The organism is Corynebacterium sp. HMSC064E10 (assembly GCF_001812505.1).
Classification (GTDB): domain Bacteria; phylum Actinomycetota; class Actinomycetes; order Mycobacteriales; family Mycobacteriaceae; genus Corynebacterium; species Corynebacterium amycolatum.
Map to the genome: position 1 here is coordinate 569,381 of NZ_KV809173.1, position 57,671 is coordinate 627,051.

The window sequence follows — 57,671 nt, forward strand, 5'->3', positions numbered from 1 at the left end:
CAGTGCTCTCACGTCGGAATTGCGATGACATCGCTTCTCTTGCACATACTTCGAAAAATTGCGCCCAAACCCAATTCAGCTTTTACTTCCGAGGAGGGGCGCCCATCATGCACTATGCACTCTCAAGCGTTTCACCAGCGAATTTATACCGCTGCCAGATTCTCTGCGACATTGTCGTCAGGATTTCACACCGACTGCCCAGACTACGCCACCGTCGGTCAAAAAACCATTTCCCGTTAGCAAGGCCACAACACTAGGTGGTCGATTTCTTGGATGAGGCCCGGCGCTGGGGCCGACGTCAAACGAGCACATTGCACCCACTTCGGGGTACCTATTTTGCAATTGCATGGGGTGAGGTAGTTAACATTTTCCCTACACGTTTGTACACATATCTGCTATTTTCCGCCGTGGAACACCCACCGTTCGGCGGATTTTTGCAATTTCGCAACGTATAAACCCAAGGTCACTAGAGAATGTCCAGCAATAACAACGCACCAGAAACGCCGCCGTCTTCGCCCCGGCAGTCCCCGCTAAAACCACATTCTCCCGAGGAGATTTCTGGGAATGGCAAGCAGGAAAATAAGGCACCGTCGAAGCTCTCGGCGATAATTGAGGTTCTCGGATTTCCGGGCTTTATTTTGGCGGGTTCGGCGCTGGCATTCTTCTTCCCCGCCCCGTTTACTCCGCTGACGGACTACATCACATATTTCCTGATGATCATCATGTTCGCGATGGGCCTCACCCTGACCATTCCGGACTTTAAGCAGGTCGCTAAGCGCCCGTTGGCGATTCTCTTCGGCGTCATTGCGCAGTTTGTCATCATGCCGCTGCTAGCAATTGCCGTGGCGAAAGTGCTCGGGCTTAACCCGGCGCTGGCCGTCGGTCTGCTGATGCTGGGCTCCGTCCCAGGCGGCACCTCATCGAACGTCATCGCTTACCTGGCACGCGGTGATGTCGCGCTGTCCGTCGCTATGACCAGCGTGTCGACGCTGGTCTCGCCGATTATGACGCCGTTTCTCATGCTCGTGCTTGCCGACGCGCACACGGAGGTCGACGGCCTCGGGATGGCGTGGAGCCTCTGCCAGACAGTCCTCCTGCCTGTGGTTGGTGGCCTGATCATTCGCTTTGTGGCCGACTCGTTTATTAATAAAATCCTGCCGATTCTGCCGTGGATTTCCATCCTCGGTATCGGCGGCGTGGTCTTCGGTGCCGTGGCCAAGAATGCGGAGAGCCTGGCGCACATTGGCCTCATTGTGTTTGTGGCTGTAATCATCCACAACGTGCTGGGCTACGTGCTCGGCTTCTTTGCAGGCCAGCTGGTCGGGATGCCGACTGCGGGCAAGCGCACGGTGGCCGTGGAGGTCGGCACGCAATCCGCGGGTCTGTCTTCCGGTATGGCGGCGAAGTTCTTTACCCCAGAGGCCGCGCTTCCGGGCGCGGTGGCCGCGGTGGTGCACAACATTACTGGCGCTATCTATGTGGCTATTTGCCGAAAGCTCGATGAAGGCAAGGAATCTAGCAAATCCGCTTCTGTTTAAGCTGTTTTCGCTTTGGCTTCTTTTGCTCCGCTGTTCGACGAGTGGGCTGGTAGAGTCTCGCGCCCGAATATCCAGCCCACCATCGCGACCAGCGAGATGACACCGCAAACAAGGAATCCGGCCTTGAACCCTGCGGCATCCACGATTGCGCCGACAATCAGCGGGCCGGAGATTGCTCCGAAGTCCTGAGCCATTTGGAAATTGGCGAGCACCTTTCCACCTTGGCGGTTGGCGCCGATGACGTCGGCAAGCACGGCCTGCTGCGATGGATTGATCATGCCAGCGCCGAAGCCGGCGAGGACTGAGAGAATCAGTAGCGGAATGGCGCCGCTGCTAAATCCGATTGCGCCAGTGAATACGCCGTTGATAAACAGGCCTGTGATGAGCAGTGGACGACGGCCGATGCGGTCGGACAAACGACCGGAAAACTGAAGTGCCGTAACATTGCCGAGCGCGAAGGCCGTCAGCGCGAAACCAGCTGTGGCAGTGGCAGCTACTGCCCCATCGCTGCCCGGTTCTGGGGCGCCGACATGGGAGAACGTTGCCGCAGCGAACAGCGGGACAATCGCGACGCGCACGCCGAAGTTCGACCAACCGTTGGCGAAGGCTCCGACTAGTGCGCTTCGATATGCCGAGTCCCGGATTGCCTCGGAGAACTTCAGCACTGGAGTCGTGCGCTTTGGCACTACGTGGCGAAGATGCTCCGCGCTCAGCGACATGCCGACCACAATCGTTGCCACAATCAGCGCGCCACCGTAGATGAAAAACGGCACCCGCATGCCCCATGCGCCCATTGCCGCACCAATAATTGGGCCAAAGACATTGCCCAACAGGAAGGCTGTGCCGTAGGCGGCCGAGCTCTTACCACGGATCTCCGGCGGTGAAATCCGCACAATCAGCCCCATTGCCGAGACCGTGAACATCGTCGAACCGATGCCTCCGAGCGCACGAAACGCCAGCAGTTGCCAATATGTCTGCGCAACACCGACAAGCAAAGTCGAGAACGCGACGATACTGATGCCGGTTAGGTACGTGCGTCGGTATCCGAGCTTCTCTACCAGCGAACCCGATGCCGGCGCGAAGATCAGCCGGAAAATGGAGAACGAACTGACCACGAAGCTGGCCGCGAACACACCCACATCGAAGCTGCGTGCGTACTGCGGAAGAATTGGAGCGATCAGCCCAAAGCCCAGCGCGATGATGAACGCGGCGCTGACCAGAATCCAAATCGCTCGCGGAATCGGCTGTTTTGTCCGGTCTAATTCACTCGACTGAGGACCCAGACCTTGTGATTCGCTTCCCACCTCCGATGCGATAGCCGGCTGAGATTCGCACTTTGCTTTACGACGAAGCAGGCCGCGCGAACGGGAAGCTGACAAGGTAACGGTCCTTTCTACTGTGCAAAAGAGAAAATAAAAAGCCCAGGAGTTCACCATAGCCCGATCTGCAAACAGTGACGATTACTAGAATGAGGCGCAATGACAGAACGCGGAGTTGAGATGAAAAAACGAATCGAAGTTGTAGGTGCGGTTCTTACCTACGAAGGAAAAATCTTCGCCGCCCAACGCGGCCCAGGTCGCTCGATGGAAAACTATTGGGAATTTCCCGGTGGAAAGATCGAAGAAGGTGAGTCCCCTCGTGAGGCTCTAGCCCGTGAACTAAGAGAAGAGCTAAAACTTGAAGCTGAGATTGGGAACCACATTCTCACTGTCGACCATGAGTATGACTTCGCCGTTATCTCACTGGCGACATACTTTTGTTCCGTTTCTTCTCCCGAAATCAAGCTAACGGAGCACACTGAATATCGTTGGTTAGAACCGGCCGAACTTTATTCCGTTGATTGGGCGCCAGCGGACATCCCTACAGTCGACATTCTTGTAAACGAACAATAATCAATACAAGCGACGCAGCGTGCATTTAGTATGCTAAAACAATGATGAATTCCCTGGTCGGAGACCTGCGATACGGCTTCATCGATAAAAACATCGTTGCCGACAAAAAATACAATCCCCGACTCATTCGCAACGATGAGTCGGCCACTATGTACAATGCGCTCCGCGAGGAGCTACGCACCGCTACGAGTTTCATATTTTCAGTAGCATTTATTTCTCCGGCCGCTCTTGCCATGCTGAAGGAGGATCTCCTTCAGTTTTCTGGCCCAATGACGATCATCACGTCGAACTACCTTGATTTCAATTCACCATCGATGTTCAGAGAACTACTCGAAATTGAGGGACTGAACGTCTACATCTACCCCGAGGATCATCACCGGGGTTTTCATCCAAAGGGATACCTCTTTTACAAAGAGGTTGAGCTTTCAGCCATCGTCGGCAGCGCAAATTTGACGCAAAAGGCGCTCCAGGAAAACGAAGAGTGGAATCTGCACTTTTCCAGCCACCAGAATGGTGATATCACGTTCCAAATTGAGACGGCCATTGATATGCAACGTAACCGTTGCATCCCACTAACTCATCAATGGGTCGATCAGTACGAACAGAACCGCGTACCTCCAGTTTCGAAAAACACGCACACAAAGTTGCTGCCCGAGGGCCCAGTTATCGCCAATCAAATGCAGCAGGTAGCGCTGTCGAATATCGCTGACTTGAGGCAGTCAGGCGAGCGGAAAGGCCTCATAATTTCCGCTACCGGCACGGGGAAGACGATCCTTGCTGCACTAGCAGTTAAAGAAGCAGAGGCCGAGCGCGTCTTGTTCGTCGCCCACCGGGAACAGATTCTGGAAAAGACTAAGAGTGAATTCCGAAAGGTACTTGCTTATTCCGGTTCTGAGCTTACGGACGCCGACTTTGGACTCTTGGTTGGTGGGAAAAAAGAAACTGATGCACGATACCTTTTTGCCTCAGTTCAATCCTTGTATTCCCAATCGACTTACAAAACCTTTTCTCCAGATGCCTTTGACTTCATCATTATCGATGAGGTTCATCGTGGCGCTGCTAATTCCTACAAGCCAGTTTTTGAATACTTCAACAGCGAGTTTGTCCTCGGCTTGACCGCAACTCCCGAGCGTCCAGATTCAGGGGACATCTTTCGCCTCTTTGATTTCAACGTTCCTTACGAAATCCGACTGCAAGCCGCTCTTGAAGCCGATATGCTCGCACCATTCCATTATTTCGGTGTCACCGATTTTGATGATGGAGTTCGAGCGATCGGTGATAAGACTGCATCCATCGATGCTCTCGTCGCTGAAGATCGTATCGACTATCTCCTGGAGAAGCTCCGTGTCTACGGGTTTCCTGAGAGAGTTAAGGGGCTCATGTTTTGCAGTCGGAAAGACGAAGCGAAAGCGCTGTCGGAGCAGCTCAACCAAAAGCAGCTCTTTGGCCGGCAGCTACGGACGAAGGTGCTTCTAGGTGAAGACTCAATCTCGACACGAAATGCTGTCGTTGCGGAGTTATCTGCAGGCGAACTCGACTACATCATCACCGTTGATATTTTCAACGAGGGCATCGACATTCCGGCAGTAAATCAAGTAGTGATGCTACGCGGCACCGAGTCAAACATCATTTTTACCCAGCAGCTGGGCCGTGGTCTTCGCAAAGCCCCAGGAAAAGACCACCTCCGAGTAATTGATTTTATTGGAAACTACAAGAACAATTACATGATCCCGATGGCTCTTTTCGGCGATTCATCTAGAAATAAGTCGAAGCTCAAGAGCAAAGTCGTTGATCCCTCCAATATCCCATCGGGCTCCACTGTAAGCTTTGATGAAATTGCCAAGGAGAAGATCCTTAAAGCCATCGATACAGCCTCGGTAGACACGATTGCTGAATTTAAAAAGGATATTCAACTTCTCCAGTACCGACTGAATCGTGTACCACGACTAATGGATTTTGCTCGGTTCAACCTCGTTGACCCTGCAGTGATCTCGACCAGGCGTACCAAGAATTATTGGGAACTCCTCCACCGAGTAGACAAAGCAGCAACAGGACCAACGGATAAGCAGAGTGAATACTTGAAGTTTTTGTCCCGCGAGCTACTTCCCGGAAAGCAACCCCAAGAGTTACTTCTACTTGACCAGCTTATTAAGCATGGTTCCATCACACGTGAAGAATTTTCTGACTTTCTCGACACAAGGGCTGTTTCTCACAGCGAGCTGGATCTCTCTGTTGTCGAACGAGTGCTCAACCTCGAGTTTTACCCGAAGCGGGCCTACGAAGAAATTAGATTGGTCCGGTACGATGACGAAACCTCACGTTACAGTCTGACTGAGGAATTTTTGACTTTGTACAACAAGTGGGATTCGACATATCCAAATAGCTTTCGAGAGCATGTGGATGACATCATTCAAACTGGTCTTTTCCTGTCCCGCGAAAATGATTATTTCGCGGGTGTGCTTCGCCGCAATCAACGCTATTCCAGAAAGGATGTTTCTCGTCTTTTGAGGCTTCGGTCGGATCAAACAGGCACGCTAAATGGCTACAAGATTGATTCCCACTCGCAGACGATCCCTATCTTCGTGAACTACCGTAAACACAAGGGGCTTGCTCCGAGCATTGCCTACGAAGATGAATTCATTGACCGTTCGACGATGCGCTGGTTTACACGTTCAAATAGGACCCTCAAGAGCCAAGAGGTCCAGAGCATCATCCAACACAAGTTCCCAATCCATTTGTTTGTGCGTAGGGATGATTTACCAGATGAAGGATTCACCTACCTTGGCGAAGTGACTCCCAGCGATCCACAACAAACGACAATGAAGGGGCTAAAAGACAAAGAATTAGATGTTGTCACAATGAAGCTTCACCTTGAACATCCCGTTCCCGACACATTCTTCGAGTACCTTCACGCAAAGCCGATTGACTAACAAAAGCTAAACCCCCTACTCCGCCACCATGGCGGAATAGGGGGTTAAACGGAGCGTCGTAAAGCGAACGCTCTATCTACGAGACTGCAGTGACCTGATTAGAACAGGCTCGGAAGACCTGCCTGCGAGGAGAGGTTGCTGACAGCCTGTGTTGCCTGAGCGGTCGACCCCGACAGCTCCGGAATGGGCAGCTCCGGGAGAGCTGGGCTCTCCGAGATGATGTCGGCAATCTCCGGCGGGACCTCGACGCCCTCTGGAAGCAGCTCGCCAATCGGACCCAAATCCGGCTCTTCCTGCGGGACGTGCTGGTTGGTGTACTGAACGTCCTCGTCAATCGTGCGGAACTCAGACTGCGGTTCAGTGGAGGTCTCTACCTTGAAGCGCTCGTTAACCTGGCCGTCTGGGATGTCGTACTGCTCTTCAAGAGCAACGTCAATCGGCTGGAAGCGGCTCAGCGGGCCAATACCCATGGAGTTAACGCCGATGGCCTCGCGAGTCTCTGGGTTGTAGGCGTTTCCGCCCGAATCGCCGTGGTCAATCGGAGCGATGGCCCAGACACCGTTGCGGACACGGAAGACCTGGAAGCCGCAACCGCGGCCAGTACGGGAACCGTCAGTGCACACGGGCTCACCGAAGTTGTCGACGGAAATCTCCATCGGGTCGAGAGTGCGCTTGTCCTCGATACCGACGATCTGGACCGGCTCGCCGTGGACGTTGCCGAACTCATCCACAGAGTGGGACATGGAGGTGGTCTTAATGTCGTCCTGAACCTCAATGATGCCGTAGTCACCGCTATTGAAGAGCTCGTTGAAGAACTCCGGCATAGTGGTGTTTTCGTCGAAGTCGCTCTCTTCCGGCATGACATCGGTGCCCATGTAGTCCTTGTTGACCAGCTTGTCGCCGTCCTTGGTTGGGATGAAGAACTGGCCGGTGACCTCTTCGCCGGTTTCAGTATCCTTCGCCACAACACAGTGGCCGGCAGTCATGATGACGCGATGCGAAACACCATTCTGATCCACAACGGTGCCAGGAACTCCCAGAGAGCACATCGGAGACTGAACATGACGTCCGTCGATGTTCTTGCTGCTCGGGAACGGCATCCGCAACGGCGAACCCGGGCCGATGACAACATCCGAGTTTGCCGGTGCAGCCTCAGCTACCGCGATTCCGGGCACAAAGCCACCTGCAGCTACCGACAGTGCAGCCGTGAGTGTGGCGACCTTCTTCGAACTGGCCATAGTGTGCGCTACTCCATTTCTGTACAGAAAACTTGTCCCACTCAGTGTATTAGGGACACCTTTACAAAGCTCTCCAAAAATGAAACCTAGGGTGAAATTCTCAGTCGAGGAACCGTTCATTCGTCTTCATTTCAGACTCATTAGACATCAAAAAGTTTGCTCAACAGCAATGCAAGAGCCAGAACCATCCGCCTTGGATGATTCTGGCTCTCTTAACGGTTCGGGGGTGATTTTTGTCAGATTCTCAGACTGGTGCTAGCTCTCAAAGCTTGGAAGCTGAATTTCTGCCAACTGAGGCGCCCCAGACAGGTGTGACGATTGTGGCAATTGGGGCGATTGTGGCAGCTCAGGGAGTTTCGGCAACTGCGGCAGCTGGTCCACGAGATCGACTAGCTGCGGTACAGAACCTTCCTGTGAATCCTGTGAATCCTGCGCCCGGGCATACTCCTGATCCGCCGCCATATCCTCGTTGAGGGTGCGATAGGTGGAGTCGCGCTGAGCCGTGGGATCCGATACCTCGAAGTGGTCGTTTACTTGACCGTCGGGAATACCGTAGGCCTCCTGAATGGCAATATCTGCGGGCATCACACGCGAGACCGGACCGAAGGTCATCGAATTCACGCCAATAACTTCATTTGTGGTCGGGTCGTAGGCATTTCCGCCAGAGTCACCGTGATTAACGCCAATACCAACCGTCCAGATGCCGTTTCGAGCTCGGAATACCTGGTATCCACAGGCCCGTCCGGTGCGCATACCGTCCTTGCAGATAGGCTTGCCAAGATTATCGAAGGAGACTTCGCCACGCGGCAGGTCTTCATTGTCCTGAATGCCAGTCATCACTACCGGCTCCCCGTAGCTCTGACCATTTTCATCAATGGAGTAACTTGCGCCGGTAGTCTCTACGTCCGGATCCAGGTTGATTATTCCGTAGTCCGCGCCATTAAAGCCTGCCGGCAACGACTCCAGTCCGGCATCTTCCTGCGGCAATTCCCAACGATGGGCACCTGCGGTACCAATGCGCTTATCACCTTCAGTGGTTGGCACATACACCTCACCAGTGACGATTGGCAGACCCACATCCGGAGCATCATTCAGGCAGTGCCCTGCGGTCAACATGACCCGATGCTTCTCGCCGTTGCGGTCCGTCACCGTCCCCGGAACACCCGCCGAACACATCGGCGAGTTGATATTTCGATACCCATCCCACGGACTTCCCTCCATGGGAGTTCGAATCGGGTCACCCGGACCAACCACGACAGCATGTGCAGCGACCGGGGCCACCAAGGACAAAAGTGCTGCGAAAGCCGCTACCGCCAGTCGACTTCTTGCGTGCTTCATTGAGACGAATCTTTCAGATTTTTAGTTTTTCTTTAGGGCCACTACTCACACTAATCCACCACCCCACCCCCGGAAATAGTGTTTTCTCAGACTTTTGGGCTTTTACAAAAGTCGTTATCGAATCGTTTCCACAACCCCACGCGTCCCTGCAATAACACCAGACACCTAGCCAATTGACTACCCCCACTTAGGTAGCCCACTGATACTAATCTTATTTCGAACACGAGTTCTAGGCGTTCGAAAAAATGAGTCCGGGGTGTTCGATAATTTGTGAGCCATGAGTACAACAAACGAGTTTCCCATTCACCGTCGCCTAGCCCTTCCCCCGCTATCCGCTACCTACCGTGCAGAATGTTTCGAAGACCTCGCCCTCATCCGCACAATCCTCTGCCACCCCACCATCGGCCGTAGGCATTCGCCCGGCGCGCTGGATCACACCTTCTCGCTTCCCGACGGGCCTGTGGTCACCGTCCGAGCGTCACGGATAGCGCTTCCTCGCGCACTGGTCTCTCAGCTTGCCGACGTGCACGCGGAATACTTCATCCTGAAGGATGAGCCCATGTTCATGTACTCCGTTTCCGTCAAGGTGGAATCCTCATCGGAGGTAGTCCTCCGCGGAATTGGCGGTTCGAATCGGACACGGGAAGAAAACCGCCGACGCACTCGGGCTGTAGCCGAGGCTCTCCATCGTGCGCAGGACTGCAGCAAGATACACGAAAACGGCACTGACCTCGCACTCCCCGGGCGCCGTTATAGTTGGATTGGCACCAGGGACGCGCGGCCACTGCCGTGTCCTAGCGAGCTCTTTTCTTCTCGCCCATCAGCGGCTTAGCACTAGTCACAGCGCTGCCGCAGTATAGCTACTCGCTGTCGTCGCCTTCTTCGTCGTCCTCGTCGTCCTCGTCGTCATAGTCGCCATCGTCGTAGAGGTCATCATCGTCCTCGTCGTCGTCATCATCCTCGTCCAAGGAGGCAACGTGATCAGAGTAGATGTACTCTGCATACCCGTCATCGACGGGTGCCAGCTGATCTTCCCATTCCTCTGCGCGGTCTACCACGAGCGCAAGGACATCCATCAGCTTGTCAAAGTCCTTGAAGGTGCCCAGTGTCAGAACCTCATTGCGCAAGGTCTGGATGTCAGAGTAGAGGTCAGCAAACATCTTGCGACGGTCATCATCGGTGAGAACCGTTTCGGTGTCCGAGTCCCAGAACTCCGCGATGGCCTGATCGACGATGTCGTCCAAGTTTGCGTCCTGGGAGATGAAGCGGACGTGTGCGCTGGGCTCGTTGTTGTGGGCAGTTACCAAAACCTGTACCAACGAGGAGGTACCAACTTCGGAGGTAACCAGAGTTGCCTCTTCGGGGTCCTGTTCAAACTCCAGGTCAGCAATGCGGTCATCGTCGCCATCGAGCAGAGTGCGAAGCAGGCCAACAACCTGGTCAGTAGCTACATGGTGAGCGACTGCTGCGACGGCGTCTTCGACGGAGAATACAGCGGAGACCAGAACAGCTTCGAACTCGTCGTCCTCATCATCCACATCGGCAGCGGCTACGTAAACTTCGGCAGCCGGGATGTCCTCATCAATGGTGACGAACTGAACCTCCAGGTCAGAGGTAATGGGAACGAAGAGGGTGTCATCGTTGACACGACTTTCAATGCCCTCGCGGTCCAGTGCCGCAGCAATCTGCTCGAAAAAGCTCATGGGTGGAATCCTCCCTTGAAAGATAATTGGCCTCTACCCGCAGCCAATCGTAGCGACAAACGCGCAATCATGGGGTGGCTCATGCCCCCGGCAATTGCTGCGAAAGATCACGCCGGCAGTGCGCGTGCTACATCAAAGCCGCCAACGCGGCCGGTTGAGGGACAGGCCGCCAGCTGTCGATTCTCGAAAACAGAGCGCTCAGTAGCGTGCCCAGAGTTGATGGCGTTCCTCACGCGAACGTTTCGGACACGAGACACACAGATCGGCGTCTGGGCTGTGATAAATCATGCAGCAAGTAGCTCTCTCCAGGTGAGTAACTACATCGAAGTCCGGTTCTTCTCCCGATTCCGCGGCGGCTTCGTCCCAGGGGCGCACCTCGCCTCCACAGGAATCCATGAAACGAGGAAGAGGAACCCGATGTACTCGCTGTATTCCCTCAACGACATGTTTGCCAATAAGCGCTCCGCGCCAGGGCTCCATCAGCTCATTACCGGCGGATATTGCGGCATTAGCTACGGCATCGGCAGCCACGGCCCAAAGAGGAGCAGGCTTGATTTCCCCGACTTCTCCAACAACCTGAGCCAACGGCTCCAAGAAATGGGCCAGTGCTTCGCCGGAATCCTTCAGCTCATCCGCATCCTCAGCAGAAATGCTTTCAAACTGTTGAGCTTGGAACCCAACCCAATAGTCATCTCGGAGAAATGTGAACCAAGAAGACCACTGCCACACTGGAACTCGATCGGAAACCAACACGCATGCCAGCGATGGCCCCACCAATGCTCCGCACATGGACCACCACCACAACTGCGCTTGGAAACGGGTATCGCCCGCAACCTCAGGCATGGGAAACAGCTTTCTCCCGGCCTCAATTCCGGCAGCTACAGCTTCGGTTGAAAGGTGCCAATCCGCAGCACCGTCGTGAGGAATGACATCTGCGGAAAACCGAGGAAAGTCCGCCAAAAGCTGGGAGTACTCGGGAGGCAATGCGGCACCCCGCATGACATCGTTCACCAGTCTCGTCCTTCTATCAACTGTTTTAATCGCCGTACACCTGTCTATTTTTCCACCGACTACGGAATTTCCCCACAGCTCAGTAGTGTTTATATGGGCATATGGCTCTCAACGGACCCGTTTAGGAGGTCTACTACTTTGTTCCAAAAGACGAAGAAGGATTCAACTCGCACAGTAACTGATGCAGTGAACTCAACCCCCGAAGCGATTGAACGTGATGCCGGAAAACTGGGAACCCTTCTTATCCAAACCCTGGATAAGACCATGAGCTGGCAGTCATCTGCCATCACCGGGTACGTCAGTTCCCTGCACAAGCGCAAAAAAGATGAAACTCCGGCGCAGGTACAGGAACGTATTGATTCCCACTACCTGAACCTGGTCACCGGCACCGGTGGTGCAGCTGGGGGCAGCGCGGTTCTTCCCGGCGTCGGCATGATTACGGGCTTGGCTGCAGTTACCGGTGAATCGCTGCTGTTCCTGGAAGCATCCGCCTGGTACACACTGGCCTCAGCAACCCTGCGCAATATTGACATCACCGATCCACAACGCCGTCGCACGCTGATTCTTGCGGCCATGAGCGGTTCTGAAGGGACAGCTATTATGGCCTCCCTGCTTGGCGAGGAATCGCTGCGGAAGCAGACCAAAACTTCCGTGAATTCCCTACTGCCACGGCTTGGCGTTCCGCAGCTGGGTGCAGCAAACCGTCTGCTAATTCGCGAGGCACGCAAGCGCTTGATGAAGAACGCTCGTCTGGCCATCATCGGTAAGATTTTGCCATTTGGAATTGGCGCCGTGGTTGGGGCCTCCGCAAACCGCAAGCTCGGTGGCATTCTTATCAGCTCCACTCGCGCATCTCTGGGCCCACTTCCCCAGGATTGGTCGGACTTTGAACGAAAGCTACCGGCTAAATCCAACACCTCTGAAGACTCGAAGAAGGACTCAAAGTCATCGAGGTTCTCGATTCCCTCGGCGCTGAAGTGGCCGAAGAAAAAGAAGAATAAGTAGTTCCTCTTACTCCGATTACCCTTCAGCGACGTTTTTCAATGGAAGAGCGGTACCCACCATGGCCCAGAGCAAACCCCGCAGAACCTCTCCTATGAAGTTCTTGTGGAAACAGTCTCTTCACAGGCCACTACCGCTCTATGGTGTCGTTGTTGCAGCGCTAATCGTTGTCGGGGTGGAGTCCGTACTTCCGCTTCTCACTAGAGATGCCATTGATGTAGCAACGGGCTCGTCCGATGGCGGTGTCCCCGCGCGCCTGCTGCCGTCCCTAACTCCCCTGCAGGCAGTCATTTCCGTATTTCTGGCCATCGCGTTAGTACGCTTCATCGCCCAGGTGGGGCGCAGATTCTTCTCCGGCAAACTCTCCATTGATGTTCAGCACGACCTGCGACTAAAAATCCTTCGCTCCCTACAAAACCTCGATGGTCCAGCACAAGACCGAGTCAACACCGGCCAGGTTGTGTCACGGTCAATTTCCGACCTCCAGGCTGTGTCCGGACTACTGGCGATGCTGCCGTTGACGCTGGGGTCCGTCGTCAAGCTATTCATCACTATCGGCATCATGCTCGCCCTCTCGCTGCCCCTGACACTGGTCGGCCTCGCCGTGGTGCCAGCGATTGTCTACATTGCAGTGAATTCGCGTGACAAACTCCATGCCGCAACCTGGGCTGCCCAACAGCAAGCAGGCGAGATTGCCGGACAAGTCGAGGAAACCGTTTCCGGCATCCGTGTTGTCAAGGCGTTTGCGCAGGGTGACAACGAAGTTGTGAAGATGGAGCGTAACTCGTCTCTGCTCTATTCCCTCCGCCTGCGAGCGGCAAAACTCAGCGCTCGATTCCAACCGGCGCTGCAGTCGTTGCCGCAACTGTCCCTCGTCGGAAATATCGCGGTCGGTGGCTGGCTAGCGATTCACGGACACATCACCCTAGGCACGTTCGTAGCTTTTGCCACGTATCTCACCAGCCTGACTGCCCTGTCGCGTCTGGTCTCCAACATGGTCATCTCGATACAGCTGACGTCGGCAAGCATCGACCGCATTTCCGATGTCATCGACGCCCGACCAGACAACCCCGAACCCACCGACGCGCTTCCTCTCCCCGACGGCCCCGTTGGCATCAGCTTCAACCACGTCACCCACAGCCGTGGCGGACGCACGCTTATCGACGATGTCTCATTCTCCGTCGCGCCAGGGGCGACCTTAGCGTTGATTGGCCCACCGGGGTCCGGAAAGACTATCGCCACGGAGTTACTCGGCCGTCACTATCTGCCGGATTCGGGAACTATCACTATCGATGCGCCCAGCCACGGCACATCCACAGATACCGCGCGCACTCTCTCCAGCGACGTATATGACGCTATTACTGTCGTTCCGGACACTCCTTATTTATTTGCGGGCACGTTGCGTGAGAACATTGCATTCGCCAATCCCGCGGCGTCCCAGGAAGAGATTATCGCCGCAGCGACCGCCGCCCAGGTCAACTTCGTCGACGACCTGCCTCAGGGGTGGGACACAGCCATCGGCGAGCGCGGGCATAATCTCTCCGGCGGACAAGCTCAACGCGTGGCATTAGCACGGGCATTCCTCGCCCTTCCTCGAGTTTTGGTTCTCGATGACGCAACCTCAGCAATCGATGCTGCAACTGAGTTGGAAATCTTCAACGCGCTGACCTCACAGCTGGCGGATACGACTATCGTCATCGTGGCGCATCGATCTTCCACTCTCGAGCAGGCGGACCACATCGCCATTTTCGAAGACGGTGCCCTCACCGGCATTGGAACCAAGGCCGAACTGATTACTTCTCATCCGCGCTTCACCGAGCTGATGGACATCGACCAGAGTGCCTACCCCGAAATCGAAAACCTCGTTCTCGACCCCATCGACAGTGAGGACCCCAGCCCCGAGGAACTCTGGCCCGACGAATCCGCACCAACCTCCGACGACTCCACGTCAGACACCTCTGCGCGGCTTCCCGGAGGCGCCACTTCTCAAATGGCCCGCGGGGCTGGCCGAGCCGGAGGCGGTCCAGGTGGACCCGGTGGCCCTGGTGGTCCCGGTGGCCGCGGCGGCGGGCGTGGCGGCATGGGGGCGGCTCTCGCCAATGCTCCTGCGACGCCAGAGCTTCTCGAGCGTGTGCGAAACCTCCCACCCGCTAGCGAAAAACCGCGTGTACCAGCTCGAGCACTCGACAACTCCGAGCCTTTTTCTCTGCGCCGGCTGCTCTCCTACGTCCGCGGCCTATTTATAAGCGTCATTGCGCTGCTCGCCCTCATTGCCGTTGCCGATCTCGCGTTCCCCATGCTCGTGCGCTACGCCATTGACCACGGCATCCGTGAGCACAATGAAGCCGTGTTGTGGGCCTGCGCCGCAGGCGGTTTGGCGACAGTCCTCATCAGCTGGATTGCCGTAGCCACAAATGCTGTTATTACTGCGCGTACTGGTGAGCGGCTGCTCTATGCCCTGCGTGTGCGCTGCTACCGTCACCTGCAGTCGCTTGGCATTAACTACTTCGAGGCCAATCGCTCGGGTGCCATCATGACGAGGATGACAACCGACATCGACGCGCTGTCGTCGTTCCTACAAACGGGATTGGCAGAGGGCGCGATTGCCACGTTCACTCTGCTCGGTGTCTCAGTGCTGTTGCTTGCCACACAGGTGTCACTCGCCGCGGTGGCGTTGGCGACGCTTCCCATCATTGTGGCGGCCACCCTGGTATTCCGCCGAATCTCCTCGCGCCTATACAAGGCTGCACGCGAGCAACTTTCCTTGGTCAACGCTGATTTCCAGGAGACCATTGGTGGGCTTCGCGAGATTCAGATGTACCACCGCGTCGCCGATATCGAATCTTCCTTTGCCGAGGAATCCGATAAGTATCGCGCAATTCGTCAGCGAGCACAGCTGGCCGTGGCCTTATTCTTCCCCGGCATCAACTTCGTCTCTGAGTTGGCAACAGCTGCGGTGTTGGCTGTCGGCGCCCAACAGGTTGCTGCGGGAACTACGACGCCCGGCGTACTCGTCGCCTTCACGCTATACCTGGGAATGCTCTTTGGCCCGATTCAGCAGCTGTCCCATGTTTTCGACGGCTACCAGCAGGCGAAGGTCGGTCTCAATCGCATTGGTGACCTCCTACAGACCGCCCCCATGCCAGATTACGGCACTACTGACGGCGCGTCCCGTGCAGCCGCTGGCGACCTGCGCTTAGACAAGGTGACTTTCTCCTACCCCGCCGCCAACTCTGAGCACGAACGCCCGCAGGTCCTCGATGCTCTCGATTTGCAGATTCCTGCCGGAGAAACAGTCGCAATTGTCGGGTCCACCGGTGCCGGAAAATCAACAATCATTAAGTTGTTTGCCCGTTTTTACGATCCAGTTGACGGTGTGGTGCGAGCCTCTGAAACTGACATCCGCGACTTCCCTCTTAACGATTGGCGACGCCCCCTCGGCTATGTCCCCCAAGAATCACACCTATTTTCGGGGACAGTAGCAACAAATATTTCCTACGGTCTGCCGGACAGCAGTCATGCTGAAATCCAGCAAGCCGCGAAGAATGTCGGCGCTCTCAGCACCATTGCCAGCCTGCCCGGTGGCTTCCACCACCCCGTCGGCCCAGATGGCCGAGGGCTCTCCTCCGGACAGCGTCAACTCATCGCACTCGCTCGTGCCGAAATGATGCGTCCTGAACTGCTGCTTCTCGACGAGGCCACCGCGACACTCGACCCTGCAACAGAGTCGGCAATCCTCGAAGCCACTGACCGTGCGTCGCGTCAACGCTCGGCAATTATTGTGGCCCACCGCCTGGCTACGGCTGCTCGGGCCAACCGGATTTTGGTACTTGACCACGGGCGTATTGTCGAGGACGGCTCCCATGACGAGCTTCTCGCGGCGGGTGGCCAATACGCAGAGCTCTGGAGCAAGTACCATATGGGGAGCGCGACGGTGTAGTAATTCAGAATTTTCGTTATCCTTGAATGACACTTTGACGCTTGCGCTCATTAGAATAAACGTGAGTTAGTAAAACTAAGACGAAAAGAGGCGAGTACCTGCCGTGAGCAGCGACATGAGCTTCGGCCAGAACGAATGGCTGGTCGACGAGATGTACCAGCAATTCCAGAAGGATCCACAGTCTGTGGGTCAGGAATGGCGCGAATTCTTCGCAACCCACACCCCGTCCCAAAAGGGCGAGGACCTTTCCAACATGGCAAAGCCCGCAGCAGCCACGAAGGAGGAAGCAAAGGCAACCGGACGTCGTGAGTCCAAGGGGGTCGAACCAACCAAGACCCCGAACAAGCCGTCGTCTCCGAAGCCGAAGAAGTCCCCGATGGATGCAGCAGCCAAGGTTTCGGCTGTTGAATCCGGCGAGGAGCCTCTGAAGGGCGTCGCACGGGCTATCGCTAAGAACATGGATGTCTCCCTGGAGATGCCGACTGCTACGTCGGTTCGCGATATGCCGGCACGTCTGATGTTTGAAAACCGCACTCTGGTTAACAATCATCTGGCACGCGCCCGCGGCGGCAAGATTTCCTTCACCCACATCATTGGTTACGCCATGGTGAAGGCTGTCATGCTCCACCCGGACATGAACAACAACTACAAGGTGGTTGACGGCAAGCCAGTTCTGGTTACCCCGGAACACATTAACCTCGGCCTGGCCATTGATATGCCAGCTAAGGATGGCTCTCGTTCTCTCGTAGTTGCCGCTATCCGTGAGTGTGAGACCCTGACCTTCAAGCAGTTCGTCGACGCCTACGAGGACATCGTCGTTCGTGCTCGCCACGGCAAGCTGACCGGCAAGGACTTCCAGGGTGTCACCATTTCCCTGACCAACCCGGGCGGCATCGGTACCCGCCACTCCGTCCCGCGCCTGACCAAGGGCCAGGGCGCGATTATCGGTGTCGGTTCCATGGATTACCCGGCTGAGTTCGCCGGTGCTTCCGCTGACCGTCTGGCAGAGATGGGCATCGGCAAGCTGGTGACCATCACCTCTACTTACGACCACCGCATCATCCAGGGTGCAGAGTCCGGTGAGTTCCTGCGTACGATGAGCAACCTGCTCGTCGACGACAAGTTCTGGGACCACATCTTCCAGACCATGCGCGTCCCGTACACCCCAATCCGTTGGGCACAGGACCTGCCGAACACGGGTATCGACAAGAACACCCGCGTTATGCGTCTGATTGAGGCCTACCGCTCCCGCGGTCACCTGTTGGCTGACATCGACCCGCTGCGTTCTGACCAGCCGAATACTTCCGCTCCGAACCATGCTGACCTCGATATCGAGGAGCACGGTCTGACCCTGTGGGATCTGGACCGCACCTTCAACGTCGGTGGTTTCGGCGGCAAGGAGACGATGACGCTGCGCGAGGTGCTTTCTCGGCTGCGCAACGCATACTGCCTCAAGGTCGGTTCCGAGTACGCTCACATTCTCGACCGCGAAGAGCGCGAGTGGTTGGAAGAGCGCCTTGAGGGCGGCCAGCCGAAGCCGTCCCACGCTGAGCAGAAGTACATCCTGCAGAAACTGAACGCAGCTGAGGCATTCGAGAACTTCCTGCAGACCAAGTACGTCGGGCAGAAGCGCTTCTCCCTTGAGGGTGCAGAGTCGCTGATTCCGCTGATGGACTCCGCCATCGATACCGCTGCTGGTGCTGGCCTGGATGAGGTCGTCATCGGTATGCCACACCGCGGTCGACTGAATGTGCTCGCAAACATCGTCGGCAAGCCACTGCGCCAGATCTTCACCGAGTTCGAGGGCAACATCGACCCGGCACAGGTCGGCGGTTCTGGTGACGTCAAGTACCACCTGGGCACTACTGGTCGTCACATCCAGATGTTCGGCGAGGGCGAGATCGACGTCACCCTGACTGCGAACCCGTCCCACCTCGAAGCCGTCAACCCGGTCGTTGAGGGTCTTGCTCGTGCACGCCAGGACAAGATCAACAAGGGCGAAGAGGGCTACTCCGTCATGCCGCTGCTGCTGCACGGTGACGCTTCCTTCGCCGGCCTGGGCATTGTCCAGGAGACCCTGAACCTCATGTCCCTGCGTGGTTACAAGGTCGGCGGTACCGTCCACATCGTGGTGAACAACCAGATTGGCTTCACCACTTCACCGGACTCCGGTCGCTCCTCCTACTACGCAACCGACATTGCCAAGGCATACGGCTGCCCGGTCTTCCACGTCAACGGTGACGACCCGGAGGCTGTCGTCTGGGTCGGCCAGCTGGCTGTTGAGTACCGTAACCGCTATGGCAAGGACGTCTTCATCGACCTGGTCTGCTACCGCAAGCGCGGCCACAACGAGGCCGATGACCCGTCCATGACTCAGCCGATGATGTACAAGATCATCGACGAGAAGGAAAGCGTTCGCGCTCAGTACACCGAGGACCTCATCGGTCGCGGTGATATTTCCGAGGAAGAGTACGAAGCAGTACGCCGAGACTTCCACGACCAGATGGAAGCTGTCTTCAACGAGGTCCGCGCAGCTCAGGACGCAAAGCCGGGCGAGCAGACCGGTATCGCCGGTTCTCAGCCGCTGCCGCATGGCCTCAAGACCGGTATCGAGAAGGCTGAAATCGTCGAGATTGGTCAGTCTTACGTCAACCTCCCTGAGGGCTTCAAGATTCACCCGCGTGTTGCGCCGGTCGCTAAGAAGCGCGCGGAGATGACTCAGGAAGGTGGCATCGACTGGGGTATGGCCGAGCTGCTGGCAATCGGCTCCTTCACCGGTGCTGGCATCGACGTCCGCTTCGCAGGTGAGGATGTCCGCCGCGGTACCTTTACCTCTCGCCATGCAGTTCTGATTGACTCCGAGGACGGTTCGGAATACAACCCGATCGACGCCTACGGTAAGTCCAAGAACGGTGGCCGCTTCATGATCTACAACTCGGCTCTGACCGAGTACGCAGGCATGGGCTTCGAATACGGCTACACCCTGGGTAACCCGGATGCAGCAGTGTTCTGGGAGGCACAGTTCGGTGACTTCGCCAACGGCGCTCAGACCACTATTGACCAGTACGTTTCCTCGGGCGAGGCTAAGTGGGGTCAGACCTCCAAGCTGATTCTGCTGCTTCCGCACGGCTACGAGGGCATGGGCCCGGACCACTCTTCGGCACGTATCGAGCGCTTCCTGCAGCTCGCAGCCGAGGGTTCCTACACCGTTGCTCAGCCGTCCGAGCCGGCTAACTACTTCCACCTGCTGCGTCGCCACGTCCTGTCCGACCTGCACCGTCCGCTGGTTGTGTTCTCTCCGAAGTCGATGCTGCGCAACAAGATGGCAGCGTCCGCTGTCGAGGACTTCACCAACCCGAACAAGTTCCGCTCGGTCATCGATGACCCGAACTTCGAGTCTAAGGGCAAGTCCGGCATCAAGACCTTGCTGCTCTGCTCCGGCAAGATCTACTGGGAGCTGGAGAAGAAGCGCAAGAAGGACAAGCGCGACGACATCGCAATCGCTCGCCTGGAGATGCTGCACCCGTTGCCGCACAACCGTCTCCGCGACCTCTTCGAGTCTTACCCGGATCTTGAGGAAGTCCGCTGGGTCCAGGATGAGCCGGCTAACCAGGGCCCATGGCCATTCCTGGCACTGAACCTCCCAGAGGCTCTGCCGGATATGCCGAAGCTGACTCGCGTTTCCCGCCGTGCGCAGTCCTCCACCGCAACTGGTGTGGCCAAGGTCCACCAGATTGAGGAGAAGGCTCTTCTGGAAGAGGCTCTTAAGTAGGTCTCGCGAGACCGCGGTGAAGTCGCGTGATTGAGAACACCGCTTCACCAGGTGGTCTTCACTGGCGGTCTTCACTGGTGGTCTTCACTGGTGATCAAACGCTAAGGGGCTCCAACCACTCGGTTGGAGCCCCTTAGTCGTTGTCTAGCAATTGTCAGACGCACAGTAGATAAGGGTTAATAGACAGAATGCGTGTCCGGTCGGCGTGTTACCGGGTCGGCACCATTTACTACTTAGTCCTCAATGCGAGTTACTGACTGCGTTTATGACAAAATGACCTGAAAAATGGCATGAAAATGTCATAAACTCGCACAGTTTCACATTTGCAGCCGGCATTCAAGGGCGAATAGACAAACACAGCAGCAGCCAACAGCGGATACGCGTCAGATACCGCCGCAACTAGCCCCGCCGCCCCGGCTACGCCTTATCCAGCCACTCCTGAGCGACCAACTCAGGGCTGGCGCCACCAGCCACAGCCCGGGTCATCAGCTTTAAGTCCTCAGTGCTCAGCGAACCAGCAATCTCATTGAGCACTCGGACTCGATCGCTCCGGTCCAACGCTGGCTTGACGTAGAAAGGCACAAGCCATTGCGGCAAGTCAGCCCCAGCATTGTCAGCTGGCACATCCGTGCACCCCTGCGCCATGCCCGCGTCGGTGGCCATAACTTCACCCGGCAACGACCGCGAAAATGCGTCGTAAACACGATCTCGCCACTCGCCGCTGAATTGCTTGTGCGGGGTGGAGTCGTCGGCGTACTCCTCAGCCAGCGAAGCCGCGGACGCGGAATCGCTCAGGCCGAGCAGCTCACCTGTGCATCCGAAAGAGACCAGGACTGCTTCATTGCGTACGGCCCGCAACCGGTCATCAGCATCGCGAATGCCGATGACCTCCGCTTGCCGCCCTATCCTCTCAAAGCTTTGCGCATACAGGTACGCAAGAGCTGCCTGCTCGGGGTTGCGTAGGTCTGCCCCGACAGTCACTACCGCCTCCTGTTCGGGAGGAACGGGCATCTGCGGATCTAAATCAGAACATGCGGCAAGACCGAACCCCGCTGCCCCAGCGACCAATGCCAGGGCGGTAAAAGTGCACGCAGTAGCCTTGGAGCTCCCCTTGCACCCCATTGAGCGGATGCGAAAGTGGAACCCGGCGTTCGCACGTCTAAAATTAATCATCGACACCAGCGTAACCTACGAACGGATTGTGAGGTCACCCAGAATGGGCGATGAGAAAAGCCGCAACAACAGCGCTTCGTCAAAGGCTCGCAATCCGCGAACTAACTCGGTCAGTAAAAGCCAAACGCCGTCGGCCACAGCAAAACCCGGCAAAACTGCTCGGGCAACGAATGCAGCTAAATCCGCAGCAATGTCAGCTGTCTCGAAGGTGACGCGCACCAACGGATCGTCGTCAAGCGTGGGAGAAACGCAGTCGGAGGCGGTGCGCGATGCCCTGCGCGATTGCGGCGTCTACATCGGCGGCAAGCGTTTGCCGGGCACCTACGACCACTTCTCCGGTCTGTCCGAGGTGCGTAATTTTGGCGAGGGCTTCACGTGGCTGTCATTGTCGCGCCCCAACGCGACACAGATGGACGCCATCGCTGAGCTTTACGGGCTGGATGAGCTGACGGTGGAGGATGCACTGACTAACCGCCAGCGCCCCAAGATTGAAATCCACGATGATCACGTGGTTTTTGTGATTCGCTCGATTCACTACTCCCCGGAAGGTCTCGCGGACGACGAAAATGAGATCATTCGTTCTGGCCAGCTGATGATTGTTATCGGCCAGGAGTACGTCATCACCATTCGCATGGGCATGCCGAGCTCGGATATGCAGCGCATTAGCGCGCGTGTGGAAAACACCACCGACGCCATCGACTACGGTCCCGCGGGCGTGCTGTGGGCGCTGACGGACAACCTCGTCGATGCGTACCTGCGCATTGCGTTGCAGCTGGAAGATCGCGTGGAGATTATGGAAGATGCCGTCTTCGAGCCGAATTTGGTGTCGGATATTGAGGACATTTACATCCTCAAACGAGAAATCCTGGAGATGCGCCACGCAATCGATCCGCTGACGCCGGCGCTGCGCTCCCTGATGAATCTGCGAGAAGACATCATGCCGAAGGACGTCAGCCGTTATCTTTCCGATGTTCTCGACCACCAGCTCGCCGCGGCGGACCTCGTAGCCGGACTCGACGAACGCCTCTCCTCCCTCATCGACGCCGCCGCAGTGAAGATCCAGCTGCAGCAGAACCAGGACATGCGTACTATCTCGGCATACGCGGCTATTCTCGCCGTGCCAACCGCCCTGGCCGGTATCTACGGCATGAACTTCGACCGCATGCCCGAACTGCACTGGGAGTACGGGTACTTCATCGTCCTCGCCATCATGTTCGCCATTGTGGCGTTTTTGGTGTGGCTCCTGCGCCGCAACAAGTGGCTGTAGTTTCCGCTTCTGGCAGGCAACGCTTTACGACGAGTACAACAACCTACCCGCGGTTCCCACCGAGAGCCCGCTGCGCCAACAGGTCGCGAGCACGCTCGGCATTGCGGGGATTGCACAAAACATCGTAGCGACGAGCAACAATCTCCGTGGTGGTGGAGAAATCCCGCTTGCCGTTTTGCATGGCGTATGGGACTGCCGCCAGCACGATGCCAAAGATGGCGCCCATCCCGAGGCCAACAATCAACGGGCTAACCCAATCTTCCTGGAAAAGCCCCAGAATCAGGCCGAAGAACAGGCCCATCCATAGGCCGTACAGCGCGCCACCACCGAGCACTTTCGGCCAGGTCAACCGACCTACCACGCGCTCCACCTGCATCAGGTCAACGCCGACGATGGTGAGGTCGGAAACCGGGAACTCATCGCGATCACTGAGCGAATCAACCGCAGCCTGGGCATCGGCGTAGTTGGTGAAGCTACCCCCCGGCCACCCCTCGGGCACCTGCCGCTGAGGCAACCGGGACTTCATGCTCTGTTCCCGGCCGCTCCCCCAACCGCTGTTCGCTTCCCCATTTGCCATCGGTACTTTCACCGTTCCCTTGCAGTTGTTGTCACAGCAATTGGTGACTCAGTTGCTGAAAATATTGCTAAAACTATCGCTAAAAAGCGTTCTATCAAGGACAACGCCTGACAGTTTCCAATTGTTCCACCGTCTGGCCCACCACCCATTCCACCGCCACCGCGCTTGTCGGAAGGGTTGGGCGCTGTGACCGTCGTAAAGCGGAAAACTGCTGATTTTGTCAGTAGTTCTTTGTCTTACGGGGTCTCACGATAAGATTCACTACATAATGTCTACGATTACTGAAGCTGAAGTTCGCACCGCCCTGGCGCAGGTCGAAGATCCTGAGGTACGTCGCCCGATTACCGAGATTGGCATGGTCAAGTCCATCTCGGTGGCGGACAACAACGACGTGGCCGTGGAGATTTACCTCACCATCGCCGGTTGCCCCATGAAAAACACCATCATCGAGCGCACCGAAGATGCGCTCAACGGTATCGAGGGCGTTGGCAACGTCACCGTCACCACCGATGTGATGAATGACGAGCAGCGCCGCGAGTTCCGCAACGCCGTCCGCGGCACCGCCTCCGAGCCGGTGATCCCATTCGCCCAGCCGGACTCCCGCACCCGCGTGTTCGCCGTCGCCTCCGGTAAGGGTGGCGTTGGTAAGTCCTCTGTGACCGTGAACCTCGCTGCCGCGCTGGCTGCGAAGGGTCTATCTGTCGGTGTGCTCGATGCCGATGTCTACGGCCACTCCATCCCGCACATGATGGGCTCCGAGGAAAAGCCGCACCAGGTCGACGACATGATTATGCCTCCGCAGGCACACGACGTGTCGCTGATTTCTATCGGACACTTCGTCGACGACAACGCACCGGTTGTCTGGCGTGGGCCAATGCTGCACCGCGCTATCCAGCAGTTCCTCGCGGACGTGTTCTGGGGCGACTTGGACGTCCTGCTTTTCGACCTGCCCCCGGGAACCGGCGACATCGCCATCTCCGTGGCGCAGCTCGTGCCGAACGCTGAGCTAGTGATTGTTACTACCCCGCAGATGGCCGCCGCCGAAGTTGCCGAGCGTGCCGGCACCATCTCGCTGCAGACCCGCCAGCGGATCGCCGGTGTCATTGAGAACATGAGCTGGATGGAAATGCCCGACGGCTCCAAGATGGAAGTCTTCGGCACAGGCGGCGGCGAGACCGTTGCCCGTCGTCTTACCCAGATCACCGGAGGAAAGGTCGAGCTGCTCGGCCAGGTGCCACTGGACACCGAACTCCGCGAGGGTGGCGACAAGGGCACCCCGATTGTCCTATCCAAGCCGGATTCGGGCGCGGGCGAGGCCCTGAACGCTATCGCCGACAAGCTGGTTGTTCGTCGCGAGTCGCTCGCAGGCAAGTCGCTAGGCTTGGGCGTGACGCCGAAGTAGTCCTTCGCTTTACGACGATCATAGCGACGCCCCCTCCCCGGTATTTTCAGTGCCGGGAAGGGGGCCTTTGCTCATTGTGGCTGCAGTGTCTGGGGCGTATGTGGTTTGGGGGTTTTCGGCGGTGTAAGTGTTGTCGGTGGTCCGGGGTTTGCGGGCGGTGTATCCACCGACGCGGCTGCGTGCACTTACTGACTAGGTTTATGACAGTTTCGTGGCAAAATTTGTGCTCAAAGTGTCATAACCCTGGTCAGTAACTTGCGGTCGGGAACGGTTTGCCACCTCTATAGGTTGTCGTCGTCGACCCAGGCCTGCACCCCACGGGGCTGCTGTGGTGTTTGCTGTGCCTGCTGTTGGCGGGCCTGGGCAACTGGATCCTGCCACGTTCCTGGCTGCTGGGCGGGCTGCTGAGCCGACTGCGGGACCGGCTGCTGCGACGGAGCCGGTTGCACTGGCTGGCTCTTGTTGGATTGCTGGTACTGCTGACCTGCGGCACCAGTTGCTCCAGCCGCACCAGCTACTCCAGAGGATCCACCGGCTCCTGCAGCTCCGGTTGCACCAGTTCCGCCGCCACCCGCTGCGGGCTTACCGGAGAGCATGTCCAGGTAGGTGTCATCGCCGTCGAAAAGCGTCCTGGTGATGGCGGTCTTCGGGTTGAGACGACGGAGATCGTTGAGCTCCTGCAGCGGCTTGCGAAGATCGTCGAAGTCTTCACCGAACTCATCCGAGAGGTTATCGCGTGCGTCATTGATTGCGGTGCGCGCAGCCAGAAGCAATGCGCGGATGTCCTCAATTACCTTCGGCAACCGCTCAGGTCCGATGAGAATTAGTCCGAGGATAAAGAGGACGAGAATCTCGCCCCAGCCAACATTAGAAAACACGTTATACCACCTTAGTTACAGTGCACCTCGCATGCAGCATTGCGCGGCCAAATCCGCCAAATCCGCAGAAACCAGCCAACCCCAGGCAAGTCCAAGCAAAACCAGCGCCACCCTACTCCGGCGTGATCTTCGCCTCCAGCTCGGCTCCGTGGCGAACGATCTTCAATACCGCCTCATTACCAGCGCCAACAGTCCACAGCGCCACCGTGAGCTCATCTGCGGACGATACCGCGCGGTCCCCCACAGCCGTAATCACGTCGCCTTCCTGCAGGCCTTCCCGATCAGCGACACCTCCCGGCAGGATGCTGGCAATCTCGGCACCAGTCAGTGCGCCATTGGAAACCGTGCGCGCTGTCACGCCGATCCCCGGATGAACCGGCTTCTCACCGGCAATGAGCTGCTCAGCGATGGCAACGGCTGAATTGATCGGGATCGCAAAGCCCAACCCCTGTGAGCCACCCGAGCTACTGAAAATCACTGTATTAATACCAATAATGGCACCGCGGATATCCACCAGTGGACCACCCGAGTTACCCGGGTTGATGGAGGCATCGGTCTGAATCGCATCGGCGTAGCCATCCGTATCAGTCCCCTCAGCAGCCAGGCGCACCGGCCGATTAAGCGCCGAGACAATGCCCGAAGTCACCGTTCCGCCCAGCCCCTGCGGCGACCCCATCGCAATCACCGTGTCACCGACCGCAACCGCATTGGAATCACCAAGCTGCGCCACGGTCAGCCCCGCAACGTCTTCGACCTTAATTACGGCGAGGTCGGTCTTCGGGTCGCGGCCAATGATCTTGGCCGGCACCTCTTTCAGCTTGCCACCGTCCCAAAACGTTACCGAGACCTGCATATCCTGCCGGTCCGCCACTGCCGAAACGACATGGTTATTCGTCAAAATATGACCGTCACCATCAATGACAAACCCCGAGCCCACGCCCGAAACCTCACCGGCACTGACCGCAATCGACACCACCGCGGGACGAAGAGTCTCCGCCACCTTGCCGATTTCGGTCAAATCGCCGTTGCCCGGTCGCCCCTCGACCTGTTGCAACTCCACACGCTGGTAGTCCGAGCGGAAAGTCTTACCAGCCCAACCGCCGACAAAGCCACCAACACCGCCAATCAGCAGCACCACGGCCGACGACGCCGCAATCACACGCCACGGCACCTCACGGCCAAAAATCACTTCCCGCGCGCTGACGCGGGGGGCCATCTTCGGGCGAGGTTTCTTCTTCGCTTCGGGTTTGCGGGCTGGACGCCCCGTCGTCATGCGTGACGACGAATCCTGCCACGGCGAATACTCTCTAGTAGTGGCGCTGGTGTCGTCGTCAAGCTTATGCCCTGGCGCACGCTGTAACCCGCCAGTTGCGGCGGCACGATCGGCGTCCGGGGCAAACGCGGAATCATCGAAATCGCGATGTTTGCCCACTAGTGACTACCACCTTTACGAAAACCGCGAACGATCTGCTCCAACGCAGCGCTCAGCGACTCCGGCGGACGGTGCGCGAGATGCCGCGCCGACCTATGGGGCTCTGAGTCCTCGCAGCTGCCTGCGAAATCAGCAATACGAGCGCGCAGCTCAGCTGGAATGTGCAAGGCCGCGCTATCACGCAGACGCTTGGCTGCCTGCCGCTGCTTCGCGACCTCCCGGCGACATTCCGGGCATGCCATCAGGTGCGCCTGCGCACGTCGCTCAGCTACGACCGACAACTCGCCGTCAACAAAAGCGGCAATTGCCTCGGTGCCGAGATGCTCCGTTGACAAAAAACGCTTGTCATCGCCCTGCTGAATCACAGACTGCAGCACCTCCAGAAATCGCACCTATTAACTAGCCCCACAATAGCCGCTCCCACGGATTGAGTGCGGGAAAACTAGCCTGCGGTGACCGACTCCGGCAGCTCCTGCCGCTGCCTCTCCAGACGCTCCAACGTCGCCCGCAAGCTGGAACGTGCCCGGTGAATGCGCGAACGCACGGTGCCCATCTTGAGCCCAAGGGTGTTAGCAATTTCCTCGTAGGTCAGCCCCACCACATCACAGAGGACAACCACCGCGCGATAGTCCGGCTGCAGCTCAGCCAGCGCGATTTCCAAATCCGGATCGAGCATCGCGTCATCGACGGCCTGCTCCGGCGTCTTCAGCGTGCCCGGGACGCGGTCGTAGTTCTCCGGCAACGCCTCCATCCGGATCACCTGCCGATGCCGGACCATATCCAAAAACAGGTTAGTTGTAATCCGATGCAGCCAGCCTTCAAAAGTGCCGGGACGGTATGACTTCAGCGAGCGGAACACACGCATGAATGTCTCCTGCGTCAGGTCTTCCGCGTCCTGTTGGTTACCAGTCAACCGATATGCGAGCCCGTAAACACTATCCGCGTGGGCTTGGACAAGTTCCGACCACGACGGCATCTCTCCCACACCTGCGTCAAAAGCTGCGGTGCCGGACAGTTGCTCAGTTGCGTCAGCGGACGGGGCGTCCTCGCGGCTGGCGCCTGCGCTGACTCGTTCGGACTTGACTCGTTCGGGCATGAGGTTCAGTGTTCCTTACCAACCTTAGGTTTGTAGTGACCTTACCCTGAAAATAGTTTGAGAGTCCAGACAAATTTGAGGCTTGTTTACCCGCCTAGTCCGGCACGGACCGGCGCGCCCCGCTGCCCTGCACGGAGTTTTTTCCTACGCTATAGAGCGTGTCCGAAACGAGTTCTTCTGCTACCCCGCTATCCGCACGTGACGCTATTGCACAGCACGTCAACAACACGACCGTAGTCTCCGAGGCCCTTGAAAGCGCCCGAGAGAGCGCTAGCGAATACGGAGTTGCCGTCCCCGATACGATGACCGGCGCCGCTTTGACCTCGCTCATGGCCCTGACCAGTGCCCGCCGCGACGGCCACCCCGCCGCTGTCATCGCATCGCCTGCAGCAGGCGTAGTCGGTTTGCACCTGGCCGCCGGTCTCGGCGATGACGGCGTTCTCACCTGCATCGACCCTGAGCTCGAGCACCAGTCTCTGGCAAAGTCCGCTTTCCGAGCCGCAGGCATCCGCCCCAACCGACAGCGCTTCCTGCCCTCGCAGCCACTGGAGGTCATGGATCGCCTGGCAGCCGACTCCTACGACTTGGTCTACTTGGACGTCGCCCCGGCAATCCTCCGCGCCGCCCAGGAAAAGGCCTGGCCGCTGCTTCGCTCCGGTGGCGCGCTCGTCCTGACCGGCGCGCTCCTCGACGGCACTGTTGCTGACTCGTCACGCACTGACCGTGACACCGTCGCTGCCCGCGAAGCCGACGAATACATGCTCCAGCTTGACGACGCTTACGTGATGCGGCTCCCCTTAGCAGCCGGAACCACTGTGCTGGTGAAGAAGTAGTTTTCTACTGTTGGCCGGCTGGCTGGCGGCCTCCCGCCAATGCGAGTTACTGACTGCGTTTATGGCTGGCGGCCTCGGGCCAATGCGAGTTACTGGCCGCGTTTATGTCAGAAATGAACCAAAAAAGTGGCCTGAAAGTGTCATAAACTCGCACAGTTTCACTTTTGCAGCCCGTAGCCCCACGTGCAGCCCACATTTTTGGGATTGCCAGTTTTGGGGCTAGGTAGCAACTAAGCAGCAAAAAGCTTAAAAGAAAAAGGCACGTACCCCACGGTACGTGCCTTCTTGCAGCCTGAGCCGGCTTTGACAGGCTAGATAACCTTGCCCTTACCGACGGCCACAACGCCACCAGCGCTGACCTTGAAGCGCTCTGCGTCCTTCTCCGGATCGACACCAATGATGGCGCCGTCGGAGACAACAACGTTCTTATCCAAGATCGCGTGACGAACCACTGCTCCGCGGCCGACGCGCACACCTGGGAAGAGAACCGAGCCCTCCACCGTCGCGCCATCCTCGACCACGACGTTGGTGCTAATCACCGAGTTGCGAACTGTGCCACCAGAGACAATCGAACCGGCACCCACCATGGAAGCCTGAGCAATACCACCCTGGACAAACTTCGCCGGAGGCAGGTTCTCCTCCGAGAAGGTGTGGATTGGCCACTTCTTGTTGTAGAGGTTAAACACCGGGTGGACGGAAATCAGGTCCATATTGGCCTCGTAGAAGGCATCGATGGTACCGACGTCACGCCAGTAGCCCTTATCACGTTCGGTCTCACCCGGAACGTAGCTGTCCTTGAAGTCCCAGACGAAGGCCTCGCCCTCCTCTACCAACATCGGAATGATGTCTCCGCCCATGTCATGGTCGGAGTTTTCATCTTCCGAGTCACGCTTAATTGCGTCGATAAGCGCGGAGGTAGTGAAGATGTAGTTACCCATCGACGCGAACGTCGAGTCCGGGTCATCCGGGGTGCCAGGCGGATCAGCCGGCTTCTCCAGGAACTCGGTGATTCGGTTGTTGTCATCCGCATCGATGACACCGAATGCGCTGGCCTCGGAGCGTGGGACACGGATACCAGCAACGGTAACGCCAGCGCCAGACTCGATGTGGGCCTCCAGCATCTGCTGCGGGTCCATACGGTAGACGTGGTCGGCACCGAAGACGATGACGTACTCCGGATCCTCGTCATAAACCAAATTCAGCGACTGCAGAATCGCGTCAGCCGAACCAGTGAACCAGCGCTTACCCAGACGCTGCTGAGCCGGCACCGGAGTGACGTACTGGCCGGTGATGCCGGACAGCTGCCACGCCTGCGAAATGTGACGGTCGAGCGAGTGGGACTTGTACTGGGTCAGCACACAGATCTTCAGGAAACCTGCGTTAACCAAGTTCGACAGCACGAAGTCGATAAGCCGATAGCTGCCGCCGAAAGGCACGGCGGGCTTAGCGCGGTCTTCCGTCAGCGGGAAGAGACGCTTGCCTTCGCCACCGGCAAGGACAATGGACAAAACATGTGGTTGACTCCTCACACCAACCAACCTATATGCGATTTACGTTCCTCGCTGCCAGTCTCCCCTCCTCACTACCCACACCCAGACATATCAAGCGACGGAAATTGTCAAATCTGGCTACGCTGGAACTATGCGTGTTGCCATGATGACCAAGGAATACCCTCCGGAGATTTACGGCGGAGCAGGTGTTCACGTAACTGAACTGACTCGTTTCATGCGCGGCCTCGACGGCGTTGACGTCGATGTGCACTGCATGGGTGCTCCTCGCGATGAGGCGGATGTATATGTCCACGGCGTTGACCCGGAGCTGAAGGATGCCAACGCCTCGATTAAAACGCTGTCCACGGGTTTGCGCATGGCTGATGCCGCTGCGGCAACCGACATTGATGTCGTCCACTCTCACACCTGGTACTCAGGCCTGGGTGGCCATCTCACCGGTCTGCTCAAGGGCATTCCACACGTGGCTACCGCGCACTCGTTGGAGCCGCACCGCCCGTGGAAGCGCGAGCAGCTCGGTGGCGGTTACGACGTTTCCAGCTGGTCCGAGCGCAATGCTATGGAGTACGCAGACGCTGTCATTGCTGTCTCTGCGCGCATGAAGGACGCCATCTTGGACGCCTACCCGCGTATCTCCCCCGACAAGGTCCACGTCGTTCTGAACGGCATCGACACTGAGCTGTGGCACCCGCGTCCGACGTGGGAAGAGTCCAAGGAGCAGAACGGCTGGTCCGTCCTGGAAGAGCTCGGCGTTGACCCGTCTCGTCCGATGGTTGCGTTCGTCGGCCGCATCACCCGTCAGAAGGGTGTCGCTCACCTGGTCAAGGCCGCATCGCTTTTCGACGACGGTGTGCAACTTGTACTGTGCGCCGGCGCGCCGGACACCCCGGAAATCGCTAAGGAGACCGAGCAGCTCGTTCACGACCTGCAGGAAAAGCGCGACGGCATTTTCTGGGTGAAGGACATGCTACCGAAGGAAAAGATTCAGGAAATCCTGACGGCCGCGGATTCCTTCGTCTGCCCGTCCATCTACGAGCCGCTGGGCATCGTCAACCTCGAGGCTATGGCCTGTGGCACCGCCGTTGTCGCCTCTGATGTCGGCGGTATTCCGGAGGTTGTCGTCGACGGTGAAACCGGCACTCTGGTTCACTACGACGAGTCCGATCCGGAGGGCTTCGAACGCGACATTGCTGCCGCTGTCAACAACATGGTCGCCGACCGTGACCACGCTGCCAAGGTTGGCCAGGCGGGTAAGAAGCGCGCTGAGGATGTGTTTAGCTGGGAGAACATCGCCGAGCAGACCGTCGAAGTCTATAAGTCTTTGATGTAACAGGCTGTCTGCGAGACGCTACGGCTGTGCAGTGGACGGTGTGTCCTCATAAGGCCCATCGCTTCCAAAGAGGAAGCGGTGGGCCTTTTAGCCTTTTTGCTAACCCCATTCAGGACGTTTATTTATGCGTTTGCCCACTTTTCTGAACCTAATTTGAGTTTTGGATGAATTTATCATTACTGGTCAATAGCATATTGAGTATGAGATTCACTAAGAAGGTGGCAGCAGTTGGTGCCGCCATTGCCATAGCGCTAGCGGGGGCAGTACCGCATCAGGCGCTCGCGACAGAAGTAGCACCATCCCCTAGTACCGCTACCATCACCGAGCGTGGTCCCCTGGGACAGTCCGGTCGCTGGTTTACCGACGGTGATGGCCGAGCTTTCCTCACTCAGGGGTCGAACATCGTCTACAAGCACGATCCCTACACCCCCGAGGCCGGAGGCTTTAACGAGGACGACGCTGACTGGCTCGTGCAGCAGGGCTTCGACTCCATGCGAGTCGGCATTATCTGGAAAGCAGTAGAGCCAGAGCCCGGCGTCTACAACGACGAATACCTGGATTCCATTGCCCGCACCATCTCTATGCTCACTGAGCGTGGAATCGCGGTCTTGGTCGATGCCCACCAGGACATGTACAACGAAAAGTTCGAGGGCGAATTTGCCCCGGATTGGGCTGTCATTGACGACGGCGTTCCCAGCCTTCTGAAGGTTGGCTTCCCAACTAACCAGGCCCTCAATATCGGTCTCATTAGGGCATACGACAACTTCCTAAATAACCGCGAAGGACCGGGTGGCGTTGGGCTGCAGGAGCGTTACGCTGCCATGTGGGGTCATGTCGCAGAACGTCTCGGTGACATGCCGGGCCTGATGGGCTACGACATCATAAATGAACCGTGGCCAGGTTCTGCGTACCCACTGTGCTACCTGGCTCAGGGCGACTGCGGTCCAGCTAAGGCAAAGCTCGATGAACTGCACCAGAAGGCTGCCGATCAGATTGTCGCCAAGGACCAGGACGCTATTGTCCACTACGAGCCCTACTCCATGTGGAACACCGGATTGAATACCGATCCGGCCGCCCCGCAGGTTCCTGATACCGCTGGCACGGCCCTCAGCTGGCATGTCTACTGCACCACGAACGCCCTGTTCAACACCTACACGGGCTGCGACTTCTTCGATGGTCGTGTCTTCGACAATGCGGAAATCGTCTCATCCGGTAACGGCTCGGCCACACTGCTTTCCGAGTTCGGCGCCACCGACGATGCCGATACCCTCAATGGCGTAATTTCGCTTGCCCGCCGCCACATGGTCGGCTGGCAGTACTGGTCCTACTGCGGATGCAACGACCCGACGACGCAGAACCAGAAGGAACAGGGCATGGTCTTCGACCCGACTGTTCCAGGACCTGTAGGTGCCGATGCCTTCAACCGCGACAAGATGACCATCCTCGCTGCTCCACACCTGCGGGCAGTCGCGGGCACCCCGCAGGCTACTGACTGGAACGCAGACACCCGGGTCTACGAGGCCAGCTGGAACAATAGTCGCGTCGATGGCACCGGAGTTTTCGCACCTGGTTCCACCAGCGAGCTCGTTGTGCCCTCGATCAACTTCCCGAATGGGTTCACAGTGAATGTCGAAGGCGGCCACGCCACTGTCGCTGCCGATGGCCAGACCGTTCATATCGTCTCCACTGCTGACCAAGTGACAGTCACCATCCAGCCGAAGTAGAACCAACCGCTCGATTCACCAAATCGCGCCCTGTGGATTTTTCCGCAGGGCGTTTTTCTTGCCACGATTTCCTTACCCACAAGCCGATCGGACATCTAACAGACGACCCGCCCCAGCTTGGGCTACAAATATCGCGAATATAATGGCTTCCATGACCACTCACGAGAATTTTCCAACGGTCCGACACACAATTTTCCAAAACTCACTGATGTCCGCACTGCTCGATGGCATCTACGACGGCGAGATGACCATTGGCGAAATCCTTGGTCATGGAAACTTCGGCATCGGTACCTTCGACGGCCTCGATGGCGAAATGGTAATCCTCGACGGGGTCTGCTGGCAGGTGCGTCACGACGGCTCCGCAACCCGGGCCACCATGGATCAGCGCAGCCCCTACACGGTGGTGACCAACTTCGTCCCGCACACGGTGATGGATGCGCCGGAAAACCTGACTCGCAAGGAAATTAGCCCCATCATCGATTCCCTGGTGCCGAGCCAAAACTTTATGTACGCACTGCGGATTACCGGCGAATTTGAGTGGGTGAAGACTCGAACCGTCGTAAAGCAGGAAAAGCCGTACCAGAAGATGGTTGATGCGACGGAAGAAGACGCCTCGGTTGATTTTGAGAACTTACGGGGCACGATTGCGGGCTTCCGCACGCCGGTCTATGAGAAGGGAATTTCGGTGCCCGGCTGTCACGTGCACTTCCTCGCGGAAGGCGGCACCGGCGGCGGGCATGTGCTGGACTTTAAGCTGCGCTCGGGCACTATCGAGTTGTGCCCGGGCACCGACCTGCAACTTCGCCTTCCGCTAACGGCGGAATTCTCGGATGCTGATCTGGATCCGGATGACCTGGATGAGCAGATTCACAAAACCGAGGTCAAGGAGTAGGCGCTAGTCTCCCGGGCGCCCCAGACGGGTGACATAGGCACGGGCGGTGACGTGCATTTCTGCAGGTAGCGCTGCAATACGTTCCTGCAGCACCTCTGGGTGGATATGGCGTGCCGACGGGCTCATCCCGATCTGAGCGGCAATTGCACTCTGGTTGAGGTTCATACCGAACTCCACCAACTCCGGGTCACCAACAGGCACGAGGTGCCCCTCCGCCTGGGAAATCATGCGCTCGACCTTGCCGCGCTCGACATCGATGATGCCCAGCGGCTCACGAAGCTCGCCCAGGTGACCAGTAGTGGCAGTCAGAACCACGACCTGGCCGCCCGGCTTGAGCACGCGAGCGAACTCCTCCGCGTTGCGAGGTGCGAAGACAACCGTAAGCGCATCGATGGAGCCATCACGCAGCGGCAACCGTGCCCACGCATCGGCCACGACCGCACCGAGCCGCGGGTGACTCTTGGCCAGATGCTTGGCGGCCGGCACAGACACATCAATGCCTACGCCACGAGAATTGGGAATGCTGTCCAGCGTGTGTGCGAGGTAGTAACCAGTGCCCGCACCGACTTCGCAGATGACTGGGCTGGCGGCCTCGGACACATTGGCGTCGTCAAGCACGTCCTGGACGTTACCTGTAACTGCCTCAACGAATGGAGCATAGTGGCCACCAGAGAGGAACTCCTCTCGAGCGGTAATCATCTTGGCGTCATCGCCGGTGTAGCGCAGACCAGCCCCACCGGCGAGCGTAACGTAACCCTGGCGGGCGACATCATAGCTATGTCCGGATTCGGACTTCAGAGTCATTCGTTCGGCATCACCAAACTTCAAATCAGTGCCATCGATGGGGTCAGCAAGCACATCAATGATGTCAGCTAGCACGTCGGTCACTCCTCAAACTGAGCTAGAAAAATAATTTTCACTATCTTAGCCCGTGTCGAGCTCAGCCAAGTAACTCCAATGCGAGTTACTGACTGCGTTTATGACAAAAATGGTCCGAAAGACGGCTTCAAAGTGTCATAAACTCGCACAGTTTCACATGTGCAGCCCGTACTTTTTGTTTATAAACCCGCATTCGAGCCGTTATCACCTGAAAAAAGAAAAGGCGACCTACACCACTTGTGTAGGTCGCCCCTGGGGCAAAACCGGACAAGCCCGGCCGCTACCCCGCTACCCGGGTATCCACTACTCCACTACTGCTACGAGCTCTGCGCCGAGCTCCTTGGCCTCCTCTGGGGAGAGTTCCACCACCAGGCGCCCACCACCATCTGCGGGGACGCGCATCACAATCTTCTTGCCCTCTTTAACTGCCTCCAGCGGACCATCACCGGTACGCGGCTTCATTGCTGCCATGTGAACTCCTTCGTTCTAAGACAATGTCGATGCAGGAGACGACCAGCTACCCCAGCTCAGCTGTGGTAGCCGGGAGATTGACAATCCGGTTCAAGACCTCGGTCTAAGACCCCGGTTCAAGATTCCGGTTTAGAATCCCTGTCGGCATTTTCGACTACTTCTCTTCATCATAATCCTTTATTTCACGCAGCGGCATGGGTGAAGCGCCTCAAACTACGCCCCTTACACCAGCCCACGCACCGGATGCAGTGGTGCAAAATCACCGAAAATAGCCAGAGTCATGCGACAGACATCAAGGGTTTCGGACACCTGATGCGAACGGAACACCGCAACGCCGGCAGCTGCCGCATGGGCAGTCGCGGCCAAGGTGCCGGGCACACGTTGCTCGACCGGGCGGTCCAGAGTCTCACCGACGAAGTCCTTATTCGACAGCGCCATAAGCACCGGCCAGCCTGTATCCACGAGCTCATTGCAGCGCCGCAGAAGTTCGAGGCCGTGGTAGGTGTTCTTGCCAAAGTCGTGGGTGGGATCGATGAGGATGCGGTCCTCCGGCACGCCAGCGTCCACTGCCCTCTGGGCGAGTTTGCCGGTTTCTGAGATGACATCGTCCACGATGTCGTCGTAACGCACGCGAATCGGATTGGTGCGTGGCAGAGCCCCACCGGTGTGCGAGCAGACGTAACCCATCCCGTGGGAACCCGCGACTTCCAGCAGCTCCGGGTCATGGCCCGCCCAAGTGTCGTTAATGAGGTTGGCGCCAGCGTTGATGGCGGCCTCTCCGACTTCTGCGCGCCAGGTGTCGACGCTGATGTGCAGGTCAGGATAGCGCTCGCGAACCTTCGCGATGGTCGGCACCACGCGCTCGATTTCCTCGGCAACAGTTACTTCTGCACCGATACCGGCCTTGACGCCGCCGATGTCGACAATGCCCGCGCCTGCCGCAACAACTTCGTCGACGCGAGCAAGCGCAGCCTCCTCCGCAGCCGTCTCGCCACGGTCATAGAAGGAATCCGGGGTGCGATTGACGATGGCCATCACCGTCGGCACCGCGGAGTCCTGATAAAAGCTCCGCACAGCGTCCTACCTTTCGCTGAAACGACGGACTCGGCGGAGCTTTTCGCGAACGTCAGAGGTCTGCTTACAGTCTTCCATCAGCTTTTCGTGCGCGGCCTCGATGTACTCGACAGCTTCTTCAATGGAGTCGGTGACCAGGAAAAGGTCCATATCAGTCGGAGAAATTAGCTCCATGGCCACTAGTTTCTCACGCATCCAATCAACCAGCCCCGACCAGAACTCAGTGCCGAGCAGCACGATTGGGTGATTTTCCACCTTCTCGGTCTGCACCATCACCAGTGACTCAAAAAGTTCATCGAGCGTGCCGAAACCACCCGGCAGGCAAATAAACGCCTGCGAGTACTTCAGGAACATGGTCTTACGCACGAAGAAGTAGCGGAAGTTCATGCCCAGGTCGACCCAGTCGTTCAAGTGCTGCTCGTGCGGCAGCTCAATGCCCAACCCAATGGACAGGCCGTCGGCGTCGTAGCAGCCGCGGTTGGCGGCTTCCATGATGCCCGGGCCGCCACCAGTGATGGTCGCGTAACTCGCCTCCGCCAGCGCCTTGCCCAGGTCGAAGCCCCACTGGTAGTAAGGGCTGTCCTCTGGCAGACGTGCCGAACCATATACCGTCACCGCCGGCGGGATTTCCGCCAACGCACCAAAGCCGTCAACGAACTCCGACTGAATGCGCAGCACACGCCAGGTATCGTTGTGCAGCCAATCCGTGTTCGGATTGTGTGACAACAGCCTGCGGTCGGTCGTAGACGCCTGCGGTTCGCCTGCCTGTCGGATCGCGATTGGGCCGCGGAGTGCACGGCGCTTAGCTGGGGACGGAGTACGTACAGGTTTCATAACCTCACAATGTATGCCAGCAATGACATACGCGCACCCGCTCGGCGAGGGCGGGGTGTGATTCTAGGCTCACTCAGCCACCGGCGCGGTGGTCAAATACCGCCGCAAATCCTCCCACAGTGCCGCTATGCACTCGACCGGAATCTGCTCATCCTTCTTGTGGCAGTACGCCGGGTCACCCGGGCCAAAGTTCACCGCAGGAATGCCGAGCGCCGAAAAACGCGCCACATCGGTCCACCCAAACTTGGGCTTTACGACGTCGCCTGCGACCGCAACCAACTCCTTCGCAGCAGCCGCATGCAGTCCAGGCAGCGCCCCAGGGCTCACATCCTCGACATCGACAGTGAGGTCCTCGGCCGCGAACTCGTCGAGCCCCAGCACCTCGCGGAAGTGTGCCATAGCCTCATCGGCGCTGCGGTTGGGCGCGAATCGGAAGTTGACTCGCAGCACCGCCTCGTCGGGAAGCGTATTGGTAGCAACCCCGGCTTCCAGCCAGACGACGTTGAGCCCTTCGCGGTAGGCCAAGCCATCGATGTCCACAGTCTGCGGTTCATAGGCGGCAATGCGTGACAGCACCGGCGCTAACTTGTGCACGGCATTGTCGCCGAGCCACGCCCGAGCCGAGTGCGCACGTGTGCCGTGAGCGGTCAAACGCAGGCGAATAGAGCCCTGACAACCGGCTTCGATGACATTGCCGCTGGGCTCGCCCAGCAGAGCGACATCGCCAGTCAGAAGCTCCGGATGCGACTCACTCAAGTGCCGCAACCCGTTGAACTCCGCGGCGATTTCTTCGCATTCGTACATGATGAGCGTCAGGTCGCGCTGCAGCTCCTGGTTTGCCGCTAGCGTCGCAAAAGCATGCAGATAGACCGCGTCCCCGCTTTTCATATCCACAGTTCCGCAGCCAAAGAGCGTGTCTCTCCCCTGCGCGTCTACCCCACGCGTCGAAGGCACATTGCCCGCAGTCGGCACCGTATCCAGGTGCCCTGCCAAAATCACGCGCTGCGGCAACCCGCGATGAGTCCGCGCAATCACGTTGTTATCGATGCGCAGGACCTCAATCGACTTATCTGCCTGCGCTACCTCACGCAATGCCACCTCGACGGCATCCGCAATCGCGGTCTCATTGTGGGACACCGATTCGATGTCAACCAGTGCCGCCGTGAGGTCGACAGGATCTTGGAGCAGATTTAACTTCGATTTCACATCAATTAAGCGTACAAACCATTGTGCGCCAGCGAAACCAGAATTTTGTGATGAATATGCGCCGCACGACCATTGATCGCATCCCCATTGGCAGGCGCGCCACCGCCGAGGAACAGCGCCAGCTCATGCGGTTCGGCGGAGGTCACACCAACTCTCCCCTCCGCCGGACGCTTAAGCCCATCAGCCACCTCAAAGACCAGGGTTTTCGCTCCTTCCGGGAGAGTTTGGGCAATGATTTCCTCCGGAGTTTCGCTTGCCGACGACCCCAGCGCCCGCTCCTCCCCCGCAGAATCGGTCACCTCTCCGTTGCCGCTTTCTTCCTCGACAACGCCCGCGCCGGGTCCATAGACCACAGCCACACGGGAGCCATAGACCGCAATCACCGGACGAAGCTCATTCGTGCTGACAATCACCGTAGAACCGGCCAACGGCTTGCAGACGGCCGCGACAATCTTGGCCGTTGCATGTGGCAGCTGCACTGGAGTGGGATCGATGTCTCGTCGATAAGCAGGACGAAGCGTTTCGGCGACATCGCCCAGCTCATCGCGCTCCCACATTGGCAGAGCGTCGATGCGTGCCTGCTGATCGCGGTTCTTGCGCTCCAGCAGAAGACGGGCGATCATGCCACCACCGAGCCCCACTGCGATGGCAACTGCGATAACCAGCACAAGACGGTTCGGCGCGATGAGCGCAACCACTGCGGCAATCACCACGCCGACTGCCCCAATTGGCATTGCTCGCGGTGGCAAAACGAAACCAAAGAAGCTGGCTACGGCAAGAATCCAAGCACTCAGCAGTGCGAATCCGACATAGAAGACCACCGGCAGGGCCAGGACGAAGCCGAGTCCGAGCACACTGACAGCAATGATGAGGCTAACTAAGAACCACTGCTTCATTTTCTGTGTGCTTTCAAGGCCAGCTAGGGGCATAGTTCATCCTTCCGCGAAGATTCCTCTAAGGGATACTAATATTAAGAATCATGATTACATCTGGTGCTGTCGCTACGGGAATCGCCAACATCGCAATGGACGGTACAGTTCTCGATACTTGGTTTCCCGCACCTCAGTTAAGCGATGAGGTCGTAGAGTCGAGCACTCACCGGCTCGGCGCCGCTGATTTGACCCCACAGCTGCTTCGTCAGGTGATTTTGGACGAGGATCGCCGCGTGGAGCAGGTGGCAGTGCGCACGTCCATTGAGGATTTGTCCAAGCCGGCTGTCGACCCGCACGATGCCTACCTGCGCCTGCATTTGCTCTCCCACCGCCTGGTCAAGCCGCACCAGCTAAACACCAAGGGGCTCTACGAGCTGCTCCACGTCGTGGCGTGGACCAACAAGGGGCCATGCCTGCCGGACAACTTCGAGCAACTGCGTACCCACTTGCGCGTCCGCGGCCTGATTCACGTCTACGCCATCGACCGTATGCCGCGCATGGTCGACTATGTGCTGCCCGCAGGTGTCCGCATTGCAGAGGCCGAGCGCGTGCGGTTGGGCGCTTATCTGGCACCGGGTACGTCAGTACTGCGCGAGGGATTTGTCTCGCTGAACTCGGGCACTCTGGGCCCATGCAAGATTGAGGGACGTCTATCCTCCGGTGTTGTCATTGGCGCGCACACGAAGGTGGGGCTGTCGGCCTCCATCATTGCCGCTCACGACGATTCCGGTCAGCGTAAGCCGCTCACGGTTGGCGAGCGCTGCCACATCGATATCGCGGCCGGCACCGTCGGCGTCAGCCTCGGTAATGACTGCATTATTGACCGAAGCATCCTCATTGCCCCCGATACGCCCATCGATGTCCCCGCAGAGAACCGCCGTATTCAGGCATGGGAAATCTCCGGCCGCAACAATATGCACTTCTACCATCACCCGGACCACTCGGCGGTGTGCGTCCGCCGCACGGAACGCCCGGGCAATGACGAAGGTGCCGCTACTTTCACTCAGCTTGCCGACGTGCCGGATGAGCTGGCCGGATAACCTACTTTAGGTGTCTTGAAGGCACATTAATGGACCCCGAAACGGTGAATGGGGGTAAACCCGTAATACGGTTATTGCCCCTGTTATCAGCGAGGTAATGTTTGCGACATGACCGAATCGCAAATTACCTCCACCTCCGGCGAGACAACTCAGCTGGGCAAGGGGCTGCAGGTTCGACACCTGACCATGATGGGTCTTGGCTCCGCAATCGGTGCCGGTCTTTTCCTTGGTACGGGCGTCGGCATTAAGGCAGCTGGCCCGGGTGTTCTCATTTCCTACGTCATCGCTGGCTTCATTGTCGTCCTCGTCATGCAGATGCTCGGCGAGATGGCCGCTGCCCGCCCGACACCGGGTAGCTTCTCCACCTATGCTGAGATGGCCTTTGGTTCTTCGGCTGGCTTTGTCCTCGGTTGGCTCTACTGGTTCATGCTCATCATGGTGCTCGGTGCTGAAATCACCGGCGCCGGTGCCATCATGGGTGCGTGGTTCGGTATTCCGGGCTGGATTCCAGGCCTGATTTGTGTTGCCTTCTTCGCTGTAGTGAATTTGGCGAATGTGCGCGGTTTCGGCGAGTTTGAGTTCTGGTTCGCGTTCATCAAGGTCGCGGTGATTATCGCGTTCTTGGTTATTGGCGTCCTTCTTTTCTTCGGTCTGCTGCCAGGTACCAGCTTCGTCGGTACGACGCATATTGCCGAATCCGGATTCCTCCCGAATGGCGTTTCCGGCATTGCCGCTGGTCTGTTGGCTGTGGCCTTCGCCTTCGGCGGTATCGAGATTGTCACGATTGCCGCTGCTGAGGCCGAGGATCCGCAGCGCTCCATCGCTGCTGCTGTCCGCTCGGTAATCTTCCGCATCTCTGTGTTCTACCTGGGCTGCGTGACCGTCATCATCCTGCTGTTGCCGTACTCCCAGATCGACGGCGCTGACTCCGCAGCTGAGTCGCCGTTCACCCAGGTTCTAAAGCAGGCGAACATTCCAGGTGCGGTTGGCTTCATGGAGGCCATTATCGTTCTGGCGCTGCTGTCCGCATTCAACGCTCAGATTTACGCCACCTCTCGCCTGGTCTACTCGATGTCCACCCGCGGTGAGGCACCGCGCTTCTTCGCCCACACCAATGAGCACGCAGTTCCGAACCGTGCGGTCATCATGTCGATGGTCTTCGCCTTCGTCTCTGTTGGCCTGCAGGTTGTCTTCGACGGCTCGAGTGTCCTGGTCTTCCTGCTGAACGCTGTCGGCGGCTGCTTGCTGGTGATCTGGCTGGTCATTGCCCTGTCCGAGATTAAGCTGCGCCCGCAGATGGAGGCCAACAACGAGCTTTCCGTTCGCATGTGGGCCTACCCGGCACTGTCCTGGGTAGCGGTCATCCTGATCCTGGGCCTCGCTGTTGGCATGCTCACCGATTCTGGTGCTCGCCAGCAGGTTATCGCCGTAGTGTGTGTTACTGCGTTCCTTGCGGTGCTCGCTGCACTGACTAAGAAGAGCCGCACCGCGGCTCGCGAGGCCTTCGAGCCCAGCGATAGCAACTAGCCCATGACAACTAATCGCAGGGCCTAACCGCCCTGCTACCCCTATCCGAACACTTCCTTACTACACATTTGCGGAACACTTTTCATAGATAGGGATATGCCGGTAGCCTGTTTTCCATGAAATTTGGAGCACAAGCTACCGGCATTGCCACTTTTAACAACGATACTGTTCTCGACGTCTGGTTCCCCGCCCCCAAGCTCATCGAAGAGGGCACGGCAACCTCCACCACGACCGGAACCATTGACACCGACGCGCTCCCCGAAGATTTCACCTACCTCGCAGACCTGGCCGTAGCCGATGCGGACCGCGGTACCACACGCCGTCTGGTCACAGCTACCATCGCTTCACTCGATGACGCACCAGTCGACACCATCGATGCCTACCTGCGCCTCCATCTGCTCTCCCACCGCCTGGTTGTGCCCAACAGCATCAACCTGGACGGTATCTTCGGCAAGCTCAACAATGTGGCGTGGACCAATTTTGGCCCCTGTGCTGTCGAAGGCTTCGAGGTAACCCGAGCCAAGCTGTCACGCCGCGGGCCTGTCACCGTCTACTCCATCGATAAATTCCCCCGCATGGTCGACTACGTCACTCCCACCGGAGTCCGCATCGGTGACGCTGACCGCGTGCGCCTTGGAGCCCACCTCGCTGAGGGCACCACAGTTATGCACGAGGGCTTCGTCAACTTCAACGCAGGCACGCTTGGACACTCCATGGTGGAAGGCCGTATCTCCCAGGGCGTCATCGTCGACGACGGCTCCGATATCGGCGGTGGAGCGTCCATCATGGGCACACTATCCGGCGGAGGTAAGGAAGTTGTGTCCGTCGGCAAGCGATGCCTACTCGGTGCGAACGCTGGACTCGGCATCTCGCTCGGCGATGACTGCGTACTGGAAGCCGGGCTCTACATCACCGCCGGCACCAAGTGTCACGTTGCCCTGGACGGCGTGAAGAAGACGCTCAAGGCCCGCGAGCTTTCGGGCGGATCGAATATGCTCTTCCGCCGCAATTCACTCTCTGGTGCAGTCGAGGTTGTGCCGTGGGCTGCCGAAAAGGTGAAGCTCAGCGCCGAGCTGCACGCTAACTAACGGTGGTCGGCACGTCTGCCGGGGCCGAAATATTCCGCGCGCTCCGGTAGGCACATCGCTCACCAGTGACGGGGTCGATGAACGCCAATGCGGTCGCCGTCAGGCGCAACTGCGGCGTGTACCTTGGCGCGCTGCCCGCGCTTGCCGACGGCTCCTGCGTCCTAACCTCTCGGCCATACGTGTCCTCACCGAGAATGGGATAGCCTAGCCAGTCCATCGTCGCCCGCAGCTGATGTGTGCGGCCCGTATGGGGCTGTAGCCGCCAGTGCCCTACCTGCATGCGGCTGCCGCAATGCCCGCAACCACAGCCGACTGCATGCAGCGGAATGCTGGCGCTGGTCGCACCACCGCCACGGCTGCTCGCCAGCACATCGCCGATATCCGCCGCTACCGGACCTAGGAAGGTCACTGTTGTGTGTGCGAGCTTGAGCTTGGGATTCTTCGCAGCGGCGCGTGCGGGATCATTGGTCTCCACAACTTTTACTCCGTGCTCTGCCGGGTTGGGGTCGAGCAGGAGTGTGACTTCCCTGCTTTCTCCCGCATGCCAATCATCGGGCATCACGGTGAGGCATTCGTATTCTTTGGTGATTTCCTGGTTTTGGAAAAGCTGCTGGTAGCGCGCACGGGTAGCCGGATTCCGAGAGAGCAACAGGAGCCCGCTGGTCAGCAGGTCCAGGCGGTGAACGGCCACAATCTCCGATTCCCCGAGACTACGTCGCAGGCGCTCCTGCACGGTATTGGCCACGATGCGGCCATTGGGGGTCGCTGGCAGAAAAGGTGGCTTGTCTACGACCAAAAACTCATCAGTGTCGGCCACAATTGCCGGCTCAAAGGGGATGTACTCCTCGCGCTCGTGAGCGGCGGCATCGACTTGCGCTGCCTGACGGTTCTTCTCAAGTCCCCACCAGGCATCGCGATTGCCTGCGGCACGTCCCACGGCACACTCCCCTTTTTATGATTTGGTCTATGCCGATGTCGGCACCGTTTGCAGCATTCGGCCTACTCGGGCCAGCACATCTGGCCGAGCTAGCCGCGAATGCGCGCCGCGGCCACTTCGATATCGTCGAGCGTCGCTGTGAGCCCCACCCGCACGTGCTGTGCACCCTTGGGGCCGTAGAAGCTACCCGGCGCGACCAGGATGCCGCGTTCGGCCAGCCAATCAACCGTCTGCCAGCAGTCTTCCCCGCGAGTAACCCACAGATAGAGCCCGCCCTCGGAGTCATCGACACGAAAACCTGCGGCTACCAGTGCATCCCGCAGAATCTCACGGCGGTCACTGTAACGCTGCTTTTGTTCGGCCTCGTGGGAGTCGTCGTTAAGCGCGGCGATCGTGGCGTGCTGGATGGGTCCCGGCATCATCAGTCCCATGTGACGGCGCACGGAAACCAGCTCGGCAATAAGGTCCGCATCGCCGGCGAACCAGCCGGTGCGGTACGACGCCATGTTCGACGTCTTGGACAGTGAGTGGATAGCCAGCAGGTTGGTGAAATCACCGTCGCACACTCGCGGGTCGAGAATACTGACTGGCTGTTCAGTCCAACCGAGCCCCAGATAGCACTCGTCAGAGGCGACGATGACGTCCCGAGCACGAGCCCACTCAACCACCTTGCGCAGGTGTTCAACACCGAGGACCTTGCCGTTGGGGTTGCCCGGGGAATTGATGAACATCAGTGTCGGCGAGGCGGGGCCGATTTGCGTCAGCGAGTCCGCACGCAGCAGCTCAGCGCCTGCGATGCGAACGCCAACCTCGTAGGTGGGATATGCCAGCTCGGGGATGACGACGGTATGCCCCACGCCCACACCGAGGAGGAAAGGAAGCCAGCCAATCGCTTCCTTGGTACCGATGACCGGAAGCACATTGCCGCCGTTGACCGCTGACTCCAGTCCCGTCACGCCGTAACGCCGCGCCATCGCTGCAACAATCGCCGCGCGTAACTCAGGCGTGCCGACGGTCTGAGGATAACCCGGTGCGGCAGCGCCTTCGGAAAGGCCCTGCCGGATTATCGACGCGACTTCATCGACCGGTGTGCCGACCGAGAGATTCACCATGCCCTCTTCATGCGCAGCCACAGTGGCTTTCGCCCGCGTGAGAGAATCCCACGGAAACTGAGGCAAAAGAGAACCGGGAGTTACGCGCTTGCGGGCAGCTGACATGGGCGGTGATGAAATCCTTCCCGGGAAAGAAATAGGTTTAGTCCTCTGTGGCTTTAGTCTTCTGCCTGTGGCGGCAGAGCTGCCACGAATGGCACATCGAAGTCCTGGGGGCCGAGCTTGGCGGCACCGCCTGGGGAACCCAGCTCATCGAACCAGTCGACATTGGCATCGATGAATTCAACCCACTCATCCGGAACATCGTCCTCATAGAAGATGGCCTCGACTGGGCAGACCGGTTCACAAGCGCCACAGTCCACGCACTCATCAGGATGAATGTAGAGCATGCGCTTGCCCTCGTAAATGCAGTCAACCGGGCACTCCTCGACACAGGCACGGTCGAGGACGTCAACACATGGCTGGGCAATGATGTAAGTCATGGTTTTAGGTTTAAGAACCTTTCTCACAAGATATGGGATGAGGCTTTCGCTATCTGTCGATTATGCCGTTCCAACGAGAAACAGAGCAAAATAGACAGAGCGGTATATTCAGATTGGAGTCTACACCCAACGTGGGTGTTGTTATCAACTAGCTCCAGAAAGATGCGCATTCATGCAGGCCTGCCCTGCATCAGTTCCCCACCGTCTCCTGCAGCATCGACTGCAGGTTCCGCTGCATTTTCCGTTAGAGTGCCCGCAGATGGCGCAGTGGCCAGGCACCGCCCAGCACACCGCAAACAAGCAGCAGAACTGTTCGCAACCACTGCCCTATTGCCAAATCACCACCGAAGGGCAGCACTGCCCACAGCAAAATGCCTGCAAAGCCCAGCACCCAGATGACAGTCGGAATCGCAGCTTTAGAACGATCACGAGTCCACAGCAACGCTGTATTGGTGATAACCAGATTGGCAATATAGGCCAACGGAATAGTCCACGGCAACGGAATAGCAACCGAGCCGATGGTAATCCACGCTCCGAGGAAAACTACCTCAATCACCAGCGTTGCCAGCGCAGCCAGCGACAGCCAGACCAGCGCTACCGTGGCTTCCCCCTGATGGAAGTTCTCGCGTGGCTGCGAACGTTCCGGATCGCCCCAATAGCGCTCATCTCCAAACGTGCGCTTTTCAATACTCAAGCGCTCGTTTTTCAACTTTCCGCCAGCAGCGTTAATCAAGTCTTCGCTTTCGTGAGGTTGAAAGTCACTCATCGTCCGCACTCCCCTCCGCCGCCAGATCCACGCCCGGTACCGACTCGACGCTCGCTACCGGCTCCGACAGTAATCGGATATTCACCAGCTCCCCTAGCGCTTCCATGGACGCAGCGGTCGCCGTACCAAAACGGTATGCCTCAGTCGGCGTCACCGGTTGACACAGCAAATTGGAAAACGCCCAGACGGCTCGCGCACGACCAGAGCCATCGGTCTGCCCATAGACAGCATCCGGATTGACCTCGCTGACGGAACCATCGGCGAACCACACCTGCGTCGCATGCGCGCGCATGGCCTCAACCTTGGCAGCCACAGCGGCGTCATCCAGCTGAACCTCGAAATGGCCAGTCACGGTGGCGAAGTCGTCGATATCGCACGACTGCCAGCTCTCCGGTACCACGGTAATGGCATCCAGCCCCGCCGCCATTGCCTCACGATCGGTGACCGCCCACAGCGTCGGAAAGCGATTTCCGCACGCCGCGACAGTGATATCGTGCGCACGAATGTGGTCCGGATGCCCATAGCCACCATCAGCATCGTAGGTAATGACCAGGTCTGGCTGCAGCTCATCGAGGATGGTGCGAAGCTGGGCGACCGCCTCATCACCTGAGTTCACGAACGCACGGGGATGCTCATTGCCCTTGTCACCGGCCATACCGGAGTCACGCCAACGCCCGGCACCACCGAGGAACCGCGGCGCATTTTCTGGAGCATTGGCCCCAAGCGCACGCAGCGCCGAGCGCAACTCGGCGACGCGGAAACCGCCCAACTGGTCGGCTTCATCAGCAACTAGCCCCTGGTACGGCGCGCCGATGACCTCTCCCAGCTCGCCCATCGTGCAGGTCACTACGCTTACCGACGCTCCGGACCGCGCGGCAGCCGCAATCAAACCACCTGTCCAAATGGACTCGTCATCTGGATGTGCGTGAACAAAAAGTAACTTCACGGACTTTCTTACTTCCCCTTGTTCTCCTGGTCGACGTTATCGCGGCCATCTTGGTTCTGCCCCGAACCGTCCTGCTCTGTATCTTCGCGCGGATCATCTCCCGGCTGAGAATTCTCAGACGATTCTCGAGCCCCACTCTGTGTCGAGACACGGCGAACCTCGCCCAGAACACCGAGGCGGCCCAACACTGGGTCATCGGTCCACTGCGAAGAGTCCCTCCTCCCGGTAATTGTAATTTCCGGGCTGACCACCGTCAGCAAGCCGTCTTTCACCAAGGTCAGCTCGATACTGTGGCCAGCAATGATATCGGCGAGTTCAGCGGGCAACGCAGAACTGTCGGGAGCGAGCAGTTCATCAATCTGTGGGTCACAAAGACCGGAGAGATTCTCGCTCCGAGCAGCCGATTTCGGAGCAACTGGTACTCCATTTAGGTCAGCCGGCTCCGCTGAGGTAGAAGATTTGGACTGCTCAGATGGTGTTGTCCCGTCCGACGAGCCCTGCTCTTCAGCACTCTTTTCCCGATCTCTACTTGGCGCAGGCTTTGTCGAACTGTCGACACGCTCAGAATCAGACTCGGACTCAGACTCAGCAGCCGACTCTGCGCCCGCTTCGTCCAGGTCCTTCGGCGGCAGCGAGCTGACCGAGCCTTCCGTACACGTATAGCGTTCCCGGGCCGCCTGGACAGAATTGGGCTGCTCTGCCCATGCCACCACGGCATCGACAGTTCCGTAGGGCAACGAAGACCGCAGCATGTCCGCTGGAGAATACGAAACAACGGTGGCGGGGATACCAGCTGCAGTCAACTGGTCAGCGACCGCAAAAGCCGCAGCGCGTGCCGCTATACCGTCGCTAATGATGCCAATTCGTAGCGGATTGTCCTCAGTAAAACCAGCCTGTGGTGTCTCGGATCGCTCCTGGTCACCACCGTCACCAGAACCACCCGCAATTCGGCGGCCGGTGGCCACCTCTGAGACCTCTGCAACGTTGATGCTGCTCAGAATGGCCCGGCGGACGGACTCGTCGGCAAGCCTGTTCGACGCGAGATTGGTACTGAAAACCAGTTCCCGGTTTGGCTCATGGAAAAACTCAGCAACACCGGGGACCAGACCATACGTCAGCTCAGATGTCTCCGTAGGACGGACCTGCACAGCCTGGATCTGCTTCGAACGCAGTTGCTCCGCACCATCGATGGCACTACGCATGGCACGCAGCGTAATAATCTCCGAGGCCGCTGGCTGCTCACCCCAGTATCGGTCATTTCGAACCAGCCGAATAATGTTGCGGCCGACATCCATCGACTCGACGGTGTACTGCCCACCGGAAGCCGGGAAACGACTGGCCAGCCCTTCGGAAAAACCATCAGTGTTCGACCGCATCAGATGCGCTGGCAAGAGATGCGCAAACAGGCGCTGCCAATGCGTAATCGGCTGAGTGAACGTCACGTCAATCTGATGGCCCCCGTCAGAGACATCAATGGATTTAATCAGCTCATAGGTCGCTGTATCCAACGATCCTGGAGTGGACGTGACTTGGGTATGCAGATAGCGGAAGTCCTCGCCGCTAATCGGCGTGCCATCGCTCCACTGCGCCCCCTTTCGAATGCGGTAGCGGACATGCTCTGCCGCTACCGTCGGATCCGTGATGTCAACATCGGCTGCTTTCCAGCCTCCAGCTCCATTACTGGTGTCGCCGTCTTTGCTGTCATCGTTCCTGATGACCTGCACGGAATCCAATAAATCGGAGTTGAGCAGCCACTGGGGAGCACCTGCCAAACGGGCATTGGCAGCGTTATCCACCACTCCGGGAGCTTGCGCGGAGGCAGTAGCGTCACCAGCCTCGCCCTCAACTGGCGCGGGGGTGAAAACACTGGGCAGTGTCAGTCGCGCTACCAGGCTGGTCACTGGGGAGACGTCGGCAAGCAAATGCGGATTGAAGCCTTCGACAAACTCGTCGACACCGACCGTGACTTCACGCATCTTTTTAGCCTGGTCAGCGGTGTCTTCCTGCTGTACCGGCACTTCCTGCTGCCCGGGCACAGTCGGAGCGTCGGACGGGCGAGCCATGCACGAGGACGCCAAAGCCGCCGTCACGCAGAGTGTCGATGCTACGAAAAATCGACGAGAAGCTGCGTGACGACGGCTGCGAATAAACATATTCACGAGATTACTCGACACCTGGCCGAGTCAGTTACCCCGAGACTGGTTTTCCAGGTCGCCCAGTCCCCTAGTAACCCGAATTACTTCTTATTCATTGCCTTCGCGCGAGAACGGGCGCGAGCGCGATCGGTGGCGCTGAGGATCTGCTTGCGTACGCGAATGCCCTCCGGGGTGACCTCAACACACTCGTCAGCGCCACAGAACTCCATAGCCTCATCGAGGGAGAGCTTGTGAGCCTTCTCCAGGGTCACGGTCGCATCAGCCGAGGCTGCGCGCATATTCGTCAGCTTCTTTTCCTTGGTGATGTTGATGTCCATGTCCTCATCACGCGGATTCTGGCCAACGACCATGCCCTCATAGGCCTGGTCACCCGGCTCGACGAAGAAAGTACCGCGGTCAGAAAGCTGGATCAGCGCGTAAGCGGTGATCTGGCCGGTACGGTCAGCCACCAGCGAACCAGTCGGGCGGTCCTTAATCTCGCCTGCCCACTCGCCATAACCTGCCGAGTAGTGGTTGGCGATACCGGTGCCCTTGGTCTCCGTCATGAAAGTGGTGCGGAAGCCAATCAGACCGCGGGACGGAATGAGGAACTCCATGCGCACCCAACCGGTGCCCTGGTTACCCATCTGTTCCATGCGTCCCTTACGAGCCGCCATCAGCTGGGTGACCGCACCCAGGTGCTCTTCTGGAACATCGATGGTCAAGTGCTCGTACGGCTCTTCAACCTTGCCATCGACGGTCTTGGTCACAACCTGCGGCTTACCGACGGTCAGCTCAAAGCCTTCACGGCGCATGGTTTCAACCAGGACGGACAGCGCCATTTCACCACGGCCCTGCACCTCCCAGGCATCCGGGCGTTCGGTCGGCAGCACGCGCAGCGAGACGTTACCGATCAGCTCCTGGTCCAGGCGGGCCTTGACCATACGAGCGGTCAGCTTATCGCCACCACCCTGGCCTGCCAGTGGCGAGGTGTTCACACCGATCGTCATGGAGATTGCCGGCTCATCGACCAGAATGCGTGGCAGCGGATCCGGGTGCTCAGCATCACAGAGAGAGTCACCGATCATGACCTCATCGATACCGGAGATAGCAGCGATGTCACCTGCAATGGCCTCTTCAGCAGGAACACGGGTCACACCGACGGTACGCAACAGCTCCGCGACCTTCGCGTTCTTGATGTGCTCATTGCCATCAGAGTCATAGTGAATCCACGAAATCTGCTGTCCCTTGCGGATACGGCCCTTGTGAATACGAATCAGGCCAATTCGACCAAGGAAGGAGCTGGAGTCCAGGTTAGTAACCTGCGCCTGCAGCGGGGCATCAATCTCAGCGGACGGCTCCGGGAGCACCTCGGTGATGACGTCGAACAGCGGCTGCAGGTTCTCAGACTCCGGCAAGTTGCCGTTACCCGGGTTCTCCGTCGAAGCCTTACCGGCACGACCGGAAGCATAGAGAACCGGCAGCTCAAGGTTGCGCTCTGCGACCTCAGCAGCTTCCGGGTCTTCCAGGGTAGAGGCTAGCTCTAGCAGCAGATCCTGGGCTTCCTCAACAACCTCGTCGATACGCGCATCTGGACGGTCGGTCTTGTTGACCACAATGATGACTGGCATGGACGCAGCCAGGGCCTTGCCCAGCACGAAGCGAGTCTGTGGCAACGGACCTTCGGAAGAGTCAATCAGCAGCACGACGCCGTCAACCATGGACAGCGCTCGCTCCACCTCACCACCGAAGTCGGCGTGGCCAGGGGTGTCAATGACGTTGATGATGAGATCTTCGCCGTTCTTGCCCTCACCTTTTCGGCGAATAGCGGTGTTCTTCGCCAAGATGGTGATGCCCTTTTCCTTTTCAAGGTCACCAGAGTCCATCACTCGGTCTGCAACTTCTTCGTGGTCGCTGAAAACGCCGGACTGCTCCAGCATGGCGTTCACGAGAGTGGTCTTGCCATGGTCGACGTGCGCGACAATGGCGACATTACGGAACTCGGTATCGCTCACAGGCGGATAGCTCCTAACAAGCTAAGAGGACTAAAAGAAAAAGATACGGCCTTGCCCTAAAGGACTGTCTTTGCGACTGTCTTTAACGCCCCGCATCAACGCGTAATAAAGCGTTCTACAGTGTACTCCTTCTTAATGGCCCTGCACATCTGGCAGAGCTTCTCGCAACCCCGAGCACCTATCCGTCATGCAAAGTGGCATTGCCGCGCCGCCCCTAGGCATAAATTACCCCCTTGCTGCACCCCCGCTTTACCGACAGCCATAACGGCATATCCACCCACACCACAACGCTTCACGACGGCAATCTCTCAGCCCACCATGTGATAGATGTGACCAAATGCCATAGTTGTAACCCCACGGGATGAGACTTGACTCCACCCGCTTACACGCTGCGAAACGCCATTAACCTCATAAGCATGCAGTGTGCCTCAATTGTCACAATCATCTCTTTCTACACCTTTATCCACTCTGATTGACTTGCGACACGCGGGAACCCGTGCGTTAATCTCCTGAGAAGATTCTGAACATTTCTTTTTCAAATCTTTCCAATTCACGTTGGAGTCGTTCTAAGATGAGCAACGATTCCGAAATTTTGATTCCGACTCCAATAGCCCACGAATGAGAGGTACTTCACCGTGGTTTCGACTGGACGCTCCTTCCTTCGCCGTGCCGCAGCGACCTTGGGTGCAGCTGCAATTCTCACTGCGGGCATGACTCCCGCCGCTTCTGCTTCCCCCTCGCTGGACTCCCTGAACATCGCTTCGCCGGATCTTTACGGCAACGCGCGCGACATCATTAACTCCCCAGGCGTTCCTGAGGAAATTTCAAGCGCGCTGAACAAGGGAATTGACTTCCTGACTGGTGAGGGCGACGGCGAGCCGGGCTTCAAGGTTCCGGAAGGCGCCCCGAAGACCAACCAGTTCCTGCTGCCGACCGTGGCTGACAAGTGCATCGGTGGCGAAAGCCGCTCCATCGGTATGGCCACCTCCGTTCCGGGTCCGGCTGACCTGCCGCTGCCTGGCGTTCCGGAGAACCAGCTTGGCTTCGTCTTCACTGGCCTGGGCACCAAGCAGCTGGCTAAGGAACAGAACACCGAGATGAACGTCTACTGGGTCAACGTTGCCAACGGCAAGTACGGCAAGACCACCCTGCAGAACAACGGTATTAACGCCGAGGAGGGCCCGGGCGCTGTCAACGGCACCGCTGACACGGGCAAGGGCTTGGTCATCGCTGTCATGCAGGGCGGTATCACCACTCAGGAAGAGCCTGGTCCGACCAACTGCAGCTACACCCCGACCGCCGGTGTCTTCCCGGTCGGCCTGAACTAAGTTTTTCTAGTTCTCCCCTAGCCCTTTTTGCATCACGTATGCAGAAAGGGCTTTTCTATGCCCAAAAAGGCAGCACCCACACGTTAAGGTATTCGCATGTCCACTTCACCGGCCACTTCGGCTTCGACCGCGGCAGCTCCTGCACTCTCCCCGATTCACTCGAGTCAGGACACACATCCTCCAAAAGTCGAGACCTTTGACCTACGTGAAATGGTGAACACCGACCCCAAGGGCTTTCAGCGCAAAGTCGACGAGTTTCGAACTCTCACGCCCAGCCGCCTCTATATGCGCCGTGGGATGGATCATCCAAAGTTTGGATATCTTGAGTCATTCCTGCTTGCCGACGAGGGGTTGCGCATCAGCATTTATCACTTCCGCCCGGGCGTGAAGGTGGAACACCAACGCTACGTCGATATTGTCAGCATCGACCGGACTGATCCGCAGTGCTGGCGTATGACCGATTTGTATCTCGACATCCTGCAGGCACCGACCGCCCCTGCGGCCATAGCTCCCCTACCTGTCGATGCGGCCACACAGATTCGAGTTGAAGATGTCGACGAGCTCGTCGCGGCCCACACTCAGGGACTGATTAGCGATGAACTCACCGAACTCGCTATCGAGACCACGCTGACTGCACGCGCCGCAATCGCTGCACACGGTGACAACATTGATGCGTGGATGCAGACTTTGAACCTCGAAGCGACGTGGGCTGACGCTGTTGAGCTTTCGCCTGCAGCCTAGAACTACCACCTCAACAAAGGAGTACCGTTCGTGTTCGACAACTTAACCGGCCCCATCCCTCCCGCCGGCCCTGATGGCAATGCGATTATCAAAGCCGTCCGAGCAGCATTTACCTCCTACTTTGAAGAGTCCAACCCCGGCGAAGCCCAGCTGACCTTCCTCGGCTCTGCTCCGCTGAAGATGCTGCGCTTCGGACCTGACACAGGCCGGATTGTCACCTACGCAACACTCGGTTGCAGTGCCGAGACAATGCAAGATCCGTCCGCAATGGTGGTGGACACCAACTCTGGTCCGCGTGCCGAGCTCATCTTGCCTATTCGTGGTGGTCTGGACGAAGTCATCCGCCCGCTGGGTATTCTTGCCGCTTCCCCAAGCATCGAAGGCCTCATCCTCACCGAGGGTGCACTTATCGACTTCGGCCAGCCACTGTGGGATCAATCGCGCTTCACCGGTTTTGTGCTGCTCAAGGCAGAAATCCCGCCGGTCGTGGTAGAGGAAACCGAAGTCACGATCTTCCAGCCAGTCCCGGCCACAACCAACGAATTTGCCCTTGCTCGCGCTAAGGGCGTTGACGAACTGCGTCGCGTGTGGGAAACCCAAGGTGTCGACTTCACCGACCCGTACCGCACCAGCGCTGTATAAAAGTTAGCTTTTTCGACGGTTGCCGATTATCTGCTCGTCGGCAAGCGATAAGTGCAACCTAGCAGTGACGTTTCGCGCCGAGACAGCGTGGTTTAGAGTGTGGAGTTATGGCAGTCAATTCGGCTAAAGACGTTCCTTACCATGCGGCGCAGTCCTTTAGGTGGTGGCGGCTGGCGGTATATTCTTACGTCCCGGCGCTACTCCTCACCGTGGTCAGTTCCCTATTGAAATGGGATGCGACTGTTACGGAAGCGGCGAAGGCCAACAACATCGAGATTTCTGCTGCTCAGACCAGCTTGGCTGTGAGCTTCGCGTTTGCGATTATCGCGCAGACGGCAACGGCGATTGCGTGCTGGTGGCTTGCTGGCAAACTCCTTGAAGGATCGACTGCAGCGCGCACGGTGCTGTCCGTGACAGCGGCAGTTTTTGTCATTAATGCATCAATGACTCTGGTCGGAACGATTTCCCAGTTGCGCTCCGGAGACTCATCGGTGCTCGGTTTGATTACAGCTGGCCTGCTGATTGTTGCCTCTATCATCGCCGCAACTGCAACCGTCCAGTCCTACCGTGGCGAGCGAAACCAGAAGTTCTTTGTGACGACGTAGGCAGCTCTTAGTGACTCGGCGGCTTCGCGGATGAGAGCAGCGCTGTTGGCAACCACAACCCAGCTTTCGCCCCTGACCTCCAACCCACTCTGGCAATCGTTGTAGCTACCTGTGCTTGGTTGGCGAAATGAGGGTGTGATTAGCGAGGCTGATGCGTGCGGCTGCTGGCGAGCTGGTGGATGGTGTGGTGCCGGACTCGTGCGGGACGGCCGAAAACCTGGGGTTAAGAGACAAACCTAACCCCGGCCACACGCCGACCGGACATGCTTCTTGCTACTTATCCCAAAAACTTACGGGCTGCAAATGTGAAACTGTGCGAGTTTATGACATTTTGAAGCCGTTTTTCGGGCCATTTTTGTCATAGACGCAGTCAGTAACTCGCATTGGCTCGCGGTCGCCAAACATAAACGCAGTCAGTAACTCGCATTGGGGTTAATAGACAAATTCTGGGTGATGTGGTGGCGTGAAAAAAGCCCCCGCCTTGATAGCGAGGGCTTAGCGTTTGCACTGGTGACTAGCGCTTCTGAGCGTCTGCGAGAATCTGGCGACCTGCGACCATGCGGCAAATCTGGTTGGTGCCCTCGTAGATCTGGGTGATCTTGGCGTCACGCATCATGCGCTCAACCGGGAAGTCACGGGTGAAGCCGTAACCACCGAGCAGCTGCACAGCGTCAGTGGTGACCTGCATAGCAACGTCGGAGGCGAAAGCCTTGGCGTTTGCGGCCATCATGCCCAGGCGAGCGCCGCCCTCAGCAGTGCCACGCTCAGCGTTAGCGGCTGCGGTGTAGACCATGAGACGAGCAGCGTCAATCTTCATACGCATGTCAGCCAGCATGAACTGGGTGTTCTGGAAAGCAGCAATCGGCTTGCCGAACTGCTGACGCTCCTGCACGTAACCAACGGCGTAGTCGTAAGCACCCTGCGCAATACCCAGTGCCTGTGCACCAATGGTCGGGCGGGTGTGGTCCAGGGTCTCCAGGGCGGTCTTGAAACCAGTGCCCTCTTCACCGATGATGCGGTCAGCCGGGATACGGCAGTTTTCGAAGTACAGCTCCGCGGTCGGGGAGCCCTTGATGCCCAGCTTGTGCTCCAGGCCACCGACGCGGAAGCCCTCGTCGTCCTTGTGAACCATGAATGCGGAGATGCCGTTGGCACCCTTCTCCGGGTCGGTGACAGCCATGACGGTGTACCAAGTGGAGCGGCCACCGTTGGTGATGAAGCACTTGGAGCCGTTGAGGACCCACTCATCGCCCTCACGGACAGCGCGGGTCTTCATGGACCCGGCATCCGAACCAGCCTCGCGCTCAGTCAGCGCGTAGGAAGCCATTTCACCGTTGGCGATGTCCGGCAGGACCTTGCTCTTCAGCTCGTCGGAGCCCTTGAGGATCAGGCCCATGGTGCCCAGCTTGTTCACAGCCGGGATAAGGGAGGACGAGCCACAGACGCGAGCAACTTCCTCAATGACGATGCAGGCCGCAACCGAGTCCGCACCCTGACCACCGAACTGCTCCGGCACGTGGACGGCGTTGAAGCCAGCCTCGTTGAGAGCCTTCAGGGCCTCCTCCGGGAAACGCTCATTCTCATCGACGTCCGCTGCGTACGGAGCAATCTGCTTCTCCGCCAGATCACGGATAACGGCGCGGAGCTCCTGGTGCTCCTCTGGCAGCTGGAACAGGTCGAATCCTGGGGTCAAAGCCATGTGGGTGTTCCTCCCGATTTAATGATTCCGATGTCGTGTTCGATATCGCGCTCTACGCATTTCTACGTAGCACTATCACCGCACGACGTAATTATCTTCGTTTGATACTAATGGCTAACACTTTGTTGCACCCGCGAAATTCGTAAAATTCTCGCGTTGCCGCGCGGCGCCCACAGAATAAACTGCGCTAGGAATTCTCGCAGCAGCGATGTCGCCCAGTACCTTAACGGCGTATAGGCTCCGACGACACACCAGGATTCCAGCCCCCGTTCGCGCACGAGCTTCGCTACCCGTGGCGCATGAAAATCACTGGTCACAACAACTGTTCCAGCGCTCAACGCACCGTCCATGCCGCGCATCAACTCGCACGCATAGTCAATGTTTTCCGACGTATTCGTCGATTGGTCCTCGGCAATCAACTCGATGTCGCCACGCTTTACGACGTCCCCAGCGTTCGCCTCCAACCACTCCGCCATGGCATCCGCTTCGGAACTGATGGCATCTGTCACCGCTTCACTGCCGCGCCCACCGGAGCAGATGATTCGCTCGGTGCGCTCATCACACGCTGCTACTGCCCGCTGCAATCTTTTGGCCAGCAGGGCCGAGGGCCGATTGTTCTTCAATGCGCATCCCAGCACAATCACGGTGTGTGGCGGTACAGTTGGCTTTTTGGCAGCACATCGAAGGCGAACGGCCTCGAAAACTATCGCTGCGGCTCCTGGTACTGCGAGGCCGG

General features: G+C 58.1%; 47 protein-coding genes (1 of these 47 cut by a window edge). 20 read left to right on the forward strand and 27 right to left on the reverse strand.

The window, feature by feature from the left end; all coding sequences use genetic code 11:
- Positions 1-473 precede the first annotated feature (473 nt).
- Positions 474-1,538 carry a bile acid:sodium symporter family protein gene (locus HMPREF2860_RS04295; protein WP_141745465.1) on the forward strand — a complete coding sequence of 355 codons (1,065 nt, stop codon included), beginning with the start codon at positions 474-476 and terminating at the stop codon, positions 1,536-1,538.
- Here the strand turns inward: HMPREF2860_RS04295 and HMPREF2860_RS04300 are convergent.
- Entirely contained in the window at positions 1,535-2,917 is a 1,383-nt protein-coding gene (locus tag HMPREF2860_RS04300; protein ID WP_070437924.1) for an MFS transporter, read from the reverse strand. The genes HMPREF2860_RS04295 and HMPREF2860_RS04300 overlap by 4 nt on opposite strands.
- 120 nt (positions 2,918-3,037) lie before the next feature.
- Here HMPREF2860_RS04300 and HMPREF2860_RS04305 point away from each other — a divergent pair, with 120 nt between their 5' ends.
- The gene (locus HMPREF2860_RS04305) at positions 3,038-3,430 is read left to right on the forward strand and encodes a (deoxy)nucleoside triphosphate pyrophosphohydrolase (RefSeq protein ID WP_038629499.1); all 393 of its coding nucleotides are present in this window, start codon (positions 3,038-3,040) and stop codon (positions 3,428-3,430) included.
- Between the two features lie 41 nt (positions 3,431-3,471).
- Positions 3,472-6,360, forward strand: coding sequence for a DUF3427 domain-containing protein (locus HMPREF2860_RS04310; RefSeq protein ID WP_070628621.1), 2,889 nt, complete (start codon positions 3,472-3,474; stop codon positions 6,358-6,360).
- A 98-nt stretch (positions 6,361-6,458) separates the two neighbouring features.
- Here HMPREF2860_RS04310 and HMPREF2860_RS04315 read toward each other — a convergent pair whose 3' ends face one another.
- Positions 6,459-7,598, reverse strand: a complete 1,140-nt coding sequence (locus HMPREF2860_RS04315) for a trypsin-like serine protease (protein ID WP_224786573.1) — start codon at positions 7,596-7,598, stop codon at positions 6,459-6,461.
- 255 nt (positions 7,599-7,853) lie between these two features.
- Entirely contained in the window at positions 7,854-8,936 is a 1,083-nt protein-coding gene (locus tag HMPREF2860_RS04320) for a S1 family peptidase (protein WP_224786572.1), read from the reverse strand.
- 277 nt (positions 8,937-9,213) lie between these two features.
- Between HMPREF2860_RS04320 and HMPREF2860_RS04325 the strand changes: the two genes are divergently transcribed.
- Positions 9,214-9,768 (forward strand): hypothetical protein, encoded by a 555-nt coding sequence (locus tag HMPREF2860_RS04325; protein WP_070437929.1) that lies wholly within the window; start codon positions 9,214-9,216, stop codon positions 9,766-9,768.
- A 28-nt stretch (positions 9,769-9,796) separates the two neighbouring features.
- On the opposite strand, the gene HMPREF2860_RS04330 is transcribed toward HMPREF2860_RS04325, so the two are convergent.
- Both HMPREF2860_RS04330 and HMPREF2860_RS04335 read right to left on the reverse strand, forming a co-directional pair.
- Positions 9,797-10,639, reverse strand: a complete 843-nt coding sequence (locus HMPREF2860_RS04330; RefSeq protein ID WP_070437933.1) for a hypothetical protein — start codon at positions 10,637-10,639, stop codon at positions 9,797-9,799.
- Positions 10,640-10,837: 198 nt separating this feature from the next.
- Complete coding sequence (locus HMPREF2860_RS04335) at positions 10,838-11,650, reverse strand: (2Fe-2S)-binding protein (RefSeq protein WP_038628390.1); 813 nt, start codon at positions 11,648-11,650, stop codon at positions 10,838-10,840.
- A gap of 186 nt (positions 11,651-11,836) precedes the next feature.
- Between HMPREF2860_RS04335 and HMPREF2860_RS04340 the strand changes: the two genes are divergently transcribed.
- From HMPREF2860_RS04340 to HMPREF2860_RS04350, 3 genes are all read left to right on the forward strand, one after another.
- Positions 11,837-12,655 (forward strand): hypothetical protein, encoded by an 819-nt coding sequence (locus HMPREF2860_RS04340; RefSeq protein ID WP_224783718.1) that lies wholly within the window; start codon positions 11,837-11,839, stop codon positions 12,653-12,655.
- A 91-nt stretch (positions 12,656-12,746) separates the two neighbouring features.
- Entirely contained in the window at positions 12,747-16,592 is a 3,846-nt protein-coding gene (locus HMPREF2860_RS04345) for an ABC transporter ATP-binding protein (protein WP_235191242.1), read from the forward strand.
- Between the two features lie 103 nt (positions 16,593-16,695).
- The gene (locus tag HMPREF2860_RS04350) at positions 16,696-20,364 is read left to right on the forward strand and encodes a multifunctional oxoglutarate decarboxylase/oxoglutarate dehydrogenase thiamine pyrophosphate-binding subunit/dihydrolipoyllysine-residue succinyltransferase subunit (protein ID WP_038628381.1); all 3,669 of its coding nucleotides are present in this window, start codon (positions 16,696-16,698) and stop codon (positions 20,362-20,364) included.
- A gap of 417 nt (positions 20,365-20,781) precedes the next feature.
- Here HMPREF2860_RS04350 and HMPREF2860_RS04355 read toward each other — a convergent pair whose 3' ends face one another.
- A complete protein-coding gene (locus tag HMPREF2860_RS04355) occupies positions 20,782-21,537 on the reverse strand; it encodes a type 2 periplasmic-binding domain-containing protein (RefSeq protein ID WP_038628378.1) in 756 nt (251 codons plus the stop codon).
- A 190-nt stretch (positions 21,538-21,727) separates the two neighbouring features.
- Between HMPREF2860_RS04355 and HMPREF2860_RS04360 the strand changes: the two genes are divergently transcribed.
- Positions 21,728-22,804, forward strand: coding sequence for a magnesium and cobalt transport protein CorA (locus HMPREF2860_RS04360; RefSeq protein WP_224786570.1), 1,077 nt, complete (start codon positions 21,728-21,730; stop codon positions 22,802-22,804).
- A 43-nt stretch (positions 22,805-22,847) separates the two neighbouring features.
- Here the strand turns inward: HMPREF2860_RS04360 and HMPREF2860_RS04365 are convergent, their stop codons facing one another.
- A complete protein-coding gene (locus HMPREF2860_RS04365) occupies positions 22,848-23,330 on the reverse strand; it encodes a YflT domain-containing protein (protein WP_070431931.1) in 483 nt (160 codons plus the stop codon).
- Between the two features lie 319 nt (positions 23,331-23,649).
- Between HMPREF2860_RS04365 and HMPREF2860_RS04370 the strand changes: the two genes are divergently transcribed.
- Entirely contained in the window at positions 23,650-24,783 is a 1,134-nt protein-coding gene (locus HMPREF2860_RS04370) for an Mrp/NBP35 family ATP-binding protein (RefSeq protein ID WP_038628370.1), read from the forward strand.
- A 281-nt stretch (positions 24,784-25,064) separates the two neighbouring features.
- Here the strand turns inward: HMPREF2860_RS04370 and tatB are convergent, their stop codons facing one another.
- From tatB to sigE, 4 genes are all read right to left on the reverse strand, one after another.
- Complete coding sequence (gene tatB / locus HMPREF2860_RS04375) at positions 25,065-25,661, reverse strand: Sec-independent protein translocase protein TatB (RefSeq protein WP_038628367.1); 597 nt, start codon at positions 25,659-25,661, stop codon at positions 25,065-25,067.
- Positions 25,662-25,773: 112 nt separating this feature from the next.
- Positions 25,774-27,093, reverse strand: a complete 1,320-nt coding sequence (locus HMPREF2860_RS04380) for a S1C family serine protease (protein ID WP_038628365.1) — start codon at positions 27,091-27,093, stop codon at positions 25,774-25,776.
- On the reverse strand, positions 27,093-27,485 hold the full coding sequence (locus HMPREF2860_RS04385; protein ID WP_052155595.1) for an anti-sigma factor family protein: 393 nt from the start codon (positions 27,483-27,485) through the stop codon (positions 27,093-27,095). Before HMPREF2860_RS04385 ends, HMPREF2860_RS04380 begins: the two co-directional genes overlap by 1 nt.
- A 50-nt stretch (positions 27,486-27,535) precedes the next feature.
- On the reverse strand, positions 27,536-28,189 hold the full coding sequence (gene sigE, locus HMPREF2860_RS04390; protein ID WP_038628362.1) for an RNA polymerase sigma factor SigE: 654 nt from the start codon (positions 28,187-28,189) through the stop codon (positions 27,536-27,538).
- 158 nt (positions 28,190-28,347) lie between these two features.
- Here sigE and HMPREF2860_RS04395 point away from each other — a divergent pair, with 158 nt between their 5' ends.
- Complete coding sequence (locus HMPREF2860_RS04395) at positions 28,348-29,022, forward strand: O-methyltransferase (protein ID WP_038628360.1); 675 nt, start codon at positions 28,348-28,350, stop codon at positions 29,020-29,022.
- A gap of 311 nt (positions 29,023-29,333) precedes the next feature.
- On the opposite strand, the gene glgC is transcribed toward HMPREF2860_RS04395, so the two are convergent.
- Complete coding sequence (gene glgC, locus HMPREF2860_RS04400) at positions 29,334-30,551, reverse strand: glucose-1-phosphate adenylyltransferase (RefSeq protein ID WP_038628357.1); 1,218 nt, start codon at positions 30,549-30,551, stop codon at positions 29,334-29,336.
- A gap of 112 nt (positions 30,552-30,663) precedes the next feature.
- Between glgC and glgA the strand changes: the two genes are divergently transcribed.
- The 3 genes from glgA to budA all read left to right on the forward strand — a co-directional run bounded on the left by glgA (position 30,664) and on the right by budA (position 34,476).
- Positions 30,664-31,860 (forward strand): glycogen synthase, encoded by a 1,197-nt coding sequence (gene glgA, locus HMPREF2860_RS04405; protein ID WP_038628355.1) that lies wholly within the window; start codon positions 30,664-30,666, stop codon positions 31,858-31,860.
- 200 nt (positions 31,861-32,060) lie between these two features.
- Positions 32,061-33,584, forward strand: coding sequence for a glycoside hydrolase family 5 protein (locus HMPREF2860_RS04410; RefSeq protein ID WP_038628352.1), 1,524 nt, complete (start codon positions 32,061-32,063; stop codon positions 33,582-33,584).
- A 142-nt stretch (positions 33,585-33,726) separates the two neighbouring features.
- Positions 33,727-34,476, forward strand: coding sequence for an acetolactate decarboxylase (budA, locus tag HMPREF2860_RS04415; RefSeq protein ID WP_038628349.1), 750 nt, complete (start codon positions 33,727-33,729; stop codon positions 34,474-34,476).
- Positions 34,477-34,479: 3 nt separating this feature from the next.
- On the opposite strand, the gene HMPREF2860_RS04420 is transcribed toward budA, so the two are convergent.
- The 6 genes from HMPREF2860_RS04420 to HMPREF2860_RS04445 all read right to left on the reverse strand — a co-directional run bounded on the left by HMPREF2860_RS04420 (position 34,480) and on the right by HMPREF2860_RS04445 (position 39,836).
- Entirely contained in the window at positions 34,480-35,355 is an 876-nt protein-coding gene (locus tag HMPREF2860_RS04420) for a methyltransferase domain-containing protein (protein WP_038629489.1), read from the reverse strand.
- A 303-nt stretch (positions 35,356-35,658) separates the two neighbouring features.
- Positions 35,659-35,826 carry a DUF3117 domain-containing protein gene (locus HMPREF2860_RS04425; protein ID WP_005509573.1) on the reverse strand — a complete coding sequence of 56 codons (168 nt, stop codon included), beginning with the start codon at positions 35,824-35,826 and terminating at the stop codon, positions 35,659-35,661.
- Between the two features lie 222 nt (positions 35,827-36,048).
- On the reverse strand, positions 36,049-36,861 hold the full coding sequence (gene folP / locus HMPREF2860_RS04430) for a dihydropteroate synthase (RefSeq protein WP_038629488.1): 813 nt from the start codon (positions 36,859-36,861) through the stop codon (positions 36,049-36,051).
- A 45-nt stretch (positions 36,862-36,906) separates the two neighbouring features.
- On the reverse strand, positions 36,907-37,734 hold the full coding sequence (locus HMPREF2860_RS04435) for an LOG family protein (RefSeq protein WP_070628622.1): 828 nt from the start codon (positions 37,732-37,734) through the stop codon (positions 36,907-36,909).
- 69 nt (positions 37,735-37,803) lie between these two features.
- Positions 37,804-38,940 (reverse strand): succinyl-diaminopimelate desuccinylase, encoded by a 1,137-nt coding sequence (dapE, locus tag HMPREF2860_RS04440; RefSeq protein WP_038628344.1) that lies wholly within the window; start codon positions 38,938-38,940, stop codon positions 37,804-37,806.
- Positions 38,941-38,945: 5 nt separating this feature from the next.
- Complete coding sequence (locus HMPREF2860_RS04445; RefSeq protein WP_235191241.1) at positions 38,946-39,836, reverse strand: hypothetical protein; 891 nt, start codon at positions 39,834-39,836, stop codon at positions 38,946-38,948.
- 83 nt (positions 39,837-39,919) lie between these two features.
- Between HMPREF2860_RS04445 and HMPREF2860_RS04450 the strand changes: the two genes are divergently transcribed.
- The 3 genes from HMPREF2860_RS04450 to dapD all read left to right on the forward strand — a co-directional run bounded on the left by HMPREF2860_RS04450 (position 39,920) and on the right by dapD (position 43,527).
- A complete protein-coding gene (locus HMPREF2860_RS04450) occupies positions 39,920-40,912 on the forward strand; it encodes a 2,3,4,5-tetrahydropyridine-2,6-dicarboxylate N-succinyltransferase (RefSeq protein WP_038628339.1) in 993 nt (330 codons plus the stop codon).
- Positions 40,913-41,020: 108 nt separating this feature from the next.
- On the forward strand, positions 41,021-42,439 hold the full coding sequence (locus HMPREF2860_RS04455) for an amino acid permease (RefSeq protein ID WP_070628623.1): 1,419 nt from the start codon (positions 41,021-41,023) through the stop codon (positions 42,437-42,439).
- 116 nt (positions 42,440-42,555) lie between these two features.
- Positions 42,556-43,527, forward strand: coding sequence for a 2,3,4,5-tetrahydropyridine-2,6-dicarboxylate N-succinyltransferase (dapD, locus tag HMPREF2860_RS04460; protein WP_038628333.1), 972 nt, complete (start codon positions 42,556-42,558; stop codon positions 43,525-43,527).
- Here dapD and HMPREF2860_RS04465 read toward each other — a convergent pair.
- The 7 genes from HMPREF2860_RS04465 to typA form a co-directional block, all read right to left on the reverse strand.
- The gene (locus tag HMPREF2860_RS04465) at positions 43,520-44,464 is read right to left on the reverse strand and encodes a pseudouridine synthase (protein WP_038628331.1); all 945 of its coding nucleotides are present in this window, start codon (positions 44,462-44,464) and stop codon (positions 43,520-43,522) included. The two genes, dapD and HMPREF2860_RS04465, sit on opposite strands and share 8 nt — an antisense overlap.
- Positions 44,465-44,553: 89 nt before the next feature.
- Positions 44,554-45,681: a succinyldiaminopimelate transaminase gene (gene dapC / locus HMPREF2860_RS04470; protein WP_038628328.1), complete on the reverse strand. Its 1,128-nt coding sequence runs from the start codon at positions 45,679-45,681 to the stop codon at positions 44,554-44,556.
- 53 nt (positions 45,682-45,734) lie between these two features.
- Complete coding sequence (fdxA, locus tag HMPREF2860_RS04475; RefSeq protein WP_005509435.1) at positions 45,735-46,058, reverse strand: ferredoxin; 324 nt, start codon at positions 46,056-46,058, stop codon at positions 45,735-45,737.
- A gap of 244 nt (positions 46,059-46,302) precedes the next feature.
- Entirely contained in the window at positions 46,303-46,824 is a 522-nt protein-coding gene (locus HMPREF2860_RS04480; protein WP_038628324.1) for a hypothetical protein, read from the reverse strand.
- Positions 46,817-47,770, reverse strand: a complete 954-nt coding sequence (gene mshB / locus HMPREF2860_RS04485; protein ID WP_038628321.1) for an N-acetyl-1-D-myo-inositol-2-amino-2-deoxy-alpha-D-glucopyranoside deacetylase — start codon at positions 47,768-47,770, stop codon at positions 46,817-46,819. Before mshB ends, HMPREF2860_RS04480 begins: the two co-directional genes overlap by 8 nt.
- A gap of 8 nt (positions 47,771-47,778) precedes the next feature.
- Positions 47,779-49,923: an ABC transporter family substrate-binding protein gene (locus tag HMPREF2860_RS04490; RefSeq protein WP_038628319.1), complete on the reverse strand. Its 2,145-nt coding sequence runs from the start codon at positions 49,921-49,923 to the stop codon at positions 47,779-47,781.
- A gap of 83 nt (positions 49,924-50,006) precedes the next feature.
- Positions 50,007-51,920, reverse strand: a complete 1,914-nt coding sequence (gene typA / locus HMPREF2860_RS04495) for a translational GTPase TypA (protein WP_038628316.1) — start codon at positions 51,918-51,920, stop codon at positions 50,007-50,009.
- A gap of 635 nt (positions 51,921-52,555) precedes the next feature.
- On the opposite strand from typA, the gene HMPREF2860_RS04500 reads away from it, so the two are divergent.
- The 4 genes from HMPREF2860_RS04500 to HMPREF2860_RS04515 all read left to right on the forward strand — a co-directional run bounded on the left by HMPREF2860_RS04500 (position 52,556) and on the right by HMPREF2860_RS04515 (position 55,236).
- On the forward strand, positions 52,556-53,248 hold the full coding sequence (locus tag HMPREF2860_RS04500) for an Rv1157c family protein (RefSeq protein ID WP_038628314.1): 693 nt from the start codon (positions 52,556-52,558) through the stop codon (positions 53,246-53,248).
- Between the two features lie 96 nt (positions 53,249-53,344).
- On the forward strand, positions 53,345-53,989 hold the full coding sequence (locus HMPREF2860_RS04505) for a DUF402 domain-containing protein (protein ID WP_070560623.1): 645 nt from the start codon (positions 53,345-53,347) through the stop codon (positions 53,987-53,989).
- 30 nt (positions 53,990-54,019) lie between these two features.
- Positions 54,020-54,631 (forward strand): suppressor of fused domain protein, encoded by a 612-nt coding sequence (locus HMPREF2860_RS04510; RefSeq protein ID WP_070560622.1) that lies wholly within the window; start codon positions 54,020-54,022, stop codon positions 54,629-54,631.
- A gap of 107 nt (positions 54,632-54,738) precedes the next feature.
- Positions 54,739-55,236 (forward strand): hypothetical protein, encoded by a 498-nt coding sequence (locus HMPREF2860_RS04515; protein WP_070628624.1) that lies wholly within the window; start codon positions 54,739-54,741, stop codon positions 55,234-55,236.
- A 514-nt stretch (positions 55,237-55,750) separates the two neighbouring features.
- On the opposite strand, the gene HMPREF2860_RS04520 is transcribed toward HMPREF2860_RS04515, so the two are convergent.
- Positions 55,751-56,935, reverse strand: coding sequence for an acyl-CoA dehydrogenase family protein (locus HMPREF2860_RS04520; RefSeq protein WP_038628303.1), 1,185 nt, complete (start codon positions 56,933-56,935; stop codon positions 55,751-55,753).
- Positions 56,936-57,042: 107 nt separating this feature from the next.
- Positions 57,043-57,671: the 3' portion of a YdcF family protein gene (locus HMPREF2860_RS04525; protein WP_038628300.1), read on the reverse strand. 217 nt of this gene lie beyond the right edge of the window; the window shows 629 of its 846 coding nt (coding positions 218-846); its start codon lies beyond the right edge, outside the window; its stop codon occupies positions 57,043-57,045.

Excerpts from the sequence above, each read along its gene's own strand:
- HMPREF2860_RS04515 (WP_070628624.1), top strand. The coding sequence starts at position 54,739 with ATGGCAGTCAATTCGGCTAAAGACGTTCCTTACCATGCGGCGCAGTCC.
- folP (WP_038629488.1), bottom strand. The coding sequence starts at position 36,861 with ATGGCCATCGTCAATCGCACCCCGGATTCCTTCTATGACCGTGGCGAG.
- dapC (WP_038628328.1), bottom strand. The coding sequence starts at position 45,681 with ATGTCAGCTGCCCGCAAGCGCGTAACTCCCGGTTCTCTTTTGCCTCAG.
- fdxA (WP_005509435.1), bottom strand. The coding sequence starts at position 46,058 with ATGACTTACATCATTGCCCAGCCATGTGTTGACGTCCTCGACCGTGCC.
- HMPREF2860_RS04365 (WP_070431931.1), bottom strand. The coding sequence starts at position 23,330 with ATGAAGTCCCGGTTGCCTCAGCGGCAGGTGCCCGAGGGGTGGCCGGGG.
- HMPREF2860_RS04505 (WP_070560623.1), top strand. The coding sequence starts at position 53,345 with ATGTCCACTTCACCGGCCACTTCGGCTTCGACCGCGGCAGCTCCTGCA.
- HMPREF2860_RS04480 (WP_038628324.1), bottom strand. The coding sequence starts at position 46,824 with ATGAGTGACTTTCAACCTCACGAAAGCGAAGACTTGATTAACGCTGCT.
- HMPREF2860_RS04320 (WP_224786572.1), bottom strand. The coding sequence starts at position 8,936 with ATGAAGCACGCAAGAAGTCGACTGGCGGTAGCGGCTTTCGCAGCACTT.
- sigE (WP_038628362.1), bottom strand. The coding sequence starts at position 28,189 with ATGCCCGAACGAGTCAAGTCCGAACGAGTCAGCGCAGGCGCCAGCCGC.
- HMPREF2860_RS04315 (WP_224786573.1), bottom strand. The coding sequence starts at position 7,598 with ATGGCCAGTTCGAAGAAGGTCGCCACACTCACGGCTGCACTGTCGGTA.
- HMPREF2860_RS04455 (WP_070628623.1), top strand. The coding sequence starts at position 41,021 with ATGACCGAATCGCAAATTACCTCCACCTCCGGCGAGACAACTCAGCTG.
- HMPREF2860_RS04325 (WP_070437929.1), top strand. The coding sequence starts at position 9,214 with ATGAGTACAACAAACGAGTTTCCCATTCACCGTCGCCTAGCCCTTCCC.
- HMPREF2860_RS04370 (WP_038628370.1), top strand. The coding sequence starts at position 23,650 with ATGTCTACGATTACTGAAGCTGAAGTTCGCACCGCCCTGGCGCAGGTC.
- HMPREF2860_RS04295 (WP_141745465.1), top strand. The coding sequence starts at position 474 with ATGTCCAGCAATAACAACGCACCAGAAACGCCGCCGTCTTCGCCCCGG.
- HMPREF2860_RS04355 (WP_038628378.1), bottom strand. The coding sequence starts at position 21,537 with ATGATTAATTTTAGACGTGCGAACGCCGGGTTCCACTTTCGCATCCGC.
- dapD (WP_038628333.1), top strand. The coding sequence starts at position 42,556 with ATGAAATTTGGAGCACAAGCTACCGGCATTGCCACTTTTAACAACGAT.
- HMPREF2860_RS04425 (WP_005509573.1), bottom strand. The coding sequence starts at position 35,826 with ATGGCAGCAATGAAGCCGCGTACCGGTGATGGTCCGCTGGAGGCAGTT.
- HMPREF2860_RS04310 (WP_070628621.1), top strand. The coding sequence starts at position 3,472 with ATGATGAATTCCCTGGTCGGAGACCTGCGATACGGCTTCATCGATAAA.
- HMPREF2860_RS04305 (WP_038629499.1), top strand. The coding sequence starts at position 3,038 with ATGAAAAAACGAATCGAAGTTGTAGGTGCGGTTCTTACCTACGAAGGA.
- HMPREF2860_RS04520 (WP_038628303.1), bottom strand. The coding sequence starts at position 56,935 with ATGGCTTTGACCCCAGGATTCGACCTGTTCCAGCTGCCAGAGGAGCAC.
- HMPREF2860_RS04330 (WP_070437933.1), bottom strand. The coding sequence starts at position 10,639 with ATGAGCTTTTTCGAGCAGATTGCTGCGGCACTGGACCGCGAGGGCATT.
- HMPREF2860_RS04445 (WP_235191241.1), bottom strand. The coding sequence starts at position 39,836 with ATGAAGCAGTGGTTCTTAGTTAGCCTCATCATTGCTGTCAGTGTGCTC.
- HMPREF2860_RS04360 (WP_224786570.1), top strand. The coding sequence starts at position 21,728 with ATGTCAGCTGTCTCGAAGGTGACGCGCACCAACGGATCGTCGTCAAGC.
- HMPREF2860_RS04345 (WP_235191242.1), top strand. The coding sequence starts at position 12,747 with ATGAAGTTCTTGTGGAAACAGTCTCTTCACAGGCCACTACCGCTCTAT.
- HMPREF2860_RS04450 (WP_038628339.1), top strand. The coding sequence starts at position 39,920 with ATGATTACATCTGGTGCTGTCGCTACGGGAATCGCCAACATCGCAATG.
- HMPREF2860_RS04410 (WP_038628352.1), top strand. The coding sequence starts at position 32,061 with ATGAGATTCACTAAGAAGGTGGCAGCAGTTGGTGCCGCCATTGCCATA.
- HMPREF2860_RS04490 (WP_038628319.1), bottom strand. The coding sequence starts at position 49,923 with ATGTTTATTCGCAGCCGTCGTCACGCAGCTTCTCGTCGATTTTTCGTA.
- budA (WP_038628349.1), top strand. The coding sequence starts at position 33,727 with ATGGCTTCCATGACCACTCACGAGAATTTTCCAACGGTCCGACACACA.
- HMPREF2860_RS04435 (WP_070628622.1), bottom strand. The coding sequence starts at position 37,734 with ATGAAACCTGTACGTACTCCGTCCCCAGCTAAGCGCCGTGCACTCCGC.
- glgA (WP_038628355.1), top strand. The coding sequence starts at position 30,664 with ATGCGTGTTGCCATGATGACCAAGGAATACCCTCCGGAGATTTACGGC.